The 57,671-nt window shown below is 40.2% G+C and carries 49 protein-coding genes (2 of these 49 running past the window's edge); 11 read left to right on the plus strand and 38 right to left on the minus strand.

Annotated features, from left to right (window positions below):
• From QCD85_RS01940 to QCD85_RS01975, 8 genes are all read right to left on the minus strand, one after another.
• On the minus strand, positions 1 to 664 hold the 5' portion of the coding sequence (locus QCD85_RS01940; RefSeq protein WP_301261485.1) for a response regulator transcription factor. It extends 68 nt beyond the left edge of the window; only the first 664 of its 732 coding nucleotides appear in the window; the start codon lies at positions 662 to 664; the stop codon falls past the left edge of the window.
• A gap of 89 nt (positions 665 to 753) precedes the next feature.
• Positions 754 to 2,571, minus strand: a complete 1,818-nt coding sequence (gene pnpS, locus QCD85_RS01945; RefSeq protein ID WP_301261486.1) for a two-component system histidine kinase PnpS — start codon at positions 2,569 to 2,571, stop codon at positions 754 to 756.
• Positions 2,568 to 3,542, minus strand: coding sequence for a bile acid:sodium symporter family protein (locus QCD85_RS01950; protein WP_273615533.1), 975 nt, complete (start codon positions 3,540 to 3,542; stop codon positions 2,568 to 2,570). Before QCD85_RS01950 ends, pnpS begins: the two co-directional genes overlap by 4 nt.
• Before the next feature lie 239 nt (positions 3,543 to 3,781).
• The gene (locus tag QCD85_RS01955; RefSeq protein ID WP_301261487.1) at positions 3,782 to 4,642 is read right to left on the minus strand and encodes an SDR family oxidoreductase; all 861 of its coding nucleotides are present in this window, start codon (positions 4,640 to 4,642) and stop codon (positions 3,782 to 3,784) included.
• Positions 4,643 to 4,968: 326 nt separating this feature from the next.
• Positions 4,969 to 5,394: a hypothetical protein gene (locus QCD85_RS01960; protein WP_301261488.1), complete on the minus strand. Its 426-nt coding sequence runs from the start codon at positions 5,392 to 5,394 to the stop codon at positions 4,969 to 4,971.
• A gap of 225 nt (positions 5,395 to 5,619) precedes the next feature.
• Positions 5,620 to 6,564, minus strand: coding sequence for a malate dehydrogenase (mdh, locus tag QCD85_RS01965; RefSeq protein ID WP_273615530.1), 945 nt, complete (start codon positions 6,562 to 6,564; stop codon positions 5,620 to 5,622).
• A 12-nt stretch (positions 6,565 to 6,576) separates the two neighbouring features.
• The gene (gene icd, locus QCD85_RS01970; RefSeq protein ID WP_273615529.1) at positions 6,577 to 7,872 is read right to left on the minus strand and encodes an NADP-dependent isocitrate dehydrogenase; all 1,296 of its coding nucleotides are present in this window, start codon (positions 7,870 to 7,872) and stop codon (positions 6,577 to 6,579) included.
• A 249-nt stretch (positions 7,873 to 8,121) separates the two neighbouring features.
• Entirely contained in the window at positions 8,122 to 9,234 is a 1,113-nt protein-coding gene (locus QCD85_RS01975; RefSeq protein ID WP_273615528.1) for a citrate/2-methylcitrate synthase, read from the minus strand.
• 383 nt (positions 9,235 to 9,617) lie between these two features.
• Here QCD85_RS01975 and ytvI point away from each other — a divergent pair, with 383 nt between their 5' ends.
• Positions 9,618 to 10,733, plus strand: a complete 1,116-nt coding sequence (gene ytvI / locus QCD85_RS01980) for a sporulation integral membrane protein YtvI (RefSeq protein ID WP_273615527.1) — start codon at positions 9,618 to 9,620, stop codon at positions 10,731 to 10,733.
• Positions 10,734 to 10,953: 220 nt separating this feature from the next.
• On the opposite strand, the gene QCD85_RS01985 is transcribed toward ytvI, so the two are convergent.
• The 6 genes from QCD85_RS01985 to QCD85_RS02010 form a co-directional block, all read right to left on the minus strand.
• Positions 10,954 to 11,364 carry an FxsA family protein gene (locus QCD85_RS01985; protein ID WP_373461944.1) on the minus strand — a complete coding sequence of 137 codons (411 nt, stop codon included), beginning with the start codon at positions 11,362 to 11,364 and terminating at the stop codon, positions 10,954 to 10,956.
• A 30-nt stretch (positions 11,365 to 11,394) separates the two neighbouring features.
• Positions 11,395 to 11,913, minus strand: a complete 519-nt coding sequence (locus tag QCD85_RS01990) for an acyl-CoA thioesterase (RefSeq protein WP_301261949.1) — start codon at positions 11,911 to 11,913, stop codon at positions 11,395 to 11,397.
• A 123-nt stretch (positions 11,914 to 12,036) separates the two neighbouring features.
• Positions 12,037 to 13,464, minus strand: coding sequence for a pyruvate kinase (gene pyk, locus QCD85_RS01995; protein WP_204824835.1), 1,428 nt, complete (start codon positions 13,462 to 13,464; stop codon positions 12,037 to 12,039).
• 159 nt (positions 13,465 to 13,623) lie between these two features.
• Positions 13,624 to 14,724, minus strand: coding sequence for an acetyl-CoA carboxylase carboxyltransferase subunit alpha (locus QCD85_RS02000; protein ID WP_273615525.1), 1,101 nt, complete (start codon positions 14,722 to 14,724; stop codon positions 13,624 to 13,626).
• Positions 14,725 to 15,624, minus strand: a complete 900-nt coding sequence (accD, locus tag QCD85_RS02005) for an acetyl-CoA carboxylase, carboxyltransferase subunit beta (protein ID WP_273615524.1) — start codon at positions 15,622 to 15,624, stop codon at positions 14,725 to 14,727.
• Between the two features lie 233 nt (positions 15,625 to 15,857).
• Positions 15,858 to 19,649 carry a DNA polymerase III subunit alpha gene (locus QCD85_RS02010; RefSeq protein ID WP_301261489.1) on the minus strand — a complete coding sequence of 1,264 codons (3,792 nt, stop codon included), beginning with the start codon at positions 19,647 to 19,649 and terminating at the stop codon, positions 15,858 to 15,860.
• Between the two features lie 232 nt (positions 19,650 to 19,881).
• Here QCD85_RS02010 and QCD85_RS02015 point away from each other — a divergent pair, with 232 nt between their 5' ends.
• Complete coding sequence (locus tag QCD85_RS02015) at positions 19,882 to 21,834, plus strand: methyl-accepting chemotaxis protein (RefSeq protein WP_301261490.1); 1,953 nt, start codon at positions 19,882 to 19,884, stop codon at positions 21,832 to 21,834.
• 273 nt (positions 21,835 to 22,107) lie between these two features.
• On the opposite strand, the gene QCD85_RS02020 is transcribed toward QCD85_RS02015, so the two are convergent.
• The 6 genes from QCD85_RS02020 to QCD85_RS02045 all read right to left on the minus strand — a co-directional run bounded on the left by QCD85_RS02020 (position 22,108) and on the right by QCD85_RS02045 (position 29,062).
• Complete coding sequence (locus QCD85_RS02020) at positions 22,108 to 23,445, minus strand: DRTGG domain-containing protein (RefSeq protein WP_301261491.1); 1,338 nt, start codon at positions 23,443 to 23,445, stop codon at positions 22,108 to 22,110.
• 227 nt (positions 23,446 to 23,672) lie between these two features.
• Positions 23,673 to 24,020, minus strand: coding sequence for a YlbF family regulator (locus QCD85_RS02025; protein ID WP_204824841.1), 348 nt, complete (start codon positions 24,018 to 24,020; stop codon positions 23,673 to 23,675).
• Between the two features lie 132 nt (positions 24,021 to 24,152).
• Entirely contained in the window at positions 24,153 to 24,839 is a 687-nt protein-coding gene (locus QCD85_RS02030) for an HAD family hydrolase (protein WP_301261492.1), read from the minus strand.
• 96 nt (positions 24,840 to 24,935) lie between these two features.
• Positions 24,936 to 26,324: a hemolysin family protein gene (locus tag QCD85_RS02035; protein WP_274170488.1), complete on the minus strand. Its 1,389-nt coding sequence runs from the start codon at positions 26,322 to 26,324 to the stop codon at positions 24,936 to 24,938.
• A gap of 63 nt (positions 26,325 to 26,387) precedes the next feature.
• On the minus strand, positions 26,388 to 27,521 hold the full coding sequence (gene yfkAB, locus QCD85_RS02040; RefSeq protein ID WP_301261493.1) for a radical SAM/CxCxxxxC motif protein YfkAB: 1,134 nt from the start codon (positions 27,519 to 27,521) through the stop codon (positions 26,388 to 26,390).
• A 98-nt stretch (positions 27,522 to 27,619) separates the two neighbouring features.
• Entirely contained in the window at positions 27,620 to 29,062 is a 1,443-nt protein-coding gene (locus QCD85_RS02045) for a bifunctional metallophosphatase/5'-nucleotidase (protein ID WP_274170489.1), read from the minus strand.
• Positions 29,063 to 29,172: 110 nt separating this feature from the next.
• On the opposite strand from QCD85_RS02045, the gene QCD85_RS02050 reads away from it, so the two are divergent.
• The 3 genes from QCD85_RS02050 (at position 29,173) to QCD85_RS02060 (ending at position 31,947) form a co-directional block, all read left to right on the plus strand.
• Positions 29,173 to 29,904: a molybdenum cofactor biosynthesis protein gene (locus QCD85_RS02050; protein ID WP_273615516.1), complete on the plus strand. Its 732-nt coding sequence runs from the start codon at positions 29,173 to 29,175 to the stop codon at positions 29,902 to 29,904.
• Positions 29,905 to 29,991: 87 nt separating this feature from the next.
• Positions 29,992 to 31,038 carry an HD-GYP domain-containing protein gene (locus tag QCD85_RS02055; RefSeq protein WP_273615515.1) on the plus strand — a complete coding sequence of 349 codons (1,047 nt, stop codon included), beginning with the start codon at positions 29,992 to 29,994 and terminating at the stop codon, positions 31,036 to 31,038.
• 279 nt (positions 31,039 to 31,317) lie between these two features.
• A complete protein-coding gene (locus QCD85_RS02060; RefSeq protein WP_301261494.1) occupies positions 31,318 to 31,947 on the plus strand; it encodes a 3'-5' exonuclease in 630 nt (209 codons plus the stop codon).
• A 71-nt stretch (positions 31,948 to 32,018) separates the two neighbouring features.
• Here the strand turns inward: QCD85_RS02060 and QCD85_RS02065 are convergent, their stop codons facing one another.
• The 8 genes from QCD85_RS02065 to QCD85_RS02100 form a co-directional block, all read right to left on the minus strand.
• A complete protein-coding gene (locus QCD85_RS02065; protein ID WP_301261495.1) occupies positions 32,019 to 32,345 on the minus strand; it encodes an MmcQ/YjbR family DNA-binding protein in 327 nt (108 codons plus the stop codon).
• Between the two features lie 103 nt (positions 32,346 to 32,448).
• Positions 32,449 to 33,846 (minus strand): Fe-S cluster assembly protein SufB, encoded by a 1,398-nt coding sequence (gene sufB / locus QCD85_RS02070; protein ID WP_204824849.1) that lies wholly within the window; start codon positions 33,844 to 33,846, stop codon positions 32,449 to 32,451.
• Positions 33,847 to 33,879: 33 nt separating this feature from the next.
• On the minus strand, positions 33,880 to 34,305 hold the full coding sequence (gene sufU / locus QCD85_RS02075) for a Fe-S cluster assembly sulfur transfer protein SufU (RefSeq protein ID WP_273615513.1): 426 nt from the start codon (positions 34,303 to 34,305) through the stop codon (positions 33,880 to 33,882).
• Positions 34,295 to 35,515 (minus strand): cysteine desulfurase, encoded by a 1,221-nt coding sequence (locus QCD85_RS02080; protein ID WP_301261496.1) that lies wholly within the window; start codon positions 35,513 to 35,515, stop codon positions 34,295 to 34,297. Before QCD85_RS02080 ends, sufU begins: the two co-directional genes overlap by 11 nt.
• A complete protein-coding gene (sufD, locus tag QCD85_RS02085) occupies positions 35,512 to 36,813 on the minus strand; it encodes a Fe-S cluster assembly protein SufD (protein ID WP_301261497.1) in 1,302 nt (433 codons plus the stop codon). Before sufD ends, QCD85_RS02080 begins: the two co-directional genes overlap by 4 nt.
• Before the next feature lie 29 nt (positions 36,814 to 36,842).
• Complete coding sequence (gene sufC / locus QCD85_RS02090; protein WP_069326962.1) at positions 36,843 to 37,625, minus strand: Fe-S cluster assembly ATPase SufC; 783 nt, start codon at positions 37,623 to 37,625, stop codon at positions 36,843 to 36,845.
• Between the two features lie 248 nt (positions 37,626 to 37,873).
• Positions 37,874 to 38,470: a DUF1802 family protein gene (locus tag QCD85_RS02095; RefSeq protein WP_274170494.1), complete on the minus strand. Its 597-nt coding sequence runs from the start codon at positions 38,468 to 38,470 to the stop codon at positions 37,874 to 37,876.
• 109 nt (positions 38,471 to 38,579) lie between these two features.
• Entirely contained in the window at positions 38,580 to 39,044 is a 465-nt protein-coding gene (locus QCD85_RS02100) for a Dps family protein (RefSeq protein ID WP_204824853.1), read from the minus strand.
• 233 nt (positions 39,045 to 39,277) lie between these two features.
• Here QCD85_RS02100 and mtnA point away from each other — a divergent pair, with 233 nt between their 5' ends.
• A complete protein-coding gene (gene mtnA / locus QCD85_RS02105; protein ID WP_301261498.1) occupies positions 39,278 to 40,375 on the plus strand; it encodes an S-methyl-5-thioribose-1-phosphate isomerase in 1,098 nt (365 codons plus the stop codon).
• Positions 40,376 to 40,695: 320 nt separating this feature from the next.
• On the plus strand, positions 40,696 to 41,238 hold the full coding sequence (locus tag QCD85_RS02110) for a hypothetical protein (RefSeq protein WP_273615508.1): 543 nt from the start codon (positions 40,696 to 40,698) through the stop codon (positions 41,236 to 41,238).
• Positions 41,239 to 41,396: 158 nt separating this feature from the next.
• Here QCD85_RS02110 and QCD85_RS02115 read toward each other — a convergent pair whose 3' ends face one another.
• The gene (locus QCD85_RS02115; RefSeq protein ID WP_301261499.1) at positions 41,397 to 41,780 is read right to left on the minus strand and encodes a DUF423 domain-containing protein; all 384 of its coding nucleotides are present in this window, start codon (positions 41,778 to 41,780) and stop codon (positions 41,397 to 41,399) included.
• Positions 41,781 to 41,897: 117 nt separating this feature from the next.
• Here QCD85_RS02115 and QCD85_RS02120 point away from each other — a divergent pair, with 117 nt between their 5' ends.
• Entirely contained in the window at positions 41,898 to 42,491 is a 594-nt protein-coding gene (locus tag QCD85_RS02120) for a hypothetical protein (RefSeq protein WP_301261500.1), read from the plus strand.
• A 178-nt stretch (positions 42,492 to 42,669) separates the two neighbouring features.
• Positions 42,670 to 43,527: a DegV family protein gene (locus QCD85_RS02125; protein ID WP_301261501.1), complete on the plus strand. Its 858-nt coding sequence runs from the start codon at positions 42,670 to 42,672 to the stop codon at positions 43,525 to 43,527.
• 94 nt (positions 43,528 to 43,621) lie between these two features.
• Here the strand turns inward: QCD85_RS02125 and QCD85_RS02130 are convergent, their stop codons facing one another.
• Together QCD85_RS02130 and QCD85_RS02135 are read right to left on the minus strand one after the other, a co-directional pair.
• Positions 43,622 to 46,696, minus strand: coding sequence for a PAS domain S-box protein (locus QCD85_RS02130; RefSeq protein WP_367317616.1), 3,075 nt, complete (start codon positions 46,694 to 46,696; stop codon positions 43,622 to 43,624).
• 55 nt (positions 46,697 to 46,751) lie between these two features.
• On the minus strand, positions 46,752 to 47,606 hold the full coding sequence (locus QCD85_RS02135; protein WP_301261503.1) for an alpha/beta hydrolase: 855 nt from the start codon (positions 47,604 to 47,606) through the stop codon (positions 46,752 to 46,754).
• 107 nt (positions 47,607 to 47,713) lie between these two features.
• Here QCD85_RS02135 and QCD85_RS02140 point away from each other — a divergent pair, with 107 nt between their 5' ends.
• Both QCD85_RS02140 and QCD85_RS02145 read left to right on the plus strand, forming a co-directional pair.
• Positions 47,714 to 48,388, plus strand: a complete 675-nt coding sequence (locus QCD85_RS02140) for a 4'-phosphopantetheinyl transferase family protein (protein WP_273616271.1) — start codon at positions 47,714 to 47,716, stop codon at positions 48,386 to 48,388.
• Between the two features lie 401 nt (positions 48,389 to 48,789).
• Positions 48,790 to 50,034: a pectate lyase family protein gene (locus tag QCD85_RS02145; protein WP_274172950.1), complete on the plus strand. Its 1,245-nt coding sequence runs from the start codon at positions 48,790 to 48,792 to the stop codon at positions 50,032 to 50,034.
• Between the two features lie 111 nt (positions 50,035 to 50,145).
• Here QCD85_RS02145 and QCD85_RS02150 read toward each other — a convergent pair whose 3' ends face one another.
• The 7 genes from QCD85_RS02150 to QCD85_RS02180 form a co-directional block, all read right to left on the minus strand.
• Positions 50,146 to 51,603, minus strand: coding sequence for a hypothetical protein (locus QCD85_RS02150; RefSeq protein WP_301261504.1), 1,458 nt, complete (start codon positions 51,601 to 51,603; stop codon positions 50,146 to 50,148).
• Positions 51,600 to 52,895 carry a type III PLP-dependent enzyme gene (locus tag QCD85_RS02155; RefSeq protein ID WP_301261505.1) on the minus strand — a complete coding sequence of 432 codons (1,296 nt, stop codon included), beginning with the start codon at positions 52,893 to 52,895 and terminating at the stop codon, positions 51,600 to 51,602. Before QCD85_RS02155 ends, QCD85_RS02150 begins: the two co-directional genes overlap by 4 nt.
• Before the next feature lie 109 nt (positions 52,896 to 53,004).
• Positions 53,005 to 54,099 carry a Gfo/Idh/MocA family protein gene (locus QCD85_RS02160; protein WP_301261506.1) on the minus strand — a complete coding sequence of 365 codons (1,095 nt, stop codon included), beginning with the start codon at positions 54,097 to 54,099 and terminating at the stop codon, positions 53,005 to 53,007.
• Positions 54,099 to 55,238: a UDP-glucuronosyltransferase gene (locus QCD85_RS02165; RefSeq protein ID WP_301261507.1), complete on the minus strand. Its 1,140-nt coding sequence runs from the start codon at positions 55,236 to 55,238 to the stop codon at positions 54,099 to 54,101. Before QCD85_RS02165 ends, QCD85_RS02160 begins: the two co-directional genes overlap by 1 nt.
• Before the next feature lie 104 nt (positions 55,239 to 55,342).
• Complete coding sequence (locus tag QCD85_RS02170) at positions 55,343 to 56,773, minus strand: hypothetical protein (protein ID WP_301261508.1); 1,431 nt, start codon at positions 56,771 to 56,773, stop codon at positions 55,343 to 55,345.
• 30 nt (positions 56,774 to 56,803) lie between these two features.
• Positions 56,804 to 57,616: an ABC transporter permease gene (locus QCD85_RS02175; protein WP_273615497.1), complete on the minus strand. Its 813-nt coding sequence runs from the start codon at positions 57,614 to 57,616 to the stop codon at positions 56,804 to 56,806.
• 4 nt (positions 57,617 to 57,620) lie between these two features.
• A protein-coding gene (locus tag QCD85_RS02180; RefSeq protein ID WP_301261509.1) for an ABC transporter permease crosses the window boundary here: on the minus strand, positions 57,621 to 57,671 show its final stretch. Its footprint extends 756 nt past the window's final position; 51 of the gene's 807 nt are visible here — the last part of the coding sequence; its start codon lies off the right edge, out of view — the gene reads right to left on this strand; the stop codon is at positions 57,621 to 57,623.

Genomic DNA, 57,671 nt, shown 5'->3' on the forward strand with positions numbered 1-57,671 from the left:
CGATATGTACCGATTCAGGATCAAGTTCTAATTTTTTACGTAAAGAGCTGACATGTACATCGACAGTACGTTGACCACCAATATAATCGAATCCCCATACTGCATTCATCAGATCATCCCTTGTCATCACTACTCCTGGTTTGCGTGCCAGATAGAGCAAGACTTCAAATTCTTTCGGACGCAGTGTAATCTGTTGTGTACCGAGGGTCACTTCGTATTTATCAGGATAGATCGTTAAATCACCCAGTTCAATACGACTTTCATGCGATAACTCTTCTTCAGATTGATCTTCTCTACCTGTTGCACGACGTAATACAGCAGCTACACGTGCTAATAGTTCAGATACACCGAATGGCTTCGTAATATAGTCATCGGCTCCTGCTTTGAGTCCTTCTACCACTTCTTCTTCTGCATTTTTGGCTGTCAAAATGACTACAGGTGTACGAACCCCTGAACTGCGCAATTTACGCAAAATATCTAATCCCGCCATGCCCGGCAACATCAGATCAAGCAAAATCAATTCAAACGGCTCACTTTGCGCACGATCCAATCCTGCACTTCCGTGATCTTCTACAGTGACTTCATATCCTTCTTGTGTCAAATTGTAAGACAACAATCGAGATAACGTTGATTCATCTTCTATGACCAGTAATCGTTTAGCCATGATAACCTCCCACAAGGGTTCGCATTTCATACATCAATGTCAGCATATCACTCTTATGTTAACCCTGTGTAAAATGATGTAATAAAATATCAAATATCTGGTTCATCCTCTTGTAACAACGGCAAATTGACTGTAAATGTTGTTCCAATATTAACTTCACTTTCCACAGTTACCGTCCCGCGATGTAAATCAACAAGATGCTTAACAATCGATAATCCTAGACCCGTACCCCCTGAACTGCGTGAACGGGCTTTGTCTACTCGATAAAAACGTTCAAATATACGTGGTAAATCTTTTTTGGGAATACCCATACCAGTATCTCTTACATGGAAAAGAATACGCTCTTCTCCGTTGTCAGAACCTTTTTCCTCGACTGTTAATCTAACTTTACCACCATCTTGAGTATAGTTTACCGCATTAGAGATCAAATTGACAAAAATCTGCCGTAATCGATCTTCATCGGCTTCCATAAACATTTCTTCCGGTACATTCATATCTACCGTAATATTCTTTTTGGCAGCCGAAGAATTTAACATTTCCCGTATCGTATCGAAAAAAGGCTGTAAATGAATCGGTGAGAAGTTTAGTGGTGAACGCTTGGATTCAATTTTGGATAATTCCAGAATATCTCCGATCAGACGATTCAACCGCTCACTTTCATCATAAATAATTTGTAAAAAGGCACGCGATGTCTGTTCATCCTGTACACCGCCACCTAATAATGTTTCGGCAAATCCTTTTACAGCAGCAATAGGGGTTTTCAATTCATGGGATACATTCGCTACAAATTCGCTACGCATTTTTTCCAAGCGACGAATATTGGAAATATCCTGAATCAAGAACAACATCCCTCTGTACGTATCATCATCTTCAAACATCGGTACACCATCGATCTGAATCAAGCGTGGCTCTGGATCATACAATGTCTGTTCATCATGAATACGCTCTTTGCGTCGCAATCCTTCACCTAGTAACTTGGTCAATTCATAATGACGTTTTAATTCATGATAAGACTTACCGGTTAGACGCTTAGAACTGACTCCTAACACTTCTTCAGCGAACCGATTCACCAGTGCTACATTTCCTAATGAATTGACCATCAACATACCGCCAGTCATATTAGCCAGTACACTTTGTAGCAGGTCTTCGTTATCGCGAATAATTTTGAGTTGTTTTTCCAGACTATCTGCCATATTATCAATCGCTTTACCTAATTCACCAATTTCATCACGCCGTTCTAAGCGTACACGTGCGCCGTAATCCAGACGGGAAATACGATTGGCAACTACAGTGATATGTTCTAGTGGCTTAGTTAACCCAGACGCTACCCGATAACTCACTACAGCAGCGACTAGAAATAAGATCAGTAAGCTGATACCCATAACTGTCCAGGCGTTGCGTACCCCTACTTCTACCGCTTCCAGACTCATTGATAATCGAATATATCCATCAAACAGATTACCTGCTTTTACAGGAGCTGCAATATATAACATATTTTTGTCCAGTGTCGCACTATAACGAATCGCACTACCGACCCCACCCGCAGCAGCCGCGCGAATTTCTTCACGATCCATATGATTGTTCATCGTATGCGGATCACTTTCAGAATCGCCAATAACGGTTCCATCTTTTTCGATAAAAGTCACTCGTGAATCGGTTAAATTCCCTATCTGATGGGCTTCTTGCGAATAATATTGAAATACATCTTCAGAAGGCTGACCGTCTGTTCCTGTTGCTTTAAAATCAAATGTGGTTTCTAACAAACGGATCTCACGCACCATATTGTCTTCAAGTGTGGCAATATGTGAGCTTTTGAATATTTGTCCCATTGTGAGTGCTGCTGCTAGACCGAGTACGCCCAGCAGTATCATCAGAATCAATGTCAGACGAATGCGAAAAGGCTTCATGCATCTCTTCCTTTACGATAATTTGAAATACGCATAAAAATAGAATATTGGAGCGTTGCCATTGGTTGTTGTAACATAATCCCGAGTACGACTGGAACCGCAGTCTGAGGGCTAAAATAAGCCATCGCAATCACCATTCCGACCGAGATATTACGCATCCCTGAAGCATAGGCTAGTGTAACAGGCAATGTCTGCCCTTCTCCTTTGCGACGAAGTATAGCAGAAGCCACATAACCCAGTCCATAGCATAACGCAACCAGGAGCAATACAGACGGTACGACTAACAACAGATCCCGACGCAATGTTTGCAATTGAGGCGCAATAGCAGCGGCATTTAACAACACAACACCTGCAAAACATAACTTCGCTAATGGTTGAGTGATTGGAGCAGACCAATCTCTGAACTTGCCACCCGATATCTCGTACACGACCATACCTGCAAATGTAGGCAATACGATCAGTAACAATAAATCTTTGAACATATGTAAAGTATCGAACTGTATATCTGCACCGAAAAAGACCTCGATTAACAGGGGCACGACAAAAGGGCTAATGGCTGAATCTACGATTACTAGCGTCAATGCTAACGCCACATTACCGAAAGACATTCCTACCCATAATACAGAGGATACGCCTAATGGAATCGCTGCAAATAGCACCAACCCTACTGTATATGGTGAATCGCTACCAAATAGCAACAATCCCAATCCATATGCGATAAGTGGCGCAGCCACATGGGCTAGCAAAAGAGTAACAATAATCGGTGCAGGTCTGGTCAATACGCCTTTTAAATGATGTCTTCCACAACCAAGTCCCATCACAAATGTAACATAAGCAAATAAGCCTGGAATCCAACCGACAAAAGGTAATAATGGCTTGGATATAAAGAATCCCAGAACCAGTGTACATGGAATAATCAAAAACATATACTTTTCAAACAAACGAGTAAATGTAGCTGCGTGTTCTCTCATTATGTAGTCATCATCTCCAAAAGGTAACATATTTCAGTGGTATATATCACTTATCATAACAAGTATTATCATACCAGAGGTTGTAGAATAAGTCGCTTTCATCGATCGGATGATATTTGGGCTGCATTCAAAAAAAGACGATAGAACAGGTCAATTATGCCTGCTCTACCGCCATGATATCTTTATTGTTATATGAATATCTTTTCTGTTGTATTCTGTATCTTTATATAATATGCAAATTAACCGTTAATGATCTCGCCACCATTAACATGAATAATTTGACCACTAACATAAGAAGAATCTGTACTTGCTAGGTATACATAAGCTGGAGCGACTTCTTCCGGTTGACCCGGACGCTTCATCGGTTGACTTGCTCCGAATTTGCTTACTTTTTCTTCGTCAAATGATGCAGGAATCAATGGTGTCCAGATAGGCCCTGGAGCAACTGCATTGACACGAATTCCTTTTTCTACAATATTCATCGACAATGCACGTGTAAAGGCTGTAATTGCACCTTTGGTAGAAGAGTAATCTAGCAATACCGGTTCACCGCGATACGCTGTAACTGATGTAGTATTGATAATCGTAGAACCTTCTTTAAGATGTGGAACAGCTGCTTTGGTGATAAAGAACATACCGAAAATGTTAGTACGGAAAGTACGTTCCAATTGCTCTGCTGTAATATCTATAATACTTTGTTGTACATGTTGTTCTGCTGCGTTGTTAACGACAATATCAAGCTTACCTAATTCGGATACCGTTTGTTCTACCGCTTGTTTGGCAAAAGATTCATCTCCTATATCGCCTGGAAGTAGAATACATTTGCGTCCTTCTTGCTCTACAGCCTTTTTGGTTTCTTCTGCATCGCTGTGTTCATCTTTATACACAATCGCTACATCTGCACCTTCTTTGGCATACAAGACGGCTACAGCACGACCAATACCGCTATCCCCACCTGTAATGATTGCTACTTTATCTTTAAGCTTACCTGCTGCTTGATAGGCAGGTGCTTTATATTCTGGACGTGGAGTCATTTCCGATTCGATACCTGGTTGTTTTTCCTGATGTTGTGGAGGTAATGTTTGTTCTTCGCTAGACATAATGAATTCTCCTTTCGAATATGAAAATGGATAATTTACACTTACAATAACGTAGATCCCGTTGTTGCTTCCGTCCATTATTACCACTGTCTATACATGTTTAAACATCTATTTTTTACATTTTTTTATGTATTGAAATTCAATATTTAGGGTAAATATCCTTACCTTTTATCACTGAAACAGATCTCATAATATAAAAACCTTAATACATAAAAAACCGTCACTGATAATAGCAACGGTTTTTGACGTAAAACATTATGTGTATGGATTGATCCATCTTGGTCGATGGTCTACTATGTGTGAATTACCCATTGAATAGAATTCGTTTAAATAATATCGCGGAATACCATAAAGAAACTAATAACAACCAGACACACTGCCAGAATCATACTCAATGAACGAATTTTACCGGTATGAGCTGTAATACTTTTGTTCTCGTTAATATCTGCTAATGCTAAGCGCAAAGGCTTGCCTATAATGCCACCGATTGCTGCAATCGCCAAAAATAGCACGAATACTACAACCATCCAAGCGACAGAATAATTGCCTTTGGTCATTAAATATCCACCTGTTAACAACTGTACAATCAATCCAAATTGAGCGATTCGATTTAATGTACGAATTAGCTCAATACTACCTGATTGTGCTTCTGCTGAGCCATTTGCTAATTTACTTGTTACAACAGGTAAAAACAAGTAAAAACCCATCGATAACGCTCCCAAAATGTGTATAAACACCAATACTTCAGCCATGATAGAACCTCCTCTCATTTCATCAATCACAGACCATCACTACTGCTCTGCTATACTTCATTATTTTAACGGATGATGATATGAAAATACATATTTTCGCCTTAATTTTATCGACTATTGTGTCTATTTTTTGTCATATCGACAAAAGTATGTCTATATTCAATCTGAACAAAATCATAACAAAAAAGGCCTCCACATAAGGTGGAAGCCTTTTTGTACTCACTTTTAAACGTTCACGATTTGGATCACACTACGGACAGAATCAGCGGATTTCTCAAGAGCTGCTTTTTCATCGGAGGTCAATTCCAATTCAAAGATTTTCTCAATACCACCGCCACCCAGAATAGCAGGTACGCCCATAAAGAGATCGTTATAACCGTATTCGCCTTCTAAATAAGCAATGATCGGTAGAATACGCTTTTTGTCTTTAAGAACAGCTTCTGTCATTTGTACCAGTGACGCTGCCGGCGCATAGTAAGCACTACCATTGCCGAGCAGATTCACAATTTCGCCTCCGCCTACACGGGTGCGTTGTACAATTTCTTGAATCCGTTCTTTGGAGATCAATGTATCGATCGGGATACCACCGACGCTAGAATAGCGTACCAGCGGCACCATATCGTCTCCATGACCACCTAATACAAATCCGCGTACATCTTCTACAGATACATTCAATTCTTCTGCAATAAAAGTACAATAGCGCGCTGTATCCAGTACACCGGATTGTCCAATCACACGATTTTTGGGGAATCCCAAAGCTTGATAAGCTACATAAGTCATCGCATCTACCGGATTACTCAAAATAATCACAATCGCATCTGGAGAATACCCTTTGACTTGTTCGCATACCGACTTCACGATTCCTGCATTTGTGTTGACTAGATCATCGCGGCTCATGCCCGGCTTACGAGCGATACCTGCTGTGATAATAACTACATCCGAAGATGCTGTATCTTCATAATCAGATGTCCCTTTAATCTGGCTGTCAAACCCTTGTACAGGGCTAGCTTCCATCATATCGAGCGCTTTACCTTTTGTTGGGTTCTCCAACTGTGGAATATCAACCAGTACTACGTCACCAAGTTCCTTTTGAGCAAGCATCAAAGCTGTAGTGGCACCGGTAAAACCAGCACCGACCACTGTGATTTTTTTGCGCTTAATGACGGTCATAGGTTTATCCTCCTACATGTTTTCGATGATTTTGTCAGCGAACTCAGAGCATTTCACTTCTGTAGCGCCATCCATTAGACGAGCAAAGTCATAAGTGACTGTTTTGTTGTTGATTGATTTTTCTAGACCTTTGTAGATCAATGCAGAAGCATCGTTCCATCCCAAGTGATCCAACAACATTACGCCAGACAAGATAACAGAACCAGGGTTCACGACATCTTTGTCTGCATATTTAGGAGCTGTACCATGAGTCGCTTCAAAAATAGCATGTCCTGTTACATAGTTGATGTTTGCGCCCGGTGCAATACCGATTCCGCCTACTTGTGCAGCAAGAGCATCAGACAAATAGTCACCGTTCAAGTTCAATGTAGCAATTACATCAAATTCATTTGGACGAGTAAGTACTTGTTGCAAAGCGATATCAGCAATCGCATCTTTTACGATGATTTTGCCAGCATCTTCAGCTGCTTTTTGCGCTGCATTTGCTTCGTCTGTACCTTTTTCTTCTTTGATCTTGTCATATTGTGCCCAAGTGAACACTTTATCTCCGAATTCTGCTTCAGCCACTTCATAACCCCAGTTTTTGAAAGCTCCTTCAGTAAATTTCATAATGTTTCCTTTGTGTACCAAAGTTACTGTTTTGCGGTTGTGATCAATTGCGTATTGAACAGCAGCGCGAACCAGACGTTTGGAACCTTCTTCAGATACAGGCTTAATACCAATACCTGATGTTTCAGGGAAACGGATTTTGTTAACGCCCATTTCGTCTTTTAAGAATTTCAATACTTTTTTCACTTCTTCTGTACCTTCTTGGTACTCGATACCTGCATAGATATCTTCTGTATTCTCACGGAAAATAACCATATCTACCAATTCAGGACGTTTTACAGGAGAAGGTACACCGTCAAAATAACGAACAGGACGAAGACATACATATAGATCTAGTTCTTGACGAAGTGCTACGTTCAATGAACGAATACCACCACCGATAGGTGTAGTCAAAGGTCCTTTGATCGCTACAATATATTCGCGAATCGCTGTCAGCGTATCAGCTGGCAACCACTCATCGTATGTATTGAATGCTTTTTCGCCGGCAAATACTTCATACCAAGCAATTTTTTTGGAACCGCCGTAAGCTTTTTCTACTGCTGCATCCAATACACGTACAGATGCTTTCCAGATATCGCGTCCTGTACCATCACCTTCAATAAAAGGGACGATCGGGTTATTAGGTACGTTAAGAACTCCATTATCAATTGTGATTTTCTCACCAGTAGTAGGTAATTCGTATTTTTCAAACTTAGGCATAATCATGTTCCTCCTTAAGGGATATGGCTGTGACATCATCAGAGAAGGCGTTTACACATGATGAAAAGAAACTTGGAATAACTGATACGTTTGAGTATCATGTACTCGCTCGTTTCTTCTCATCGCTAGGCATGATACAACCATTTTGTATATGCTCACCTTCACAGACATGCACAGTTCTGTATTTTATTTTACCAGACGTTGGGTCATATGAGAAATATCTACTTGTTTATAATTAAAAATTTACGATTAACGTTGTTCAATCGGAATATATTTTTGATCAACCGGCCCTACATATTCTGCACGTGGACGGATAATACGGTTGTTTTCGTATTGTTCCAAAATATGTGCAGACCATCCAGACACACGACTGATTGCAAAAATAGGTGTGAACAAGTTACGCGGAATTCCTAGCATTGTGTATACAGAAGCAGAATAGAAATCAACATTTGGTTTCAATCCTTTGCTACCTGTTACAATTTCTTCGATCCGAATACACATTTCGTATAGGCTCAAATCGTTATTCATTTCGCCTAACTCTTTAGACATTTTTTGTAAATGCTTAGCACGAGGATCACCATTTTTGTATACGCGGTGACCAAAGCCCATGATTTTTACTTTATTGTCGAGTTGTTCTTGGATGTAACTTTCTAGACGATCCATCGAACCGATCTCTTCTAGCATTTTCATAACGGCTTCATTTGCTCCGCCATGTAGTGGCCCTTTAAGCGCACCAATCGCTGAAGTGATACCGGAATGAATATCAGACAATGTAGCTACTGTTACACGAGCAGCAAAAGTAGACGCATTCAATTCATGATCTGCGTGCAATACTAGCGCTTGATCCAAAGCTTTCACTGCTGTGTCTTCAGGCTCTTCGCCATTTAACATATACAAGAAATTATGAGCAATCGATACGCCTTTTTTAGGAGCAACCGGCTCTTTACCAGCAGCGATACGTCCAAGTGCAGCTACGATAGCAGGCAATTGTGCTTGTAATTTTACGACTTTTTTATGGTTCGCTTCTTGGCTCATATCTTCTGCTAGATCATCATATAGAGCAAGAGCAGAGATCGCACTACGAAGAGCTGCCATCTGATTCATATCTTTAGGATAAAGTTTCATTTGCGCAATCAATGGTTCCGGTAAGGTAGCATATTCATCTAGATCTTTTTGCAATTGATCTAGTTCTGCTTGATTTGGAAGTTTACCAAACCACAACAAATAAGCCACTTCCTCAAAACTTGCGTTAATGGCTAGGTCATCGATATCGATTCCACGGTATGTAAGTACGCCGTCGACGATCGAACTAATAGATGAGCTTGCTGCAACAACGCCTTCCAATCCTTTAGTAGCTGTCATATTACTCTCTCCTTTGCAGAACGGAATGATTGAGATTTTGCCCATTTTCGGGAATGAAAACATTTACATTTTTAAATATGGAAAATTTTAAAAACTAGATATTGAGGTCCCTCACAATTGTTGAAAAGAGTTCTAATGATCCAAACACCTACCATTAACCTTCCAAGGACCTTCACTCATCATACTTTATTTTGACGGAGTTGTGAACAAAATGAAGACTGTTTGTGACATTAAATTGTTTTATCATCGCAATAAGAATTTTTTTGTAACCCCTTACAGTATCAATTATAAGCCCTTTCGTTTCAAAAGTCTTGTCTGCCGTTTAACATCATATATGATGCTGATTACATAATTACTATATTGAACATAAGGAGATCAATTCATTGAACATTATGATCCGTAATCGGATTTTACGTGGAATATGGGTGCTTGTAGCAATTATTATCACTGCAATTGCTGTGCGTTACCTGTTTCCACTTCTGTACCCGTTATTGCTTGCATGGTTATTCGCTTATGCGATGAATCCGTTAGTTAGACTTCTACAGAATCGTGCTCACTTTCCACGCTGGTTAGCAGTCTCGCTCTCATTGCTTGTTTATTTTGGTGGTCTGCTCGCTTTACTTTCGTTTTTGGTAACAAGATTGGTTCAACAAACTATCACTCTTATGCAAACATTCAACGATCATATGGATAGCTGGCGTCAAATGTTTGTAGGCTGGACGAAAAACGATAGCCTGCAAAATATCACTAATCAAATCAATGGTTTTCTGAAAGAAACTCCTTATGGAGATACGATCAACAACAATCTAGACCAGACTACACAAAGTCTTTCTAGTACGATTAGTGGTATTGTTACAGGGATTCTGAATTATTTACTCGATTTTCTAACCGCATTACCTAACTTTGCCTGGATTATTGTCGTTATTGTGTTATCTGCCTTTTTTATCAGTAATAGCTGGGAAAAACATACCCGTATCGTAGCTGGATGGTTTCCTTCGAATATTAGACTGACGATGGTTACGATTTGGCGGGATTTGCAAAAAGCATTGTTCGGATATGTACGTGCTCAATTTATTTTGATCTCGATTACAGGCATTATTGTGATTATTGGACTATTTATTTTGCGTGTTGAGTCTGCTCTACTGATTGGTCTACTGATCGGTGCTGTAGATCTACTGCCCTATCTTGGAGTAGGAATTGTAATGATCCCATGGGCGATCTATACCTTTATGAGCGGCGATATTAGCTTGGGGATTGGTCTAAGTGTACTTTATGTCATTGTATTGATTGTACGGCAGATTATGGAGCCTAAAGTGCTAGCCAGTAGCGTAGGTCTTGATCCTTTAGCCACTTTAATCAGTATGTTTGTCGGCTTAAAGTTATTTGGCGCATTAGGTCTATTGATCGGGCCGGTCACACTGGTGATTGTCTCTGCGCTTAATCGTGCGAATGTTTTCCGTGATCTGCGTAACTATATTGTCAATGGCAAAGCGAGATAATTCATTGCATCACAGAAATAGTCTAACTACACTATTCATACCAATCAAAATAGATATCTTATAATGGTATACCAAAACAGGCAGTACTTTTAGAATCTAACTTCTAAAGTACTGCCTGTTTGTTATGATGGATCGCTATCATCAGCATGATCATATATCTGAATGATGATTGATAGTGGTCATACTATTTACAGAGTCAACATCATGACTACTTATACTATTATTGACCACCACGATGAATAGTAATACTGCCCTTTTTCATACGCTTCTCTATCCAGCGTAATAACAGATTCCGATAGATAGGACGTGTTAGTGGAAAAACAAGGGTGAACCCGATAATATCCAAAATAAAACCAGGCAAAACAAGCATCACTCCACCTACAAAAACACATAGGCCGTCTAACATTCGCCGTCCCGGTGGTTCGCCAGCATCCATTTGCTTTTTGGTATCTTCGATCACTTTACGTCCTTCAAATCTCATCATTAATATACCTACCAGTGAAGTGGTCAGCAAAAGAATAAGTGTATTCCAACCACCGATCCATTCAATCATCTGTAAAAAAACATACCATTCTAGGAGCGGTACGATAATAATAAATGCAATAATCCATTTGCCGATTCCTTTACCCAAACGTACCTCTCCTTTCTCAATCCCAACCCATTACATCTGTAAAGATTCTACAAGTGCATAATACAACGCTGGCACTTGTTTATCAAGTCGCACAGGCTTGAAGTCTTTATTAACCCAGACATGTCTTGTAGAACCGCTGGTTAAAGGCTCACCGGGTAATAGTTCGTCTGCTTTGAAGATAGGGCGCTCTCCAGAAGATGAGGAATCTCCAACAGAAGTATCATGCTCATCTAACAGATGAATTTTGTACTCATAATCAATCCGTAGCTTAGAAAACTCTGTTATACGGGTATAGATTGCTACACGATCATCATATCTTGCTGGATGTCCATATGACAATGACGCATCGATTAATGGTAACAATAATCCTGCGGCTTCCATATCCCTATAACGGAATCCCAGATCCCGAATCATTTCTGTACGTCCCAATTCAAACCAGTTCAAATAATTCGTATGATACACCACACCCATAGGATCATTTTCTTGATAACGTACGCGAAAAGCAATACCATGCCAATCGCTAGGTAAATGTAATTGTTCTTTTGCCATCATGCTGTACCTCTGCTTTCATTTCAAAATGTGAATATCTCTATAAAAATCATCAAAAAAAGCAATGGAATGATCCACTGCTTTCTCTGATGTCATACTATCTTGCTATTAATTAATGTGAAATTATGATTTAGCAGGCATTTGAGCTACTTTGATCAAGTTCGTAGAACCGGATTGACCCAAAGGAATACCCGCAGTAATAACAACCAAATCGCCTTCTTTTAGAAGACCTGAATCATGTCCACCTTGCAAAGCAATTTCAAACAACTCATCTGTAGAATGAGCTTGTGTACCTTTAACAGGCAATACACCCCATGCTAGAGAAAGACGACGCATTGTTTGATCCAATGTAGTTACTGCGATAATTGGAGATTGAGGACGGTATTTAGAAACCGTACGTGCAGTATGACCGGATTCTGTAGAAGAAATGATCGCTGCTGCATTCAAATCCATAGCAGAGTTTGTTACAGATTGACTGATTGCTTCAGTTACTGTTGTTTGTTGAGCATGCGTTTGTTTTAAGAACAATTCGTGATAGTTCAAAGCAGACTCTGCTTTTTCAGCAATACGGGACATTGTCAATACAGATTCAACTGGGTATTTACCAGCAGCTGTTTCACCAGAAAGCATGATAGCATCTGTACCGTCAAAGATAGCGTTCGCTACGTCACTTGCTTCAGCGCGAGTAGGACGCGGGTTACGTTGCATCGAATCCAACATTTGTGTAGCTGTAATAACTGGTTTCCCTACGCGATTACATTTTTCGATCATGCGTTTTTGTACCAATGGTACTTCTTCCGCAGGAATTTCTACGCCCAAGTCACCACGAGCAACCATCAAACCGTCAGATACCGCAAGGATTTCATCCAAGTTGTCGACACCTTGTTGGTTTTCAATTTTAGAGATGATGTGGATATGGCTACCACCTTTGCTTTCTAACAATTGACGGATTTCAAGAACATCGCTTGCTTTACGTACAAATGAAGCTGCGATAAAGTCTACACCCTGCTCGATACCGAAGATAATATCGTTAGCATCTTTTTCTGTAATACCTGGAAGTGAAATGTTTACTCCTGGTACGTTAACGCCTCTACGACTTTTGATTTGTCCACCGTTAACGATACGGCATTTAATTTCAGTACCTTGAATTTCAACAACTGTCAAACCGATCAAACCATCATCGATCAAAATTGTTGAACCGACTTCAACGTCACTTGGAAGGTCTTTGTAAGTAACGTGCATACGGTGTTGGTCACCCAAAATGTCTTCTGTAGTCAAAGTTACATATTCATCTTGAACCAATTCAACTGGCTCTTCTTTAAATTTACCGGTACGGATTTCAGGACCTTTGGTATCCAGCAGGATGGCTACTGTTTTACCTAGTTCTTTGCTAGCTTGTTTAATGTTCTTAACGCGGTTACCATGCTCTTCAAAATCACCATGAGAAAAGTTTAGGCGAGCTACGTTCATACCTGCCATAATTAATTTCTTTGTGTTTTCTAAAGATTCACTTGCCGGTCCGATCGTACATACAATTTTAGTTTTACGCATAATTGATTTTCCTCCGTTTTTAAAGGTCTCTCTTTATTTTGTTTTCCCAACATGACTTGCCGAAACCATTCAACAAGCCCCAACAATTAAATCTACTACAGTTTGCCTACTTTGTATAGAAGATTGTCAAAATTCCTCAGAAATTGTGGAAAAGCTATCTTACGAATGACGTTTGGAACGCGAAGATTTAGTAGCTACTTTCTCTTCTTCATTCCCAAGAATAGGCTCCACATCAGATTGCAATTCTTCTTGAGGCTGATCTTCTATATTGACTTCCGATCTACTCGCTGGCAATGTTCCCATCGCTTGCTCTGTAAACTCACCGATTTTGCGGAATTTCTGATAACGATCTTCAATCAACGCTTCTGCACTCATTTGAGAAAGTTCACGCAAATGAACAAGCAGATGTTTTTTGATCGCTTCACCTGTTTCTTCATAATCTTTGTGCGCTCCGCCGCGAGGTTCAGGAACGATATCTTCGATTACTTCCATCCGTAGCAGATCTTCCGCTGTAATCTTCATCGCTTCCGCTGCTTGATCGGCTTTGGATGCGTCTTTCCAGAGGATAGAAGCTGCACCGTTTGGCGAAATCGCTGAGTAAATCGCATTTTCTAACATAAGTACACGGTTACCTACACCAAGTGCCAAAGCACCGCCACTACCGCCTTCTCCGATCACTACACAGACTACAGGAACACGCAATTTTGCCATTTCCCATAGGTTACGAGCAATCGCTTCAGACTGTCCGCGTTCCTCTGCTGTATTACCCGGATAAGCACCCTTGGTATCAATAAATGTAATAATCGGACGTCCAAATTTCTCCGCTTGCTTCATCAGACGCATCGATTTACGGAATCCTTCAGGATGTGGGCTCCCAAAAAAGCGAGCGATATTGTCTTTGGTATCTTTTCCACGTTGATGACCAATAATCGTCACCGGATGACCATCCAATTTGGCAATACCACCAACAATCGCTAGATCATCGCCATACATACGATCACCATGCAACTCCATAAAATCACTAAAAACAATCGAAATTAAATCGAGTGATGTAGGACGCTGTTGATGTCTTGCCAGATGCATTTTCTGTGCCGGTGAAATCTGAGTGTATATTTCACTTTCCATCTGACGATAACGTTCTTCCAAACGTGTAATCTCATCGTTGAAATCTATTCCTTTTTCTTGTCCGAATTGCTTTAACTCGTCAATTTTTTTGCGCATTTCAACGAGAGGCATTTCAAAAGGCATTTCTCCTGCCACTTAAAATCCCCCTTTTCCACTGTGAAAATCTAATAATTGAGATAAAGTAGACTTCATCTCTTTGCGGTGAATGACCATATCTAGCTGACCATGTTCCATATTGAATTCTGCTGTTTGGAAATTATCTGGTAATTTTTGGCGAATCGTCTGTTCAATAACGATACGTCCAGCAAATCCGAACAATGCTCCAGGTTCAGCAATATTAACATCTCCAAGCATTGCAAAACTGGCAGATACGCCGCCCATCGTAGGATCAGTAATTACAGAGACATACAGTCCTCCATTTTCTTGAAAACGAGCTAACGCTGCACTTGTTTTGGCCATTTGCATCAGACTCAAAATACTTTCCTGCATCCGCGCTCCACCAGAAGTCGAGAAAATAATCATCGGAATCTTACGCGCATCTGCATGTTCAATCGCACGAGTGATCTTTTCTCCAACAACCGAACCCATACTGCCACTAAAAAAGTCAAAGCTCATTACAGCAAGTACTGCCGGTTGACCATCGATTAGACCTTCTCCTGTAATCACCGCATCACGCAGACCAGAGTTCATTTTCTGTTGCTCTAGCTTGCTTGCATATCCAGGAAATTTCAAAGGATCTTTGGACTCCATACGAGCATCCATTTCTGTAAACTGTCCATCATCCACAGTCATCATAATACGGTCAATCGCATTAAGACGCATATGGTAACCACAGTTAGGGCAGACTTTCAGGTTTTTCTCCAGCTCTTTACTATAATGAATCGTGCCGCATTTGCTACACTTGTTCATCAAGCCTTCTGGAATTTCACGCTTAGGACGTTCCTGCTGTTCTTCAGTAGACTCTGTGTCATTCCCCCAACGTTGGGATGGAATGGTTGCATATTTTTTTTTCTTTTGAAATAAATCTCTAAACACAACTACACCTCTCCAGCCGTATACGCATTCCGCTATTCATGGAATTCATATCATATATTATTCACTTATACCGAGCTAATTGGACTTAAAATGTTCACAAAATAATTGCAGTGCTTTAAGCCCACATAATGGGATAATGATAACATACCACACTTTTTTACCGCAACAAAGATAAGTGAAGATAAATTGGCACATTGACGGGTTGACAATCAATGTGCGCTAGCTTTTTAGACTTATTTGACTTTAACGGTTCCTTCGCCTAACATCTGCTCCATTTCCTGGAAAAGCTCTGGTGAAGGCTTAATACTATAGGTTTCACTGAGATCGAATAACTTTTGCGTTTCCTCGTAAAATAGTAATGTACCTACAGGCCCAGCATGACTTGCCAGCAGTTGTTTTAGTGCCGCTAATTTATCTGCTTGTTGAGATTCTTTAGTAATTTTGATAAATACACGTTGTTTCGATACCGGTTCAGGATTCCGGTCGGTATGAGGAGCATCGTTTACCACACTTGCTACACCACCACCACCGGATGAAGCAGGCGCTGTCTCCTGATGATCAGCGGCTACCTTTTGGGCAGACGTTGTACTTTTGGTATAAGGCTTAGAAGCCGAACTGGATGTTGATTTGTTAGCTTGCTTGGTCTGACTGGTAGCTTTATTTTTAGCGATATGCATCCGTTGACGAGCTCTAGTCGCTAACTCGCGGGCAGATCCTTCGTTAAGAGTAGCTACTTCTTCTGCTAACAATTTGAATCCGTCCTCTTCTTTTTGCAATTTACCACGTACGCTGAGCAGTAATCCTTTATCTACAAGTGTACTGCTTTTGCGCCATACTTCCGGGAAAAGAACCACTTCACACCGTTCAATCTGATCTTCTAGTTCCATAAAAGCCATCGATTTACCTTGCTTGGTCGTAATCATTTTGAGCGATACGACCATACCAGCTACCGCTACTATGCTCTCATCTTCACCTTCATGTAGATTCATTAATCGAGATAATCCAGTATCTTCAATTACCTGTTCATAATCATCTAATGGATGACCAGATAGATACAGCCCTAACAATTCACGTTCAAATTCAAGCTGTTCGCCCGTTGTATAAGGCGCTACATCAGGATAAGAAACTTCCCAGTTATGAGTCTCTACAAATCCCAGATCGGCAAACATTTCGATCTGCAATTCTTCACGTTCTTTGCGCCATTTCGCCGCTTCTTTGATCGTATCATCGAGCATTGTAAGCAACTGTGCACGATGTCCGGGAAGACTATCAAAAGCTCCTGCTTGAATCAACGACTCGATGACCCGTTTATTACAAGCTTTGGGATCGACACGACGGCAAAAGTCGATCAAGCTGTCGTAAGGACGATCTTGACGTTCTTTGATAATGCTATTGATCGCTTGTGTACCGACATTTTTGACAGCACCGAGACCGAAGCGAATATTACCTGTAATAGAAGGCGTAGAAGATTTGGACGTTTCAGATGGTTCAGTCACTGGTGGCTGTTCGCTATCTGACTCCGATGCTTTGGCTAACAACTGCTGTTCTAACTCCTGTTGCATCGCTACGGTTACCGGTGTAAATGTAACTCCACTCGTATTCACGTCAGGTGGTAATACATCAATCCCAATACGACGACACTCCAGTACATACTCGGCAACTTTGCGATGCGTTCCCATGACTGCTGTTAACATCGAAGCGATAAATTGCACAGGGTAATGTGCTTTAAGATAAGCGGTCTGGAACGCAAGCACACCATATGCCGCCGCATGTGCTCTTGGGAATCCATAATCTGCAAATCGTACGATCATATCGTATACTACATTGGCTTCTTCTTCGGTATAAGACTGTTCTATACTTCCTTTAACAAAATGTACCCGTTCTTCATCTAGAATCTCACGCTTTTTCTTGGAGACTGCGCGACGTAACAAATCGGCTTCAGCCAGTGTAAAACCAGCCATCTGAGAAGCAATCTGCATAATCTGTTCCTGATATACGATAATGCCATACGTATCGCTTAGAATAGGCTCCAAATCAGGATGCGGATATTCTGGAATCGTGCGACCATGCTTGGATTCGATATATTTAGGAATAAAGTCCATTGGACCCGGACGATACAAAGCAACGACCGAGACAATATCTTCAAAAGCGGTCGGTTTGAGATCGCGTAACACCCGTCTTACTCCCGGTGATTCCATCTGGAATACGCCCATTGCATCACCTTGACTGAGCATCTCATATGTCTGTGGATCATTATCTTCAATCTGCGCAAAATCAACCGGATGCCCTTCTTGTTCTTCGATCCATGTCATACAGCGTTCCATAATCGATAACGTACGCAGACCCAAAAAGTCCATTTTGAGCATACCTATTGATTCCAAGCTTTCCATCGGATATTGAGTCAACACAGCAATCTCGCTACCTTCTTGAATCGGAACAATATCAGTTAACACTCCACTTGAAATCACAACGCCTGCGGCATGAGTAGAAGCATGACGTGGCATACCTTCTACTTTGAGCGCGGTATCAATCATTTCACGAACAGATGCAGACTTTTCATACCGATCACGTAATTCAGGTACTTGATCTAATGCTTTGCTGATCGTCATTCCTACTTGCGCCGGAATTAACTTGGCAGCTTTGTCTGTATCAGCATAAGGAACATTCAGTGCTCGTCCTACATCTCGTACGGCTGCACGCGCAGCTAATGTACCAAATGTGATGATCTGAGCAACATGATCTCTTCCATATTTGGAAACAACATATTCGATCACTTCATCACGACGTAGATCACTAAAATCGATATCAATATCAGGCATCGTGATCCGCTCTGGATTGAGAAAACGCTCGAATAACAGCTTATATTTGATCGGATCGACATTGGTAATTTCCAGTACATACGCAACCAGACTACCTGCTGAAGATCCCCGTCCCGGGCCTGTGACGATACCTTGAGAATGGGCATATTTCATAAAGTCCCATACAATCAAGAAATAATCTGCAAATCCCATACTGCCTATCACTTTCAATTCATAACTTAATCGTTCTTCAATCGTCTGACGTTCTTGAGGATCATTCCAGTACATCGTATCTTGATAACGTTGCTCCAAGCCTGTACGACATAATTGTTCCAGATAACGTTCCGGTGATAGCTCATCAGGAATCGGATAATACGAAGGCAATAACGACTCGCCAAAAGTCAGCTCCAATTCACAACGATCGGCGATCACTGTTGTATTGGTAATCGCTTCAGGAACATGACGGAATAAGGATTCCATCTGCTGACTGTCTTTTAGATACAACTGATTGGTTGGAATCCGAAAACGACCTTCATCATCCATCGTTTTACCTGTACCAATACAGATTAAGACATCTTGCGTTTTGGCATCTTCTTCCGTTAAGTAATGCACATCATTCGTAGCTACCAGTGGAATATGAAGTTCTCTGGCAAGATCGATTAATAACGGCATGACTTTTTTCTGTTCTGGAATATGATGGTCTTGCAATTCTATATAGAAATCTTCACCGAAAATCGCTTGATAACGAAGAGCGGCTTCTCGGGCTTGTTCAGGTTGTTCGTGTAATAGATGTTGCGGGATCTCTCCTCCAAGACAAGCACTCAGACAAATAATACCTTCGTGATACTGTTGTAACATTTCAGCATCTACACGAGGCTTGTAATGGAATCCTTCTAAATGTCCAATCGAACTCAGCTTCATCAAATTGCGATAACCGATTTCATTTTTGGCTAACAATAATAAATGGTGAATCGGTTGATCTTTGCGTGCTGCCTTTTCTTTGCGTGATCCAGCCGTATAATACACTTCGCAACCGATAATCGGCTTAATGCCATGTTGCTTACATGCTTTATAAAATGGAATAGCTCCGTACATTACACCATGATCGGTGAGAGCTAGTGCTGTCATGCCTGATTCTGCGGCTTGGCTGACAAGATCCTTTATGCGCGCAGCCCCGTCCAGTAGACTGTATTCGCTATGCACATGCAGGTGAACAAATGGGGTCATACGCTTCCCTACTTTCGTCAAAATTATTCATTTTTGAAGCTTGTTTTGATATCTATTCATTACTTCTTATTTTATCATACTCGTCAATAAATCTTGCATTTCTTCTTTATCTCATAGGAATATTACACCTATTTCGACATATGGTGACAAAATTTCTAAACTTATCTGAAAAACTGCCGATAAACGTATCAATGTCAACTTTAATTGATTTCATTCATCGGGGGAAATAATAATGAAAAAACAACTGATTATGATTATGTCATTGATCGCACTTATTCCGTTACTGGTCTACGGGACATTCAGTTTGATCACCACAAGCAATAAAATAGAAAAAGATGCTTACAGTATGAACGAACAGAATGTTAATCTGGTGCTTCAAAAAACAACAGCTTTAATCAATTCTGAATTTGAGATGTTGCAACAATTATCTGAAAATCCAGAGATCAAAGAGTATACACCTACTCAATTAGCAAAAGTTAAAAATTTATTAGTATCTGTCGGTAAATTACACCCTGAAATTCAATCGATTATCTTCACAGCTACCGATGGTCAACAAATTGCTAAAAGTTCTGATGGCGATTTGAGCAATACCAGTGATCGTGATTATTTCAAACAGTTAATAGCTACCCAAAAACAAGTTGTCTCTGATATTTTGGTTAGTAAATCTACAGGTAAAAAGATCGTTACTGTTGTTTACCCTGTATTTGATACAAACAACACACTCAGTGGTATGGTTCAAGTCACATTGCCTTTAGATAGCATGAGCACCTATGCCAAAGAATTTTCTACAAACGGTCAGACAGCTTATATCGCAGACCGCACAGGAACAATTCTTGCTCACCCTGATCCGAATTCATTAGATAAAGATATCGAAGACACCTCTTCTTTCCAAAATGCTTCTCAAGGCACTCCAGGCACACTAACTTATGGTGAAAAATCAGACCGCGTATTAGTCTCTTATGCCAAAGATCCTTTAACGGGATGGAGCATATTTAGTGAAAAACCATATAATTTGATTATGGCAGATTCAAATATACTATTCCGCAACAGTATTATTATTCTGGTGATTTCTCTTATTCTTGCAATTATCGCTGGTTACATCTTCTCTACTCGCCTCACCAAGCCTATTATGCAACTTGTAAAAGTTACCGAAGCGGTAGCGAAGGGCGATCTAACGTCTACATGGGATATCAAGTCCAAACATGAAATTGGCGCTTTATCTACAGCACTAGCTACTATGACTAACAGCTTGCGTGAAATGGTATCGCATTTGAAAGATACGTCGCTTCATCTTGCTTCTTCTTCTGAACAATTAACAGCAAGTGCTGGTGAGACTTCTAACGCTTCTCAACATATCGCATTATCTATTCAAGAAATGGCAGAAGGTTCAGATCGTCAATCGGAATATGTAAATCATACATCGTCGACTGTCAATCAAATGGCTACAGGGATTCAAGGAATTGCTAGTAGCGCTCATGAAGTAGCTTCCAAAGCGGTTATGGCTTCTGAAAAAGTAAATGAAGGCGATACAGCGCTCAAAGCAGCAGATAGTGAAATCAGTAAATTGAAATTCATTTTCGGAGAACTGTCCGGTTCGGTTCATAGTCTAAATAATCATTCAGAGACGATTGGACAGATTGTGAATGTAATTGCCCAGATCGCTAAACAAACCAATCTATTGTCCCTTAATGCAGGTATTGAAGCGGCTCGCGCCGGCGAACATGGTAAAGGATTTAGTGTAGTAGCTAAAGAAATTCGTAATTTAGCTGATGAAGCTTCTTCTTCTGCTAATCAGATCAGCGCTTTGATCGATAGTATTCAATCTGAGATTCATACTGTTGTAGATCGTACAGAAGCCGGTTCTCAAGAAGTCTTGCAAAGTATTTCGGCTGTACACACAGCGGAACAATCATTCGGTCTGATTCGCCAGTACGTACAAGAAGTGACTTTCAATATTCAAAGTGTATCCGATGCTTCGTCTACTCTTTCTAAAGGTACAGAGCAAGTGATCCGTTCGGTTCATCAAATGTCTGAGATTACTAATACTTCAGTAGGTGAGATTGAATCGGTATCTGCTGCTACTGAACAACAATTAGCGACAATGGAAGAAATCGCAGCTTCTTCTGCTGTATTGTCTGATGTTGCTCAAGAGTTAAAAGGCATGGTTGAGAAATTCCAGGTTTGATGATTGGTTGATGTAATAGAATTAGGATTGATGAATGAATTAGAAATTATGTAAAAAAAGAAGCGCTACAGGTGAGTTGATCTGTAGTGCTTCTTTTTATTGAATAGGGATGGGGATTGTGTTACCAGGCGCTGGATGTAAGATATTTTGCTTTGCAAAAATCACTTTTTATTGAAGTTGGGCGCGCTTATATTGCCAAGCGCTGGATGTAAGATATTTTGCTTTGCAAAAATCACTTTTTTATTTTATATGTCGCGCTTATATTGCCAAGCGCTAGTGGTCAATGGATTGTAGGGTTAGGATGCATTTGGCTACAGGGAGTTCGTCGTAGGACATTTGAATTTCTAGCTTGCATGTACGGCGACTGGATTCTAAGATGATCGGGCGAATGACTACTGCATCTTCAATCTGGATCGGACGTAGAAAATAAGTGCTCATATTGTCCAATACATAATCGCATCCGCTTAATAATTTGGCTGTACGTGTAGCGGCTTGAATCATGACTGTGGTCAACACACCTTCTGAAATGGTACCCAAATCGGTCGCCATCTGCGGGGTGATAAATCCATGAAATACGATTCCACCGTCTTCATCTTTTTCTTCAGCAAATCCATTCCAAATCAAATGATCAAATGTCTCCCCTGTACCTGCATTGGGCTGTTGCTGTGCATCTCTCATCGCTTGCAATACTTCGTGACGGGTTACGGTGCTGATCAATTTCCGATTACGATCTACAATCGGTAAAAAGTCGACCCCTTCCCACATCATCGTCTGTGCTGCTGAAGCAAGCGAAGTCTGTAGAGTAGCTGTAATCGGGCGGCGAATCAATACTTTTTCAATCGGTTGTTCGGGTGTTAATTCTTCGATCTCTTTTCGTCCTACAATACCGATCACCCGGTTCCATTCGTCTACAACAGCTAATCGAACATATCCTGTTTTGTCTGTCATTTCACGAAAATCTTGAGCTGTGCTAGACGCTTTAAGTACTTCTGGCTTTGGCTTACCTGCAATAATATCTTCGACCAGCATAATTTTCTTTTTGATCATCCGATCAAAGATAGCGCGGTTGATCATCGATGCCACTGTAAATGTATCGTGACGGGATAAAATAATAGGCAAATCACATTCATCTGCTAATGCTTTCACTTCTGCACTTGTGCCGAACCCTCCGGTAATCAAAACGGCTGCGCCATGTTCCAGTGCAAGCGAATGAGCATCTTCACGGTTACCGACAATCAATAAGCTTCCTGCTTCTACATAACGCATCATCGCTTCCACTTTCATCGCACCGATCGCATATTTAACAAGTGTTTTATTAAGACCGCCACTTCCGCCAAATACTTGACCTCCGACAATCTCAGCCACATCCGCAAAGGTAAGTTGCTCAGAGATACCACGCGGTTTCTTTTCTACACGAATCGTACCTATACGTTCACGCGTCACTACAATACCCATATTTTCAGCTTCTTTAACTGCTCGATAAGCCGTTCCTTCGCTCACTCCCATATGTTTGGCTAGTTTGCGAACTGAAATTTTGCTACCGACTTGTAGCTTTTCAATATGTTGTAATAACTGCTCATGCTTTGTAATCGTCTCATCCTGTTCTTCCAACTGTAACACCACCGTTCTTGATCTGTATCACTCTTATTTGATTATAGCACAAAAACAAGCGCCTCCAACCATAGATATCTGGCTAGAGGCGCTTGTGATGGCGCTATTTTGATATATTCTTTTGAAAGTAAGTTATCTCTCTCAAATCATATATACTTTAAATTTGTAATAATTATCAACCTGTTATAATTTGATAACCACCATGTATTAAAACAGATATTAACGAATTACGCGTTCTCGCCACCGTATAGATCGCTCAAACTTTCTGTAATAATTTTGTTGATATCTTCAATAATTACACTTAGACGTTGCTCTGCATCGAACAAGCGACGGATATTCAAGTTCAAGTTTAACACTTCAAATACTTTTTCCATTTGTTCCATTTCTTCTGGATTCGGCATATCTCCAGACATCATACGTTGTTGAACTTCCATTTGACGCGTACGGAAATCATCTAACATACGTTTGCTTTCTGGATCATTTTCAATCAGCTTCATTGCTGCTGTAATGTCTTCTACTTCTTTACTTTCGCGGATCGATTTCGATAGTTCGTTAGCTTTGTCATAAATATTCATTATTGTATCCCTGCTTTCTTTGATATCATTTTTATATTGTACCCAATCATTGGCGATTTGAACTTTTACTAGAGTAACTGATTTGTTAGCAGAAGTAAAATTAGACGAATCAAGCTTAGTGAATCCTAGTTATTATTCTGCTTGATCATACAATGTAATCAATTGATCAAAAGAAGTAATAATCACGTCTGAACCTTCTAACTCGGACGTATCTCCAAAGTCTGCATAATTACAGCCAATCACGACCTGACCGTTCTTTTTCCCTGCTTCTACGTCTGAAGAACGGTCTCCCACCATCCATGCTTCGGTTATATGATGATTGGTTAGCAGTAATTGGACTAGATCGACTTTGGAAGCGGTATTGTATTCTCCTGCACTATACACACCCTCCATTAAAGGAGACAATTGATGAACTTCAGCCGCTCCTTTGACGTACCCTTCCAGACCATTACTTGCTACAAATAGACGTACACCTTGATCATGCAGATATTGCAATGTTTCGTTGACCTGTGGATACATCGCAGAGATTCCTGCTGCCATTTCATTTAGTTGTAGTTGCAATAACAGTTCATTTGCTCTTGCGACTGTAGGAGCACCTGCACCTGGAATCACACGTGCCCAGATATCTTCAAGCAACATGCCAAGACAGCTCAAAATGATCTCTTCCGGTGGTGTTTCCCCGTCATACAGACCTTCTTGCTTTAACATTTCAAACGTTTTGTGATAGGCAGGAATCAGTACGGTCTCGGTCTGAAAAAGAGTACCATCCATATCAAACATCATCGCTTGAGGCTTGCGTAACTTCGGTTGTTCATTCATTTCTGCGTAACTCCTATCTATGTATGATGGGCAGCATCACACTGCCCTTAAATCATGACGTACTGTATAGGTTATTCTGCATTAATATACAACTTTTTAATCGGAATCGTTTTCATCTTCTTCATCATCTGTAATCTCAGGAACAGGGTAGATACGCACACGCATAATACGTAAACGCTCGGCTTCTGCCACTTCAAAAGTTACTCCATCAATTTCTACTTTACCGCCTGTTTCGGGAACACCTTCAAGCTCTTTAAACATCCATCCACCGATTGAATCGACTTCATCATCATCGATCTCAACACCGCTTAGTTCATTTACATCTTCAATCAACATTCGTCCATCGACCGAGATTGTATCTCCATCTCGCTCCATATCAGGGCGTTCATCTTCAAATTCGTCATATAATTCACCGACGATTTCTTCCAGAATTTCTTCCGCTGTTAATATTCCGGCTGTTCCACCATATTCATCGACAACCAGTGTTAACTGAGAATGGTTTTTTTGCATCATTTGTAATACATGACTAATTTCCATAGACTCAGGTACATTCAAAATAGGTCGTGCCAACGCAACCAGATCATACGGTTGGTTCACAGGCGATAATAATACATCTGTAATATGAACAAAACCGATAATACGGTCTTTATCTTCTACGGCTACAGGGTAACGTGAATGTTTGGTTTCATTGATAATCGCCAAATTTTCTTCTTTGGAAAAGTTCGTATACAAACAAGTCATATCTGTACGTGGCAACATGACTTCGCGTGCAAGTAAATCAGAGAACTCGAAAATATTGTTCATCAGTTCCATTTCGCCTTCATCAATCACACCGCTTTTGGCACTTTGATTCATCAAAATTCGAATTTCTTCTTCCGAGTGAGCGGCTTCTGCTTCATTGGCAGGCTCTATACCTACAGCACGTAACACAGCGTTCGCAGCTGCATTTAACACCCAGATAAACGGGAAGAATACACGATAAAAGAATAATAATGGTGCTGATAGCCATAACGATACTCCTTCTGTACGCTGAATAGCGAGCGACTTCGGAGCCAATTCACCGATAACAATATGTAGAAATGTAATTACAGCAAAACCGATAATGACAGAAATTGTGGTCACTAATGGAGATTCACCGAACCCTAATTTATACATAATTGGTTCGACAAGTAATTCCGAGATCGCAGGCTCACCAATCCAACCGAGTCCAAGAGATGCCAGCGTAATCCCGAATTGGGTAGCTGATAAGTAAGCATCCAGCTTCTTGTTGACCTTAAGCGCGTATCCTGCAAGCTTGTTGCCTTCACTCTCTAATTGTGTTAAGCGAGAATGACGTACTTTCACAAGTGAAAATTCAGCAGCTACAAAAAAGCCGTTTAAAAATACGAGCAGTAAAACCAAAGCCAAATTCAATACTAAAGTTCCTATCTCAAACTCCGAATGGCCCAACCAGAACGCCCCATTTCTTCCATAGTTAATCAGCATTCTGCGTTATGCTGTTGTCATCTTTTTATGTCTGCAATCTGATAACGCAAAATGCTTATTGATTTACAAAATAGCTTTACGTGATTTGAAATCTGTATTTTTGTAATACATGTCTGCTACGAGCAAATTCGGTCCACAGCAAGCCGCCGCATCACAATGGCAATTCACTGTTTGATTCAGTGGATGATTGTTGGTCCATTCGCTAAATACATCATCAAGCTGGCTATGAGACACATTGCCAAACGCTGGAATAGCCGCAAAATCTGTAACAAATACATCCCCTGTAAACATATTAACGTTGACCCGATTACGTCCATCTGGATCATTACGAACAGTTACATTACGCTCACGATGCAGACGGTTAATCAACTTGCGATCTTCAGCATCAGAGTTACAAGCGAAGAATGGCAATGTTCCAAATAACATCCACATCTCTTGATCTCGATGATCTAACAAATCATGAATCGCTGTACGGAACTCAGCTAGTGAGACTACAGGCAAATTCGCTGCAAAATCGGCTGCATACATCGGGTGTACTTCATGACGTCTACAACCCATTTCTTTGATCAATCGATGAATCTCAGGTAATTTGTGATGGGTACGATAATTAATCATCGTTTCCGCCGAAATAAACATGCCTGCTTTGCTCAAAAGTTGAGAGTTTTCAATCATTTTATCGTACATTTTGACAGCGACTTCACGAGGAACAGGATGTCCACTGTTCGCAAAACCCACTTCATGAAAATCATCTACAGATGTATAGTTAAATGAAATATGCATCACATCTAAGTACGGTAATAATTTCTCATAACGCCCGATATCTAATGTTAAATTAGAATTAATCTGTGAACGAATACCACGCTCACGCGCATATTTAAGCAAAGGAACGATGACTTCATCCACCGTTTTTTTGCGGAAAGTCGGTTCACCACCGGTAATACTGATTGTCTGAAGATGTTCCACTTCATCTAATCGCTTCAACATCAAAGGCAAAGGAATCATATCCGGTTCACGCATCACCAGTGAATCTCCAACTGCACAATGCTCACAGCGCATATTGCATAGATTGGTAACTGTCATCTCCACGCTGGTTAGCGTATTGCGTCCAAATTTGCGAAGTGATAGCAAAGGGTCCCACGGATCGTAACTTGGGGATAACTCTTTAAGAGGCCATTCACTTCTTTGTATTACTGTCATTTGCTTTCACCTTATTTCATGTATTAACCTTAAATCATGTATTGCATAACGTTCTTTGACTCATTAAATATGCAAAATATGACGCAAGATCTCATTTATCATACCATAAACCATCGTTTTTCGGCAGACGCTAACGCTGCTCCCGGTGTCTGCAACTGCATTCGTAACAGATCGCGGATAAATTCAGGCAGAATATATTTCACTTCATGACTTTCACTAAGAGACATATAGCCGATGCCAAATGTGAACATATCCAGACAACCTACGCTGTATTCTTGTTCATCTTTTAGCTCTTGATCCCCTAAGCGAATAGCTGTAATACGATCATAAGCAGGTCGGGATAGATCATACGAGATATCTATTCCATCTACACATAGACAACCAAGCACTTTCCCTCGGAATCCAAATCCCATAATCGTTTTGTGCGTAAATTCAGGCAAAAGCGATTGTTCTAACGCTAACTTGATATTTTTTCCTTGAAGCAACGTAATACATGGATTTACCGGAGATGGACATAGACGATGAAGCAGACCTTCTGTGACTTCGCCTGCGGGCAGATCGGCTAGCAGTTGACCTGCATTCACAATCGACAATTCTGCTCCTGTAAATTGACGTACAGCCTGTGCAAGCAAATTACCAAATGGAGACTCTTGTTCATAATGAATTTCAAGTGGCGCTTCTAACATCGCTACCGTACGATTCATTCGTTCTTCTGCACGTTGGCGATGAATCACAATCGCATTTTCTATCGATGCATCACGTTCCATATGTTCGGTGATCGGAATGAGTCCTCCATCCAGTAGATGAGCACGTGCTCCCTGTGTATCTTTTTTCCAGACCATTTCTCCGATGTATTGACCGAACTTGCCTGCGGCTCCAAGTACTGTAGAACCAATCCAGAGCGGACGATCTAACACATGGTGGCTATGTCCTCCTAGAATGACATCAATCTCAGGCAACTGCTCAGCAAGCTTCTGATCGGTAGGTAATCCCAGATGAGATAAAACAACCAGTAAATCCACTTCATCACGTAACTTTGCTACCCAGGGTGCTAGACTGGCTATTGGATCACTGACATTCCACCCTAGCAATTCGTAATAATCGCTATATTGCGCTGTAGCCCCGATCAGACCTATTTTCCATGTTCCTTTTTGAATAATCCGATGGGTCTCCATCCACACAGGTGGAACACCGCTCTCCATCTCTTCTACATTACTACAAATAATCGGACAGCTAATTCCTGCATACGCTTGATTAAGCAGTTCAGGCGTATAGGTCAGACCTTCATTGTTCCCGATCGTAATCGCATCATAACCGGTCATATTAATAATATCGATATTGGCTCCACCAGCAGACCCTTCTGTCTCAATCGACATGCGATCCATATGATCACCGATATCCAATACTAATAGCTGCTCCTCACCCAAACGTTGCTTGCGTTCTGCGATGATCGCTGCAATTGCACCCATATTTTCAAAATGACTATGAATATCATTGGTGTGTAATAGTGTTAATGTATCTTCCACTTCATTTATGTTCATAAATAGTATGTCCTCCTGCATCCGTTCCCTTTGATTGGGGTTATATAATATACATATGAACTTATGATATATTAAAGAGATCGAAAAAGCACATGGAGGCGTTAAATATCATGCAACAATATACTGTTCGACTATTTGCTGGTCTTGCTGAGCGCGTTGGCCAATCGCAAGTTATTATAGAAACTCCATCCTCTGAAGAACTTACAGTCGCGCAATTGAAAGAACTTTTGTCTAAACAATATCCAGAAGCAAAAATAATGATCGAAGCTGCCTTCGCTGCTGTTAACCAAGAGTACGCTTTAGCCGATAATAGGATTAAGCCTGTGGATGAAATTGCTTTGATTCCTCCTGTATCCGGTGGATCAGGAATAGACACTACTACTTCACAGACAACGGACGGTTTATATCTCATTACCAGTGAACGATTACAAGCTGAAGATGTGATCGCTAAAGTGATTGATCCTAATCATGGAGCAACGTTAACATTTATCGGAACCACTCGTGAAATGACAGGTGCGATGCAGACCGTTCATTTAGAATATGAAGCTTATATACCGATGGCACTTCATCAATTGCAAAAAATTGGAGACCATATTGCAACAACATGGACAGGAACACGTTGTGCGATCAGCCATCGTATAGGAACAGTAGGTATAGCGGAGACCAGTGTGATTATCGCTGTTTCTTCGGCTCATCGTAATGATGCTTACGAAGCTAGCCGATTTGCGATTGAACGTCTTAAAGAAACTGTACCTATTTGGAAAAAAGAGATCTGGGCAGATGGTTCAGAGTGGAAAGGTGTTCAAACAGGTCCTTGGAACCCCACCGAGCCAAAATCTTGAGCTAAATGAACTGATTTTAACATTGATCCTGCTTTTTTTTCCTGATATGATACATTTACAATTTGTTTAATAAACGGGGTGCCCACATTGAGAGTGCATGTTACCGATTTGAAGCCGGGAGATACGCTTCTTAGAGATACATTCAATACATTCGGCATTCATATTATGCAAAAGGGCCATACTCTTCAGCGGGAAGATATTGCTAAGCTGCTACAGCATGGTGTGGATGATGTCGACATTGAAGAAGTTTTCTCAGAACCTGCCGATATTAGCCAATCTTTATCTAGCCATCCTCTTCAAGATGCAAAAGTTCAATTTAATAGCGCTCTACAAGGGTTTGAAGATTTATTTCTAAACGCAGCCGCTCGCGGAGAGTTCGATGGTAGTCAGGTAGATGCCAAATTACAACCTTTACTTACAGAATTACAAGAACAAAAAGATGTCGTATCTGTACTACTTTTTCTAAACGATGACAACAATTATACGTATACTCATTCACTACAAGTAGGGATGCTCTCTTATTACCTTGCAACATGGATGGGATATACCGAACAAGAAGCGTATCAAGCAGGTAGAGCAGGTTATTTACATGATGTTGGCAAATCCAAAATACCCAGTCATATTTTGAATAAGCCGGGACGTTTGACTACAGAAGAATTTGAAGAAATGAAGCGTCATACGATTTATGGTCACGATATTATTATGCAGTCTACAGGTGACAAGATCAGTGCAATGGTAGCTTTACAACATCACGAGCGCACAGATGGCAAAGGATACCCTAATGGACTGAGTCTAGATGAGATACATCCGTTATCACGTATTACAGCTGTAGCGGATGTGTACAGCGCTATGACGACAGCCAGAGTCTATCAGACCAAGCAAGAGCTATTGCGTGTTCTCAAAGAATTGCATAGAATGAGCTTTGGTCAACTGCATGCGGAGACCACTCAGACATTTATCCGTAATATGCTACCTAACTTTATCGGCAAACAAGTATTGCTTAGTTCTGGAGAAGTCGGTCAGATTATTATGACCAATCCTTCTAACTTCTTCCGTCCACTTATCAAAACGGACAAAGGATTTACAGACCTGGCGATGCAATCGAATTTGGATATTGAAGAGATCTTTATGTAAGTGGTTACTAGGTAGTTAATAGATTTCAATGTACATGAAATAGACAAACAGACATAGCTGGCGACGATCTTTCGTTGTCAGTTATTTTTGTGGTTTTGGTTCCACGAATATATTCTATATCACTTTTAATAAATCATATTCCAAACGAATCCAATAAATATTCAAACATGCTTAAAAAAATCGCAATTTAAAGTAGAAGATGAAATAATATAAACAATTACTCTTTTATACCTAACACTATAAGAACTACAGCTTAGAATAGATAGGAGAATAAATTATATGGATTTTGTTACTGTTGACTTTGAGACTGCCAATTCTAGTCGATCCAGTGCATGTTCGATCGGGATTGTAGAAGTGTCGCAAGGAAAAATCGTGTTTGAACAAGAATGGCTCATTAATCCTAATCAACATTTTGACCCGATGAATATCAGTATTCATAAGATTACGCCAGCGATGGTTAAAGGTCAGCCGACTTTTCAAGAATTGTGGCCGACACTGTTACCTTTTTTTGAAAATAAATCAATCGTGGCGCACAATGCTTCATTCGATATGAGTGTATTACGATATTGTCTGGATCATGCGCTACTGGATTATCCTGCTTTTGATTATTACTGTACGTATCTATTTAGCAAAAAAATACTATCACATCTGCCTTCTCATAAACTGAATGTAATTTCCAATCATTATGATATTATCTTTAACCACCATGACGCTCTAGAAGATGCACGTGCAACAGCTAATGTGTTGCTGAAGTTGTTGGAACAAGAACAACATAACAGTCCAGCAGAACTCGCCCAAGCCCATGGATACCAGATTGGAAAAATCTATACAGGTGGATATACTTCGTTCTCTGCTTCTGCCGGAAAAAGCAAAAAGAAATTCCCATTCCGTTCTAACGCAAGAAAATAATCACAGCTCATTTTTCAGATACAAACCATTTACTCTACCTGCATAGATAAGGACTGCACCATAATAGTCTATTATTTTGTCATTTCATAACTAGTACTGATTAAATGCTTCATATCTGTTGCAGTAATCGAACCGTCTAATATTACCGAATTCCAATGATCTTTGTTGAGATGATATGCCGGTATAATAGACTCATACTCTTCTCGCCATTGCTCGATCATACCTGGTTCACATTTCACATTGATCCAGATATGATCTTCTCTTTCAAAAATCCATGCGAATGTTTTTTTGTTATGTTGGTGTCGGATTAACGTCCAATTGGCATCTTTGAATGGATGATCTTCATATACATTGTCGTATGCCATACAGTAATCTATCGCTTCTTGTTTGCTTTTCATAAGTGATCATTCCTTTTTTAAATTTAAAAAAGCGGGGCAGAATCGGGGCAATCCCCCCTTTTCTGTCCCGCTTTTAATGTAAAATTCCTTGCTACAAAAGGAATTAACCGATAGAACCTTCCATCTCAAACTTGATCAGACGGTTCATTTCTACTGCATATTCCATAGGCAATTCTCTTGTGAATGGCTCGATAAAGCCCATAACGATCATTTGTGTTGCTTCATCTTCGCTTAGACCACGACTCATCAAGTAGAAGAGTTGATCTTCAGATACTTTAGATACGGTCGCTTCATGCTCAAGAGTGATGTTATCGTTCTTGATCTCATTGTACGGAATTGTATCTGAAGTGGATTGGTTATCCAGAATCAGCGTATCACATTTGATATTGGATTTAGAACCTTCGGAGTTACGTCCGAATGATGCTAGACCACGATACGTTACTTTACCACCATGTTTACTGATCGATTTAGACACAATTGTAGATGTTGTATCCGGTGCAAGGTGAATCATTTTTGCGCCAGCATCTTGATGTTGTGCTTTACCTGCAACAGCGATAGACAATACCATACCTTTAGCGCCGCGTCCTTTAAGAACAACTGCAGGGTATTTCATTGTTAATTTGGAGCCGATGTTACCATCTACCCATTCCATTGTTGCATTTTCTTCAGCAACTGCACGTTTGGTTACCAAGTTGTAGATGTTTGGAGCCCAGTTCTGAATCGTTGTATAACGTACACGAGCATCTTTTTTACATACGATCTCAACAACAGCACTATGCAATGAGTTTGTACTGTAGATCGGCGCTGTACAGCCTTCTACATAGTGAACCATACTGCCTTCGTCTGCGATGATTAGCGTACGCTCAAATTGACCCATGTTCTCGGAGTTAATACGGAAGTATGCTTGTAAAGGCACTTCGCATTGTACACCCTTCGGTACATAGATAAAGCTTCCGCCTGACCATACTGCACTGTTCAATGCTGCAAATTTGTTATCTGTTGTAGGGATAACGGTAGCAAAGTATTCGCGCAAAATTTCTGGATGTTCTTTCAAAGCTGTATCTGTATCCATAAAGATAACGCCTTGATCTTCCAATTCTTTTTGCATGCTGTGATATACAACCTCAGATTCGTACTGAGCGGATACACCAGCCAAGAATTTTTGCTCTGCTTCAGGAATACCTAATTTATCAAAAGTTTCTTTGATTTCTGTCGGTACTTCTTCCCAAGTCTTACCTTGTCCTTCAGATGCTTTAACATAGTACTGGATATCGTTGAAATCCAAGTCACTGATGTCGCCGCCCCAATCAGGCATAGGCATTTTTTCGAATTGTTCCAAAGCTTTCAAGCGGAATTCTAACATCCATTCCGGCTCATCTTTCATGCGAGAGATTTCCATTACGATCTCTTTGTTCAGTCCTTTACCGGATTGAAAAATAGACTTGTGATCATCACGGAAACCATATTTATATTCTTCCATTTCTGGTGCTGTTTTAGCCATTTGTGTAGCCTCCCCATCTAATTTGTGAAGATTTTAGTTGTCTTCTGTGGCAATTCCCTTGCGTAGGGCATTCCAGGCCAACGTAGCACACTTGATGCGAGCAGGGAATTTATTTACTCCAGATAGGGCTTCGATCTCTTCGTATTCTTCAAATTCCACATCTTCGCCCTTCATGAGAGCAGAGAAGCGGTCTGCAAGTTCAAGTGCTTCTTCATAAGTTCTGCCTTTTACAGCTTCTGTCATCATTGAAGCGGAAGCCATACTGATTGAACAACCGTCTCCAGAAAATTTGGCATCTTTCACTTTGTTATCTTCCACCAAAAGTTGTAGAGATATTCGGTCACCACAGGTTGGGTTATTCAGTTCAACCGTCATCGCTCCGTCTTCAAAAGCACCGCGGTTACGTTGATTTTTGTAGTGATCCATAATCACACGGCGGTAGAGATCATCAAGTTTCATCGCCAAAATACTCCTTCGTCTGAACCAACGCATCGATCAAACGATCTACGTCTTGTTCATTATTATACAGGTAAAAGCTTGCGCGTGCCGTAGAACTTGCTCCAAGCCATCTCATTAATGGCTGACAGCAATGATGTCCAGCACGAATAGCTACCCCGAACGTATCAAGTACAGTTGCAAGATCATGAGGATGAACACCCTCCAGATTGAACGTTACAATACCGACTTTACGCTTAGCAGGTCCATAAATCGTCAAACCTTCGATCTGAGACATACGTTCCATCGCATAATTCGCAAGATGCGCTTCATGCTTTTCGATTTCATCCATTCCAATTTCAGTCAGGAAATCAATCGCTGCTCCCAGTCCAACCGCTCCAGAGATAATCGGCGTACCGCCTTCAAATCTCCACGGAGCGTCTTTCCAGTCGGATTCGTACAATCCCACATCATTAATCATCTCACCACCGAATTCGATCGGCTCCATTTGAGCAAGCAATTGACGCTTACCATATAGAGCTCCGAATCCAGTAGGCCCACACATTTTATGACTGGAAAATGCGTAAAAATCACAATCCAGATCTTGTACATCGACTTTCATATGCGGTGTACTTTGTGCACCATCTACGACCATAATCGCACCGTGACGGTGAGCAATCTCAGCAATTTCTTTGACTGGATTGACTACACCAAGCACGTTAGATACATAGACGACCGAGACAATCTTTGTTTTGCTGTTAATTACTTTTTCCACGTCAGCCAGATCAATATTACCATCTGGTTGTAGCGGAATATATTGAAGTGTTGCTCCTGTTGCCTTGGCTAATTGTTGCCATGGAATCAGATTACTATGATGTTCCATCGGTGTAATCACGATTTCGTCCCCTGGTTGTAGACGAGGACGACCATAAGAAGAAGCCACTAGATTGAGTGCTGTTGTTGTACCACGCGTAAAGATAATTTCTTCACTGCGTCCTGCATTAATAAAGCGAGCAATCTTTTCACGAGCACCTTCATAAGCGTCAGTCGCCCGTGTTCCCAGTGTATGAACGCCGCGGTGTACATTGGAGTTATCGTGCTCATAATAATGATTGAGCGCATCCAGTACAACCTGTGGCTTCTGAGAGGTTGCTGCATTATCTAGATAGACAAGCGGATGTCCGTTTACTTCCTGATGTAAAATCGGAAACTGCTCGCGGATAGCTGGGTTCACTGACCTAGCTTCCTTTCAACCAGTTCCTGCAAACGAGTCTGCAAACGTTCCAAAGGAATATCCGATACGACTGGAGCCAGGAAACCGTAGATAATCAGTCGCTCTGCTTCTGGACGAGTAATACCACGCGACATCAAGTAATGAACTTGTTCAGGGTTAACCTGACCTACAGATGCTGCGTGTCCTGCCATAACATCATCTTCGTCGATCAAAAGAATCGGGTTCGCGTCACCGCGAGCTTTTGGACTAAGCATCAATACTTTTTCAGTCTGCTCACCATTCGAACGAGTTGCACCATGTTCGATTTTGGTAATACCATTAATGATAGCATTCGCAGATTCGCGCATGACAGCACGAGTGATCATTTGGCTTGTTGTATCTTTACCAAAATGAACCGCTTTGGTTGTATAGTTCAAACGTTGAGAACCAGAACCTACAGCAATGATTTTGGCATCAGAAGTTGAACCATTTCCTTTAAGCACTGTTGCTGTATCTGTAACTGTATTGCCATCGTTCATTTCACCAATGATCCATTCAATAGAAGCATCGTTTTCAGTGATTGCGCGACGGTAACTCATATCTGTCGTACTGCCACCGAATTGGTGAACTGTTGCATAGCGAACTTTAGCGCCTGCTTTAGCAACAATTTCAACTACACCGTTATGGACACGAACATCGTCTCCTGCGGAAATATAGTTATCTACATACGTTACAGAACTGTTTGTATCAGCGACAACTAGAATACGAGGTGCAAAAGTAGCACCAGCATTTTCAGTTAAAAAGATCGCTTGTACAGGAATATTAACTTCTACGTTTTTAGGAACGTACAAGAATGCTCCACCATTCCACATTGCTGCATTAAGAGCTGTCAATTGATGCTCGTCAGGTGCAACGACTGTTGTTAGATAAGGCTTCACCAACTCTTCGTGTTCACGAGCAGCTGTTTCCAAATCTGTAAAAATAACACCTTGTGCTTTCAATTCATCAGATAGACTAGAAAAAATTGCACCTGAATCTTTTTGTACAATCAGGTTATCGGATTCATTGCCTTCAACCAGTGCACTGATCAATGCAGGCAACTCTTCTAATGTTGATACTTTAACAGGTGCCTGATAAGTTCCATAATCCGAAAGATCCCATTTGTCGATCTTGGTTTTTTCCGGCTTAGGAAGTTCAAGTTTGGAAGCAAGTTCAAGTGCTTTCAAACGGTTCTCAGTCAACCATGCTGGTTCGTTCTTTTGTTGAGATAATGATTTAAGAGCTTCCAGATTTAATGGAAGTATCGTTTGCAATGTCATGTTATTAGCTCCTCCTTCCGTACAGTGTTTTACGCTTCTTGACCTACAGTTTCGTCTGTAATACCAAGTTCTTCTTTAACCCAATCGTAACCTTCTGCTTCAAGACGAGCAGCTAATTCAGGGCCACCGGACTTCACGATACGACCTTGCATCATTACGTGTACATAGTCAGGAGTAATATAATCAAGTAGACGTTGATAGTGAGTAATGATTAAGAATCCACGATCTTCATTACGCATTTTGTTTACGCCGTTTGCTACAATTTTAAGAGCATCAATATCAAGACCGGAGTCAATTTCATCTAGGATAACTAATTTTGGCTCAAGCAATAACATTTGCAAAATTTCGTTACGTTTTTTCTCACCACCGGAGAAACCTTCGTTCAAGTAACGGTGTGCGAATTCAGCATTCATGTCTAACTCTTTCATGCTTCCTTCCATTTGACGGATAAATTTGATCAATGAAATCTCTTTACCTTCTTCACGACGTGCATTGATTGCACTACGCAAAAAGTCAGAGTTTGTTACGCCTGTGATTTCACTTGGATATTGCATCGCCAAGAACAGACCTGCACGAGCACGCTCATCTACTTCCATTTCCAACACATCTTCACCATCTAAAGTGACTGTTCCTTCAGTTACTTCATATTTAGGATGTCCCATCAAAGCAGATGCTAGTGTACTTTTACCTGTACCGTTAGGTCCCATGATTGCGTGGATTTCTCCACCTTTCATTGAAAGGTTAATCCCTTTAAGGATTTCCTTATTGTCGATTGTTGCTTTCAAACCTTCAATGACGAAATTCGTTGCCATAATAGTTTTGACCTCCAGTGAAATAAGTAGTTTGGTTGGATCTATATCTGTCAACAGAGAGTATAGTGACACAACTTCTCTGATGTACGAAACATAAAAAGACATTTAGATAAAGTCTAAGAATAAATCTCTCTTAGAACCATTCTAAACTGATTCTCAACGATTCTCAAGTTATTTTATAATAAATTTGAAGTAGTCGCAATGAAACGCGTAATCTTACACCATGCAAAAAAGACCTGACCGATCACTCAGTCAAGCCTTGTAGAATGTCCCGCCTGTTGCAAAGCTTGCAAAATGACAGTTCTCATTCGCTCAAACTCCGCAGCGTCCAGCACCGGCGTCAATTCGCTCGTCACCAGACCACTTGGTATAGAAATCCATGATTTGCAGCCCAGGTACTGGTCCTGCACAGGAATCTCTATCGGTCGTTCAAGTATATATACCCGCACAATCAGTAAATGAAGCGGACTTTTTCTTTTCCAATGCAAACGTTCTTCGGCAAACGTATCTGTCCAGATATGCTGGTCCAGTAAAGCATCTAGCTGGTCTTGCTCGAATATTTCCAAATCATCGGTCACTTCTGCATACAGACGAATACCAGCTGATCTCGTATCAGGAGACCAGCCGTTAAGTGATTCGTCTACCAAATGATTATATTGAGATTTGAGCAATTCACGACGTTGGTGCTCATAAGTTGGATATAAGTAAAAGGAATGATCTTTCAATTCAAAGTGACGTGTTTCTTCAACAATGCCACCTTTGCGCATCAAAAGTATTTGTGTTCCTTGCTCCAACGCCTGAATAACCGAAGCCCATTCTTTTAAAGCCAATACTGATTCCGCCATCCATCGTCGCCCTCACTTTCTGTAACGGTTTGTTATCACCTATTATATCGCAGATGTGAAGGACTTCAATGTAGCAGGGTGACACTTATGCAGTACATCTGAGATGGGATTAGTTACCCAAGAAAGAACGAAGCATCCACATGTGTTTTTCAAGATCTGCTTTGAATGCAATCAACATATCTGCTGTTGGTTGATCATCAGCTTCTTCTGCCAATTCGATTGTTTCTTGGAATTGCTCATTCACTGTAGCGAAGTCTTCGATCAATGTTTGTACCATTGTACGCGCATCTTCTGTTCCGTTCGCTTCTTGAATAGTAGCTAGTTCCAAATATTCTTTTAACGTTGCAGCTGGTGAACCTTTAAGAGTCAATAGACGCTCAGCGATTTCATCCATTTTCAACGTTACTTCGTTGTACAATTCTTCGAATTTGATATGCAATGTATAGAAGTTTTCACCTTTTACATACCAGTGGAAATTATGAATTTTTACATATAATACATTCAGGTTAGCAACCTGTAAATTTAGAAGTTCTTCAACTTTTTTAGTTTGACCTTTGTTAGTTGTATTCGTCATGATTAGTTATCCCTCTTTCTTCATTTAGGTTTAAGTATGGAGACTTTCTATCCTCAGCCTCGTCTGTTTACAAATTACCCTTGTATTTCATTTACGAAACAAATAGATATTGAAAAAAGACTGTGCAAATCCTTTCTTTTCCGATATCCTATATTTTAACGTTTACTATTTAAGTGTTGGTTATGAATAAGATGTATGTTTGACGATATATAGGACAAGGAGTGTTTCTTTATATGAATCCATCATTTTCAACTTCGGATGAGAATCCAGTTAAAGCGCCATTTGAACCTCTATTATCATTGCGTTGGGATAACGATAAATTACTAATGCTTGATCAACGGTTATTGCCGGATGAAATTATAATGCTTGAATTATTTACGTCCGAGCAAGTCTTTGAATCTATTCGCTCAATGAAAGTACGCGGAGCACCTGCTATCGGTATCTCTGCGGCGTATGGCGTTGTTCTAGGCTCATGGGAATATAAAGGCGAAGATGCAGACCACTGGCTCAAACATGTGCTCAAAACGGCTGCTTATCTGGCTGAGTCTCGTCCAACTGCTGTTAACTTGTTCTGGGCTTTAGATCGTATGAACAAAAAAGCTCATCAATTAGCAGAACAAGCCGGTACGACTGCTGATCGTAATGCAGGTCTTTTAGAAGAAGCAATAGCTATTCATGTGGAAGATGAAGAAGTATGCCGGATGATTGGTGAACATGCCCTTCCTTTATTTAGCGATGGTATGGGTGTATTGACGCACTGTAATGCAGGTGGACTGGCTACTGCCAAATACGGTACAGCACTTGCTCCTATGTATCTTGCTCATGAAAAAGGAATCAATTTAAAAGTCTATGCCGATGAGACTCGTCCTGTGCTTCAAGGTGCTCGTCTAACAGCATTTGAATTGCAACAAGCAGGTATTGATGTTACGCTTCTCTGTGACAATATGGCAGGTATGGTGATGTCTAAAGGTTGGATACAAGCGGTTATCGTAGGTGCAGACCGTGTAGCTGCTAATGGTGATGTAGCGAATAAGATCGGTACGTATAGTGTTGCTGTTTTGGCAAAAGCACACAATATTCCATTCTATGTAGCTTGCCCTTTATCTACTATTGACCTATCAACTGCAAGCGGTGCTGAAATTCCGATTGAAGAACGTTCTGCGGAAGAAGTAACCGAAGGATTTGGCAAGCGTACTGCTCCACAAGATATCAAAGTGTTTAACCCGGCATTTGATGTAACACCTAACGAATACGTAACTGCAATTATCACTGAAAAAGGTATTGTTTATCCTTCGTATGAAGAAGGTCTAAGAAATATATTTGAAGTGTAATCCATACTCATATTATGTCCGTATAATGTGATATCTGCTTTGCATCACGTATGATTTTGTTGAGCCGACCGGGTCCGATAGGATACCGGTCTTTTTGCCCCGAAATACAATATATTTTTGTAACATATTTCGACAACCCATCCGATAAAAGGTATAGATAAGGCTTACATTTCTAGGGTTCATATGTGTTTGCTTGTTGATACAATAATAATAGGTTCCGAAGTATTTACACATGATATGCTTCATTTTAAAAATGCTAGGTTATAATCAATTGTAAAAAATTTTTAATATTCTGATAGGATAAGTGAGATGGGAGAATCATGGATAAAAAGCCAACTAACGACGAAGCCGAATTTTTATTTAACGTTGACCTGATGATCTCTGGTCGAAACAACGCTGTTGCTCTTCAAAAACTGCTTGAAATTCTCAATAATCACGAAGAATTGGCGGATTTTAGAGTCGTTTCTGGCATCAAACTTGGACAAAAGATTGAAAGTTCTTTGAAAGATAAAACCAAACAACAAACGCCTTTAGATATCTCAAGTATATCTGAAAGCAAACAATCGATTACAGCTCAAACCGCATCACTGGTCAAAAAACTTGAAAAACAAAAACAAGAAGTGAAATCAGCGGCTATCTTGCATGAAAAAATTGAAAACGATATGAACAGCTGGTTAGCTCTTTACATCAAAGATAATACATTGGTACGTTTAACGATTAACAATCGTGGTGATCGTTTCTCGATACCTTGTCGTATCTTAAATTTTGATAATGAAAATCAAACGATTAGTGTATATCATGTAGATGAAAAACAAGTGTATACTTTCAAATTGAATGAGATTGATGATTTTCAACATACTTAAATCGTTTTCTTGCACATGTATTCTTTTGGTAAAGACAATGATCAAAAAAAAGCGTTTTTCTCTTTTACAGAGAAGAACGCTTTTTTTGATTACTTTATGATTTGACTATCTTATGATTAGAAATAATGATAAGAAGCAAATTCTAGTATCTATACCTTTTACGCACGTTTGCCGTATTTAGCACCGACTAACGCTAGCATGAACCAACCGGCGATAAAACATAATCCACCTATAGGTGTAATCGCTCCTAACACTTTGATTCCAGTGATACTCAATACATACAGACTTCCTGAGAAAATAATAACACCGATCGTAAACAATCGACCTGCCCAGCGTAATAGACTCGATTCACCAATCACTCCTGCTAAAATAGCAACCATAATAATCGCTAATGTATGTACAAAGTGATATTCTACCCCTGTCTTGAATGTCTGCATTAATTGTGCGCCAATAATAGGTTCTAATAAATGAGCGCCAAAAGCGCCAATCCCTACTCCAATCATTCCTAGAATAGAGCCGATAATTAAATATGTGCGTTGCATGAATATGCCTCCTGCTAATCTGTTTATTTTAATTATACCTTACTCAAATACTTGCATTTGTGAGGAAATTATGAAAAAGTAACGGTACATACATATACTGTAAAGGAGATTACATTTATGGACCCTTATGATCCAAAACGCAATTCATCATTTCCTAACTTAAAAAAAGATACGGATACGGATTCTGATCCAGCTCAAGATAATGAATTTAGAGATCCATTAGTATCAGAACCGGTTAGAGAAGATTATGCTTCACCTACCGCTCCACCGCACTATACTGATTATAACCAGTATAACGTGAATGATCCATATGCGTTGCCACCCGGTCAAAAATGGCCGCATTCCAAATTAGGTGTAGCTTCTTTTGTGATTGGACTATCTACGATTGTGATCAATATTATTCTGGTAGTTATTGCTGTCATTATGGTTGCTTCTGCTGTTGGAAGTACAGGGACTTCTTTGGAAATGTTAGATGAAGAAAATATTACCGCATGGATGTCTGGCATGTTAGGCGGACTGGTTGTACTTATTTTGATCTGGGGATTTATGATCTTTGCTAACTTTACCGGGCTTGTATTAGGTATTGTTGGTTGTTGCATCAAGCAACGTCGCAAAATTTTTGCAATTCTTGGCTTGGTGTTAAATGCTCTTCCAGCTGCATTCCTATTACTTTCTTTGCTTCTTGGTATCTTTTCAGAAGGTAATTATTAAAAGCGATGTGTGATTAGAGTAAGTGATCAGTACTATTAGTAGCAGGTAGTAACTTCTATTCTTATGGATAGCAGTCACTATCTGCTTTTTTGTATACTGTGAATCATGATATACTATTAGAATGTATGCTTATAGGTATATAGAATAATTGGATTCGATTGAAAGACAGGAGATTATTATGACATCTATTCGTATGTTTGTAGATAGTACTTGCGATTTGCCGAAAACATGGTTACAGGAAAATCAGATCGGTGTCGTACCTTTATATGTGAATTTTAATGATGAAGTATACAGAGATGGTATAGATATCACCCCAGCCGAATTGTATGAAAAAGTAAAACAGACCGGACAAACACCCAAAACGTCTGCACCTTCCCCGGCTGATTTTATTCAAGCGTTTCAGCCTGTTATTGACAATGGTGACACGATTATTTATATTAGTCTGTCCTCTGCGCTCTCTTCTACGTATGCGAATGCGCATCTTGCCGCAAATACATTTCCCGCAGGTGCAGTCACTATCGTCGATTCTTTAAATTTATCCAGCTCGATCGGCTTATTAGTTATGAAAGCTGTTCAAGCGATTCATCAACAGCAATCGGTTACAGAGATCGTACAGTTACTTGAATCAATGCGTTCACAAATAGAGACCGAGTTCGCTATCGACTCTTTAGAGTATTTGTACAAAGGTGGACGCTGTTCTGGAATGCAAAACCTGATTGGTAGCTTGCTCAAAATTCGTCCGGTTATTCAAGTGACTACACAGGGTACACTTGTGCCAGCTTATAAAATACGAGGCAAGCGTGAAAAAGCAGTCGAACAACTTCTTCGCAATACACTGGCTCATCGACATGCTATCGATCAAGATGTTATTTTTGTAGTTCACTCGTTTGCAGAGGCAGAAGCAAGACATATGCAAGCTGTATTGCGTGAACAAACCGATGCTCGCCAAGTTATGATTACCGAAGCTGGCTGTGTTATTTCCAGTCATTGTGGCCCTCAGACTATCGCTATTATGTATGCTAGAAAAATGGATTGATCCAGTACTGGACGCTAACTATTCATTAGTTATATGCAAAAAACCTGTTAAGAAGCATCGTTGATGGTATGCCTCTTAACAGGTTTCTTTATATTTAATTCAGTTGTAATGGAATACTAAAATAGAATGTAGATCCATGATGTTCTTGACTTTCAACTCCAATCGTTCCATTCATCAGCTCGATCAGATTTTTGCAAATAAACAATCCTAGTCCTGTTCCTCCATAACGCCGATTCATAACCGGATGTACCTGCGAGAATGAATGAAATAATTCATTTAATTTATCTGCTGGTATGCCTATGCCTGTATCTGTAATGCGGAAGTGCAACATCATTCCATCATCTTGAGACATATAAGAAATGCCAGCGCTAATCCGAATATTTCCTTTTTCTGTAAATTTAATCGCATTACCGATAATATTGACCAGTACCTGCTTAATGCGAGGCATATCACCGCGAGCGAGTTTGGGAACTTCCTGCTCTATATTTTTTTCAAATCGCAGATGTTTACTTTGAGCTGTAGGTAAAAACCACTGATAGACTTCGTTGATTAACTCATGAAGATCAAACACATTTTGTTCCAGTTCTACATTTCCATTTTCCAGTCGATGCACATCCATAATATCATTAATAATCTGCATCAATTCGTTACCACTCTGACGAATAATATGAATATAACTGGCTTGTTCTTCATTGAGATCAAGATCAAGCATCAATTCAGCCATACCGACAATCCCGTTCATCGGTGTACGAATCTCATGGCTCATCATCGAAATAAATTGTGACTTCGCATAAGCAACCCGCTCTGCCGATTCTTTTGCTTCGATAATTGCTTTCTCATTCGTGCGATCGCTAAACACAACCACTACACCTATAATCTGATCTCGATCTCGCAACGCATTGGTCTGATAAGAAGCAAAAAAGCTAGAACCATCGCGGCGAAAAAACACATCTTCTGTTACCCGTCTTGAAATGCTGTCTTGCATCGTTAACTCTACTGGATGATGGGCAAGAGCATACGGCTCTCCATCTGCTCTGGTATGCATTAACACATCGTGTACAGGCGATCCTATAAATTCTTCTTTGGACACGCCTAACATAGAAGATGCTGCTGCATTCAAAAAGATACCATTGCCTTCAGTGTCTACTCCATAAATGCCCTCTGAGACAGAACTCAAAATTAAGTTGTACTCATCACTGATCTTTTTAATCTGTTCGACATACTTTTTGCTTTCTGTAATATCTGTCGCTATTCCGAATACACCTGTAATCTCGCCACTTACGATAATAGGTACATTTGTAATATTCACTTCTATTTGATGACCGGTATGATGTACTAAAGTCGTCTCATAATTTTGTGGTAATCCCATTTTGGCTTTGTTGAAATGATCTAATGCTTGTTCACGCAGATCAGAATGAATCAACTCGGCAAAGTAGATATTTTTTAGTTCTGTGCGATCATATCCACTTTGAATTTCGGCAACAGGATTAAGATTAAATAAACGACCTTGTAGATCAAATGTATAGACGCCCGAAGGATTGTATTCGACAAGTGATTTGTAACGCTGTTCGCTTTCTTGTAGACGCTGTTCAGCTAATTTCCGATCGGTTACATCTCTGGATACAGCGATCACTGTGCCCTTGATTCCTTCAACCTGACTAGGAGTGTACGTTGCTGTACTCTCTAACCAGATATAATGACCTGCTTTGTGTTGAAAACGATAATGTACCGTCTGTTGCTCGTTGTGCTCTGTGACCGTTGTAATCCCGTTGATATAATCGCGTACATTTTGAAAATCTTCAGGATGATAAAAAAGATAAGCACTTTTGCCGATCAGTTCTTCGCCTGTATAACCAAGCAACTTTTTCACAGAAGCAGATGTATATACAAAACTCAAATGTTCGTCTGCGGTATGCGAAGAAATCAAGTCCAATGTATTATTGGACAGCATACGATATTGCCGTTCACTTTCACGAATCAGATCTTCCATCAGACGACTTTCTGTTATGTCTTGAATAGTACCTACGATTTGGCGTGTGCCATCTTGATCATCGGTCACCAGAGTTCCCTGAATATTCACTGTTTTGATCTGATTAGTGCGATCGACCAGTCTACATTCGATATTGATATGTTCTTGAGCGACCGATTGCCGAAAAGCAGTCCGTACTTTATCACGATCATCATAATGTACCATTGCCAAAAAATGACGATATAACAATTTGGCAGAGGGAGATTCCAACCCTAAAATAGCCAGAAATTGCTCTGAACAGATTAATTCCTGTGTGTCCAAATTCCAATCCCAATATCCAAAGCCTGCGATACTTTGTGCCAGCGCTAATCGTTCTTCACTTTTGCGAAGTTCTTCTTCCGATTGCTTACGGGCAGTAATATCGCGTCCTATCCCCATATATTGAAATATTTCTCCATGCTCATCTGTAATCGCTTTGACTGTAAGTTCGATCCATTTATACGTTTTGTCTTTGCATATACAACGAATCTCAACCGCTTTGCGCGATTGAAATGGAGGTTCTAACTGCAAAATATCTTCTGGATAGATTAAATCGGTAGATAACATTTGTATTAATTCTGAAGGCAAATACCCTAGAATCTTTTCTACAGAGGGCGAAATGTATGTAATTCTACCTTCTGCATCCGAGCAAGTAATCAAATCATCTGCATTTTCAGAAATTAAACGATACATCCGTTCAGCTTCTTTGAACTTTTGTTCGATATTGTTGCGTGAAGTGATATCTTTGGCAATTCCATAAATCCCTACAATTTCTTTCTGAATTACGATCGGTGTATATGTAACATCTAGATCAATCAAATGCCCTTCTCGATGGTAAATTTGAGTCTGAAATTGAACAGATTTGCCCTCCAATACTTCCGCAACATAGGGAGAACGTATATCAGTACGTTCTTCTCCAAAAATTCTATTGTTATCAACATGTTCTAGCATATCTATGGTATAACCTGAAATCTTCTCTACACCTGGATTGATATAAATGTAATTTCCCTTTTTGTCCATAACGTATATCGCATCAGGGTGGTATTCAAAAAGAGATCGGTACGCACCACTTTCAGATATCAGGTTTTGAAGAATTTCATGTTCATGATTGTCCAATGGTCTATCCCTCTCAATCTTTCTTATGCCCTTAATGTAAAGCAATGATGAACTGTTTGGACTGGTGATGATGGTCTACTTTACTATTAACCTATATTGGTCATGATCCTTTCAAATGTAGCGCAAAAAATTCACTTACAATTTCAAGTACATCATTTCGAGTCATAAAAGTAGTCGAAGAATGACCGACACCTTCCAAAATATATAGATCCACTTCCGCAGACATCGCTGCTAACGCATCATACAAAAACTGACTTTGACGTAGCGGTACCACTTGATCTTGATCTCCATGCATAATCAAAAACGGGGGTACTTGAGCAGGAATATGAGAAGCAAGATGATGAATCGGATTGGATTGATCTGCTGTGTCTATTTTATGTCGTAAAGGCCCACCCATCAGTAACGAGATTACAGGCAATTCGTATTCACTCTGGAAATCTGCCTGAATATCAACCGGACCTGCAAAATCGACTACCGCTTTGACATTACTGGAATAACCTTGCCATTGTCCTTGTTGATCCCATTCGGATTGGTCTCCAGTTACGCCTACTAATGCAGATAAATGAGCACCTGCGGAGTGTCCCCAGATGCCGATATGTTCTGGATCGATATGATAATCAAGCGCATGAGCACGTAAAAAACGTATCGCTGTTTTGATATCTTCTAATTGCGCAGGAAAAGGCGCTTTGTTGACTGTTCGGTATTCTACACAAGCGATCACATATCCTTGACGGGCTAATTTGGAAAGAGCAGGAATATGCTTGTAAGGATCGATATCTACCCAAGCTCCACCGACCACCCAGACGATTAACTGCAACGGTAAATGAGAAACTGGACGCAAAATATTCATTTTTAATGATTGTCCATTTGCAAAACGAGCAAATTGAACGTCTGGAATCAATTGAACAAAATAACCGTCCTCGGTCTGATGAGCTAAATGTTTGATTTCTGGCACAATGTTTCCTCCTTGAAAATGATATTGTATAATTTAGACAACAGAACCATTTCTTTATATAGCAATAGAGCCAAACTCGAAAGTGGGGAGACGAGAGATTGATTACAGTGACAGGGATACATCTGCCTGATTTATTATCGTTAGAAGATATGGATATGTTACGTAGCAAAGTATCATCTGCAAGAAAAGAAGCTTCTTTAAAATTTGTTAGACAGCAAGATGCTCAGCGTGGATTAATAGGAGAACTGCTTATTTTATATAGATTACGTACCCATTATCATTTGCAAGATGATCAGATTCAGTTAGACAAAAATAAGTATGGCAAGCCTTACTTACGCAACTATCCTCATATTCATTTTAATGTATCCCATGCAGGTAACTGGATTGTATGTGTTGATGGTGATGTTCCCGTAGGTATTGATATTGAACAGGTACGTCCAATAGATTTTGGAATAGCCAAGCGATTCTATACTCCTGATGAATATCAATTGGTATTGAATGCACCGGAAGATCGACAGCTACAGACTTTTTATGAATTATGGACATTAAAAGAAAGCTACATCAAATTTGTAGGCAAAGGGCTTTCTATTCCGTTAGATTCATTCTCTATTTTGCAAGATGATATCCAAAACTATCAAGTGACTTCTACGAAACCAATCGACACCCCAAGTTTTTTTCGTCATATTTCTATCGATTCACAGTACAAATTAGCCGTCTGTGCAGCAGAACCGTTAGGTCCTCTTCCGCTCGTGATGCTAGATTGGACTGAACTAATTCCGTAATTTTATACATATGGGAGCATTTAGTTCAAATTTAAGTTTATTTTTATGCAATTTGTATAACTATGTATTATACACTTCTATAATCATAACATCTAATTCCTATGATTTAAAAGGATCTTTGTGATATATCCTCTATAACAAAGGTCTTTTTTGTGTTTTCTATATGTAATCATTTACACTTATATTTACGTATTTATTCTTATATTGTCACTTTATGTAAAAATGATTACGCTGTATAGGTGGTTAGAAAAAAGTACCCGGGCTTTCTTTTTAACCTCGTCTGCTTATTCACTTGTCGCGCTTACTATTGTCTTGCTTATGATATGGATACGATTGTATATACTCAAGGAGGAATAAGATGTATGCATAAAAAATGGAGTATAGGATTAGCTACATTATTAATGTTCTCATCAATAGCAGTCTGGAATCCTTCGGTACAAGCGGCTACAGATATAGGCAAAGAAACATTAGGAACTAAAAATGGCTGGGCAGCTTATTCTGGTGGAACTACAGGCGGTGCCAAAGCAACCACTGCGAATATATTCACCGTAACCAATCGCAAACAGTTAGTGGATGCGCTTGGAAGTGCTACTAATACTACTCCTAAAATCATTTATGTAAGCGGTACAATTAATATTAATGTAGATGATAACAACCAACCACTCGGTGCCAATGATTATAAAGACGCAGGCTATGATTTTAATGCTTATCTTAAAGCTTATGATCCGGCAACATGGGGAATGTCTAAAGTTCCTTCTGGTACACAGGAAGACGCTCGTAAAGCTTCACAAAAAAATCAAGCCAGTCGAATAAGTATTACCATCCCTTCCAACACTACAATTGTAGGTAAAGGTACGAATGCTATTATCAATGGTGTTAATTTTCAGGTAAAAAGCGGTACAGACAATATTATTATTCGTAATATTGAATTTCAAGATGCCTATGATTATTTTCCATCATGGGACCCTACAGATGGCAGTACAGGCAATTGGAATTCTGAATACGATAGTATCACGATCAAAGGGGCTACTCATTTATGGATAGATCATTGTACATTTGACGATGGTGCTCATCCTGATAGTGGCAATGGAGAATATTATGGTCGTGAATATCAACATCATGATGGTGCTGTAGATATGAGCAATGGTGCTGATCTATTAACTCTGTCTTATAACTATTTCCATGATCATGACAAAACTACGATTATCGGTTCAAGTGATAGTACAACCAGTGATGAAGGTAAATTACGTGCTACTTTGCATCATAATTATTATAAAAATACAGTTCAACGTACTCCTCGCGTACGCTATGGACAAATTCATGTGTATAACAATTATTATCAAGGCAGTACTACAGGCGCTTATGCTACCCTGTATATCTGGGGTATTGGCAAATCTTCCAAAATCTACGCTCAAAATAATGTGATTGATGTAACAGGTCTAACCGCAGATCAAGTCGCAAGTCCGCTTAAAGGCACTGCACTGTATGATACAGGCACTTTGTTAAATGGAGTCGCTATTAATGCTGCTACCAGTGCAGGTCTGAGTACAGATGTAGGTTGGACGCCTACGTTGTATGATGCAATTGCTGCTTCTACGACTGTTAAAGCTACTGTGACTGCTCAAGCAGGCGCTGGTAAACTCTAATCTAAGTTCTACCTATCAAATAAGCCGTAGGATTCTCTTAATGATTAGAGAGTCCTACGGCTATTTATGATTTCATGTGAATAATCTGAATTATGCTATACATTTGATGATTTATTGAGAACGAATAGCAGTCATTGTTGTATGCCAGTACTCTAACTGGGCTTTGACTTGCTCATCTTGCGCCACCTTCTGCATTCGCTCTACCACATTACGTAATGTATCATATTGACTGGCAACCCACGGTTTGGTTTGAAGCAATTCACACCAGAAAGCGATCAGACGATCTGTTCGTACTGAATCAGTCTGAGCTAACTGTTCCCATAACTGTTGATCGATAATCAGCATAATTTCTATCCATTCATTAGGATGATCTAGCTTTTCTAATTGATCGAAAATTATTAATCGGTCTTCGACTGTTTTGCGTAGCTGACGATCTACGACACGCCGTTTTAATTCACGCGATTGCTCCAATACAGATACAGGCTGAATACTTTGCTTAAGCACAGTGAGCATCATTTGCAAGGCTACTTCTTCCTCACCACGCATCGTATAGAGCATTTGCGACGCGCGCTCCAAGCTAGCTATATTGTGACTTCGATTGTATTTGAGCAATAGATTACGAATAATCGTTGCTTTACGAGTTAGTTCTTTTAACGCTGGCATCAGTGTAGGATGCTGATCTACGATCGCTTGTAAGCCTGTTACATTTTGCGTCAAATACGTTAATCGTTGCTCCATCGCTTCTTTGTGTTCGTACCAGATATGGAATGCCCGAATATCGGCTTTGATATGATTATCGATAAAGTTCTGAATACTATTTTGTAAAATATCATAGATTTCCATACCATAAAAGTGGGCGCTGGCTTGCTGAATATCATTGCGTCTCCAAGATGACGGGCGAGAATCTACATAGTCTTGTAACTGTTCGATTAGACCTTCTAATGTAACAACTACAGCGATCACTTTGGGAGAATGTACAGGTGCTTGCTGATAGCGAATCGTAATAAGACGCTTATGCGATTCTTGAAATGAGAAATGAGCTGCTAGCACTTCTTCGATAGGAATAGAATACTCTCCATATTGAAAATCACGATTGTATCCGCTTGCCCAGAATATACCCTGCTCCAAATCATATCCATGTAGCATAATATCATGAGAATAATGCTCTTCTTGATAAAAAGCAGTATGGGACAAATAAAATTCATCAATAAACATCACCAGATACTTTTCTTCATTAATAAGCTGTATCCATGTATGAATCAATTGCTCTGCATTCAGATCTGCACAATCGGTCTCATTCGTCTCTAACCAGGGATAATCGCTAAAGTCGTGTGGATGGTAAAAATCAACCCACTGGTAATTAGGAGAACTCAACTGGATAAATTGATGATACACCCACGGCAAACACTCTTTATGAGTCATAATAACAGATAGAGCATACCCCAAGTACTGATATCCTTTAACAAAAGGTTTGGCTAAAGGCAAGATTTTCTGCGAATCAGACGGAATAGGTTGACGGGCTAACGATGCTTCGTAATGAGTATAGGAATACGTACTAGAATTCATCATGGCACCGCCGTCCATTCTGTAGAAGGTACGATATTTTGCTGTCGCAGTAACAAATCTTCAGGATCGCCTTGCTCACGAATCAAATACGATTTGCCTTTATAATACAGCACCTCAGCAGGTGTAGCATGCCCCAGAAATTGAATAGGGCTGTATGTTAATCCATAGGCGCCGGATTGCAGAATACATATGTAATCACCAGCATGGATAACAGGCAACTCTACATTTTTGAATAAACAATCATCCGGCGTACACAGAGGCCCTACAATACTGGTAACCTGTGTCTGCTCTGTATCTGACGTATGATGTCTTGGAATAATTTTGATCGGATAATTGTTACGTGGTCGTCTACCTCGAAATGTAGCTCCTGCATGATGATGCATACCACCATCCACAATCACAAAATGTTCGCCTTTGGATACTTTGGTATATTGCGCCTGACAGACATAGATTCCAGCAGCGGCTAATAAATAGCGACCACTTTCGATAATAAAAGAACTATGGGGCAGATGAACACTATATTCATCTATGAGCAGTGTCAGTTGTTGCATCACATATTCTATATCCAGTGGACGTTCATGGGAAAAGTAAGGAACTCCAAATCCACCACCCAGATTCACAATATCCAGTTGAACCGGATATCTAGCTTGAAGTTGTGCTGCCAAAGATAAAGTATATCTAAAATTACTCAGCAACACCTCTGCATCCATAATCTGTGTACCCGCATAGACTTGAATACCGATCACTTGAATATGTGACATCTCAGCCGCACGCTGAAATACTTGATCAAGTTGAGACTCATCAATCCCAAATGGTCGGGCTACCCCTGCCATCTGAATGGACGATCCCCCGATTCCTTCTCCATCTGGATTCACCCGGATACCGACTTTTACATGGCAATCATATTCTGTAGCAATCTGATGAATCGTTTCTAACTCTGCTAGTGATTCGATATTGATACAATAAATCTGATGTGCTATCGCTGTCCGTAATTCTTTTTCACTTTTCCCCGGGCCTGTATAAATAATCTCTTCTGGTAAATACCCTGCCGCTTCAGCCAGACGCAATTCTCCTAAAGAAGCAATCTCAATATGACAGCCCCATTCACGTAAAAGGCTAGCTATCGCTATATTGTTATTGGCTTTTAACGCATAATGCAATTGAACTTTGGGATGTAGCATTTGTTGAAAAGAGTGAATATGATCAGCTAATTGATCTCCATTGTAATAATAAAAAGGCGTTGGATACTGCTGTAACGCTTCATATAAAGGATTATTTTCTGATAAATGACTCATCCATGTTCATCTCCTAACCATTTGGCATTACACATGCACCCACGTTCAACGAGAAAAAGATTTTGATAAGAAAAAGATGTTTGCTAAACCAAATATCTGTATGGATAACTCAAGATATAACACTTTTGGATTTGGCAGTCGCATGAATATGAGATAGCAGGTGGATACGCTCTACCGATTCATCCAACGAATGATGATTGGACGGATGATAAACGGTATCACGAAAAAAGCGTAATTGATTTACATAATAATTCATTGGCTCAAAGGTATGATAACGAACTTCACCTGTTTCCTGCCCATTTTCCAGCAAAGCAATCTTTAACTTCAATTTATAAAAGCCTAGATTACAGCGGAAAAAGTCATTAATCGTTATCGTTGCGTGTTCAAGGTAAACAATATGACGGCTACTATACGGCTTCTCAAATGAGAATATCGCTTCTGCTGTCACTCCATGAGCAAGTCTGGCTTGCGCTTCAAATGTCCAATCGCATCCATTCGGCCCATCAAATAGAGAATGTCCATCAAACTCACCATGTTGTATACCGATCACCTGTTGCAAAAATTGGAGCCAATAACAACCCAAATCCCAGAAACATCCTCCGCCTTGCTCTGGATGGCTTCGGTAATTATCCTGATGATTGTCTTTGGCGGGTATCGTAAGCTGGGTCACTGTACGTATCAAGTCTCCATATTCACCAGACTGAATCAACTCACGCAATGTATGTTGCCACGGATGATGTACTACCATAATCCCTTCGATCAATTGCAATCCATAATGCTGTGCTGCGGCACCCATCATCGGCAATTCTTCTGGATATAAACAAAGTGGTTTTTCGACCAGTACGTGTTTGCCTGCGGATAATGCTTTGCGAATCCATGTTGCATGCAGTTCATTACTCAGCCCTATATAGACAGCATCCAGTTGAGGATCAGCTAATAATTCGTCCAAACTGTTATAAATCGTTGCAATTCCATAATGTTCTGCTAGCGATTCGGCTTTGGATAAAGTGCGATTAGCAACGCCTACAATTTCCAGTCCATCGACATAAGGTGCAGGATCAAGAACAGCACGTGGCACAATTCCTGAACAGCCTAGAATGCCTAATTTGACAGTTGATTCTGGATGGTGACTTACTTGAGCCGAAAGAATATGTTCATCTGCGTCTGTGGTGGATTGCCTGATACTCATTTCCGAAGATTTCATCATAATGTACCTTTAGCCATCGTAGGATGAAGAAGCTGCATATGACGTTGAATATACTCATCTGCGTACGCTGGAAATTGTTGACGGGCTTGTAGTAATTGCTGATGCATCTGTTCCAAAATATCGGTACCTCCACCATATTCACTCATCCAGCGTTCATAAGATAATCCGAATCCGTATTTTTCCCATTGTGCTGCATTCTGAGCTTCATGTTCACCAAAAGGCTCTAAAAAGATAATCGGCGTACTGAGTGCAAAAGAATCTGCTAATGTCCCTCCACCGGGCTTGCTCACGATCGCTTGTACATTGCGTTCAATCTCGCACAAAATATGATACTCTGCTCGTGATTCATACTGAACAGACTGATCTGCTTGCACTTCTCCTAATGGCGGAAAGGTATGCTTATCCTGTTCATTTTGTTGCCATGTACGCCATTCTGGATTCATTCGATAATAACGTTGTCCCTGTTCTGAAGTGCCTCGCTCATCTTGATCATATAGAATAATATCCAGTCCATAGCCTACTTGTTCTAATTCGGCAATACGTTCACGATACGTCCCCATTCCCCAGCCACCGCCATGTACCAACAGTCGATGTTGCCTTTGACTATACGGAATCACAGGGTCTGACAAAGGGATATCGATATACGTGTACATCTCTTGTTCTCCATGACCAAATAGCCAGACTTCATGATAACTCTCATGTAGCTGACCTAATCGTTTGCGTACACTTTTCCAGGAAGGAGAATCGACCACATCCAGATACAATAAATCCACATGGATATTGGCTTCGCCTACCTGCTCCCGATAGCGATCTAAAATGTATATCCAGTGCCCTGATAAACAAATAAAATGTTGCCTTCCTTCAGATTCCCACTGCTGTAACAATGTTGCAATCTGTTCATCATCCATACTTTTGCGGATATCTTGTGGAATTCGCTGAGACATCAATGCAACTGAAAAATCAGCATGATATGCTTGCCGGCTTTTATCTACTTTTTGCAATTGATCGGATTGCATAACATTTTCAAATACAAGAACGTCTGTCGGAATACCCATACGCTTCAAGCTTGCTTCTACAAGTAGACCGGGTGTATAAAAGCCTAATCCAAAACCAGAACACAATATCGTTACAGTCATGATCATCAAATCCTTCCATGTATAGGATGGTGAAGAAAAGAACTATATGTTGAGTAATAAAAATGAATAGAAGTGAATATTAAAGTAGAACATTCGCTATTTGATTAATTTAATATGCTAAATTGGTTCGTTTCTAATAGTTGTTCAAATCGAGTCAATAGTTGTTGCTTGATATAGTCATGAGTAGCTACAACCGAAAGGTAGATTCTGCCTTTGTGCTTTTTGTTGTCATTGCGGAAGCGGTGATTCACATGTAAAGCGGCTGACGTTAATGGGATAATACCCTGTTGGCGATTCGGCAGATAGAGCAGATTCGCTTGTTCTAAAAGATGTAGCAATTGTTCATGCGAGACTTCGCCTGTATGGGACACATTATAGTTGGTCATATTACCTACCAGTCCATACGTACGTAGATATTGATCCATCTGATGCTTGATCAAGCTCATTGATTTGCGAGCGTTAATCTCCACCATTGGCTCAAGACTACCATCTTGTAACACCATAGAATCAATACAGACATGTCCAAAGTAACCATCTTGATACAACTGCTTACCGATCTGCTCCATCAGAGCAAAATAACCTTCTTGTTCCAGTCGCACCATAAAAGCAGAATCAGGAGAAAGCGACTCACGATAAGCAAATTGAGAGTTAGCTAACCATTGAACAGATAGCATTTCGATATTTCCTTGTGGATCGATATAGAATTGGCAGGAGAAATCACGTTCTTTTTGCAGATACTTTTCGATTAGAAATTGAACTTTTTTCCCTTTTTCCTCTTGTTTATGCAGACCATGACCAATCCGTACAAGAAGTTCAGGAGAATCGATCAGCATATTCCCTTTGCCTGATACACCGTAATTGTCTTTGATTAAAAAAGACCCTTCTTTCAGCCATTCACTTCCTTTTTCAACCAGTTCTTCACTGCTTTCTACAAGTACCCCTACACCGCTCAAATTGAGCTTTTGTTTCATTTGAGCAGAATAGTGTTTGGTATTGACCTTTTTGACGACTTCCAGATCAGGAGCATGATAACCGATTCCAAATCGTTGATTCATCTCTTCGATATGAGGAATCCATGCAAATGGAGATAAAGTCATCGTAGATAATGGAAATGGAGCGGTTAGCTGTTCATCTTGTTCTTGCATCCACTGGAAAACAGACACAGGACGTGCAGACATCCCTGCTTGCTTACCTGCACTCAAGCGATTGATTCCTGCCATCGTCTGATCTTGCCCTGCTAGAATATGATCTTTGATTTTGGCGGCATCCATTTCCAAATCTTGCGTATTTCCATATACGCTAAATCCCAATTGCTGAATATATTGACGCTGTGCTGGCTCGATTGCATAACGGGTAAATAGCAGATCTCCTGGATGACAAAAAGTAAATAACAGTTCATCCATCGCCGTAACTATTTTTTCTGCTTCTTTATCAGGTAAAGCTGGCAAAGTAGCTAGATCATCTTCACGCCAGTACAATTCGGCTTCAAAAGCACCCATGTGTAGCAATGGTTGGTTACCAACACGTTCACTCATATGTATATTCCTCCTTTAGTTAGTAGATCATTATTGACTGGCACTGGAATAATGACGCAAAGCATAACTCCAGATCACACGAATAATAATTAACAACCAGACCGGCGCAAGCAATGCCCACCAGATCATACCTGGATTCAAAGCACCCATCACAAACATAGGTGGAAAATTGCAAATCACGAACACAGGCAATAAAAAGGTTCCCAAACGCTGAATAATACGATTATAGACAGCCATCGGAACATAATTCGTTTCAAAAACGCTATTGGACATATCGGTGACTCCTGTCGTCTGTACTGTCCAAAATGCAAGCAATTGAGGCAATAGAAATACCGAATAAGCAATCAACACTCCGATAGCGATAAAAAAGATAAATCCACCCACATGGTAAAAGTCTACCGGTAAGCCCATTCGACTCCAGCCAATCGCAACCATAATAGCGCCACCGACCACATTTGGAATCGTATATCCTAATTCAAATTGGCGTAAAGTCACTGCAAATTGCAATGAGATCGGCTTGGTAATCAACACATCCAGTGAACCGGTACGTACTTTATCCGGTAACTGTGTGAAATTAGTAAAAAACAATCCGCTGTACAATCCACTCATAATCGTAAATACGCCTACATATAACAAAATCGCATCCGGCGACCAGCCATTAATATCGGTTCCTACCTGATAAGGCAGAATCGCATATAATAGCTTGATCAGTAGATACGCAGTCTCAATCAGAAAAGCTGTAATAAAATTGGTACGGTATTCCATTTGCGACATCACAGAGAATTTCATAAACCGTCCATAAATACGTGAATATCGCTTTGCTTCTTTCCAGATCATTTGCATATCATTATCCTCCCACCGCTACATAACGGCGCACTCCTGAACTCCATACCCACCT

It is taken from the genome of Paenibacillus sp. PsM32 (genome assembly GCF_030433815.1).
Lineage (GTDB): Bacteria > Bacillota > Bacilli > Paenibacillales > Paenibacillaceae > Saccharibacillus > Saccharibacillus kyungheensis.

Excerpts from the sequence above, each read along its gene's own strand:
- pnpS (WP_301261486.1), bottom strand. The coding sequence starts at position 2,571 with ATGAAGCCTTTTCGCATTCGTCTGACATTGATTCTGATGATACTGCTG.
- QCD85_RS01950 (WP_273615533.1), bottom strand. The coding sequence starts at position 3,542 with ATGAGAGAACACGCAGCTACATTTACTCGTTTGTTTGAAAAGTATATG.
- QCD85_RS01955 (WP_301261487.1), bottom strand. The coding sequence starts at position 4,642 with ATGTCTAGCGAAGAACAAACATTACCTCCACAACATCAGGAAAAACAA.
- QCD85_RS01960 (WP_301261488.1), bottom strand. The coding sequence starts at position 5,394 with ATGGCTGAAGTATTGGTGTTTATACACATTTTGGGAGCGTTATCGATG.
- mdh (WP_273615530.1), bottom strand. The coding sequence starts at position 6,564 with ATGACCGTCATTAAGCGCAAAAAAATCACAGTGGTCGGTGCTGGTTTT.
- icd (WP_273615529.1), bottom strand. The coding sequence starts at position 7,872 with ATGCCTAAGTTTGAAAAATACGAATTACCTACTACTGGTGAGAAAATC.
- QCD85_RS01975 (WP_273615528.1), bottom strand. The coding sequence starts at position 9,234 with ATGACAGCTACTAAAGGATTGGAAGGCGTTGTTGCAGCAAGCTCATCT.
- QCD85_RS01990 (WP_301261949.1), bottom strand. The coding sequence starts at position 11,913 with ATGGCAAAAGAACAATTACATTTACCTAGCGATTGGCATGGTATTGCT.
- pyk (WP_204824835.1), bottom strand. The coding sequence starts at position 13,464 with ATGCGTAAAACTAAAATTGTATGTACGATCGGACCGGCAAGTGAATCT.
- QCD85_RS02010 (WP_301261489.1), bottom strand. The coding sequence starts at position 19,649 with ATGACCCCATTTGTTCACCTGCATGTGCATAGCGAATACAGTCTACTG.
- QCD85_RS02015 (WP_301261490.1), top strand. The coding sequence starts at position 19,882 with ATGAAAAAACAACTGATTATGATTATGTCATTGATCGCACTTATTCCG.
- QCD85_RS02025 (WP_204824841.1), bottom strand. The coding sequence starts at position 24,020 with ATGAATATTTATGACAAAGCTAACGAACTATCGAAATCGATCCGCGAA.
- QCD85_RS02030 (WP_301261492.1), bottom strand. The coding sequence starts at position 24,839 with ATGAATGAACAACCGAAGTTACGCAAGCCTCAAGCGATGATGTTTGAT.
- QCD85_RS02035 (WP_274170488.1), bottom strand. The coding sequence starts at position 26,324 with ATGCTGATTAACTATGGAAGAAATGGGGCGTTCTGGTTGGGCCATTCG.
- yfkAB (WP_301261493.1), bottom strand. The coding sequence starts at position 27,521 with ATGACAGTAATACAAAGAAGTGAATGGCCTCTTAAAGAGTTATCCCCA.
- QCD85_RS02045 (WP_274170489.1), bottom strand. The coding sequence starts at position 29,062 with ATGAACATAAATGAAGTGGAAGATACATTAACACTATTACACACCAAT.
- QCD85_RS02050 (WP_273615516.1), top strand. The coding sequence starts at position 29,173 with ATGCAACAATATACTGTTCGACTATTTGCTGGTCTTGCTGAGCGCGTT.
- QCD85_RS02060 (WP_301261494.1), top strand. The coding sequence starts at position 31,318 with ATGGATTTTGTTACTGTTGACTTTGAGACTGCCAATTCTAGTCGATCC.
- QCD85_RS02065 (WP_301261495.1), bottom strand. The coding sequence starts at position 32,345 with ATGAAAAGCAAACAAGAAGCGATAGATTACTGTATGGCATACGACAAT.
- sufB (WP_204824849.1), bottom strand. The coding sequence starts at position 33,846 with ATGGCTAAAACAGCACCAGAAATGGAAGAATATAAATATGGTTTCCGT.
- sufU (WP_273615513.1), bottom strand. The coding sequence starts at position 34,305 with ATGAAACTTGATGATCTCTACCGCCGTGTGATTATGGATCACTACAAA.
- sufD (WP_301261497.1), bottom strand. The coding sequence starts at position 36,813 with ATGACATTGCAAACGATACTTCCATTAAATCTGGAAGCTCTTAAATCA.
- sufC (WP_069326962.1), bottom strand. The coding sequence starts at position 37,625 with ATGGCAACGAATTTCGTCATTGAAGGTTTGAAAGCAACAATCGACAAT.
- QCD85_RS02095 (WP_274170494.1), bottom strand. The coding sequence starts at position 38,470 with ATGGCGGAATCAGTATTGGCTTTAAAAGAATGGGCTTCGGTTATTCAG.
- QCD85_RS02100 (WP_204824853.1), bottom strand. The coding sequence starts at position 39,044 with ATGACGAATACAACTAACAAAGGTCAAACTAAAAAAGTTGAAGAACTT.
- mtnA (WP_301261498.1), top strand. The coding sequence starts at position 39,278 with ATGAATCCATCATTTTCAACTTCGGATGAGAATCCAGTTAAAGCGCCA.
- QCD85_RS02110 (WP_273615508.1), top strand. The coding sequence starts at position 40,696 with ATGGATAAAAAGCCAACTAACGACGAAGCCGAATTTTTATTTAACGTT.
- QCD85_RS02115 (WP_301261499.1), bottom strand. The coding sequence starts at position 41,780 with ATGCAACGCACATATTTAATTATCGGCTCTATTCTAGGAATGATTGGA.
- QCD85_RS02120 (WP_301261500.1), top strand. The coding sequence starts at position 41,898 with ATGGACCCTTATGATCCAAAACGCAATTCATCATTTCCTAACTTAAAA.
- QCD85_RS02125 (WP_301261501.1), top strand. The coding sequence starts at position 42,670 with ATGACATCTATTCGTATGTTTGTAGATAGTACTTGCGATTTGCCGAAA.
- QCD85_RS02145 (WP_274172950.1), top strand. The coding sequence starts at position 48,790 with ATGTTCTCATCAATAGCAGTCTGGAATCCTTCGGTACAAGCGGCTACA.
- QCD85_RS02150 (WP_301261504.1), bottom strand. The coding sequence starts at position 51,603 with ATGATGAATTCTAGTACGTATTCCTATACTCATTACGAAGCATCGTTA.
- QCD85_RS02155 (WP_301261505.1), bottom strand. The coding sequence starts at position 52,895 with ATGAGTCATTTATCAGAAAATAATCCTTTATATGAAGCGTTACAGCAG.
- QCD85_RS02160 (WP_301261506.1), bottom strand. The coding sequence starts at position 54,099 with ATGAAATCTTCGGAAATGAGTATCAGGCAATCCACCACAGACGCAGAT.
- QCD85_RS02165 (WP_301261507.1), bottom strand. The coding sequence starts at position 55,238 with ATGACTGTAACGATATTGTGTTCTGGTTTTGGATTAGGCTTTTATACA.
- QCD85_RS02170 (WP_301261508.1), bottom strand. The coding sequence starts at position 56,773 with ATGAGTGAACGTGTTGGTAACCAACCATTGCTACACATGGGTGCTTTT.
- QCD85_RS02175 (WP_273615497.1), bottom strand. The coding sequence starts at position 57,616 with ATGCAAATGATCTGGAAAGAAGCAAAGCGATATTCACGTATTTATGGA.